Annotated in this window: 46 protein-coding genes (2 of these 46 cut by a window edge); 30 read left to right on the forward strand and 16 right to left on the reverse strand. The window is 72.6% G+C overall.

Annotated elements, in window-relative coordinates; translation table 11 throughout:
* Positions 1 to 162: the 3' end of a transglycosylase family protein gene (locus JK359_RS29670; protein ID WP_201842143.1), read on the forward strand. It extends 1,005 nt beyond the left edge of the window; only the last 162 of its 1,167 coding nucleotides appear in the window; its start codon lies off the left edge, out of view; its stop codon occupies positions 160 to 162.
* On the opposite strand, the gene JK359_RS29675 is transcribed toward JK359_RS29670, so the two are convergent.
* Complete coding sequence (locus JK359_RS29675) at positions 152 to 1,477, reverse strand: DMT family transporter (RefSeq protein WP_201842145.1); 1,326 nt, start codon at positions 1,475 to 1,477, stop codon at positions 152 to 154. The genes JK359_RS29670 and JK359_RS29675 overlap by 11 nt on opposite strands.
* A 228-nt stretch (positions 1,478 to 1,705) precedes the next feature.
* Here JK359_RS29675 and JK359_RS29680 point away from each other — a divergent pair, with 228 nt between their 5' ends.
* The 5 genes from JK359_RS29680 (at position 1,706) to JK359_RS29700 (ending at position 9,564) form a co-directional block, all read left to right on the forward strand.
* Complete coding sequence (locus JK359_RS29680; RefSeq protein ID WP_307788325.1) at positions 1,706 to 2,503, forward strand: (2Fe-2S)-binding protein; 798 nt, start codon at positions 1,706 to 1,708, stop codon at positions 2,501 to 2,503.
* A gap of 40 nt (positions 2,504 to 2,543) precedes the next feature.
* Positions 2,544 to 3,704, forward strand: coding sequence for a glycogen synthase (glgA, locus tag JK359_RS29685; protein ID WP_201842147.1), 1,161 nt, complete (start codon positions 2,544 to 2,546; stop codon positions 3,702 to 3,704).
* A 235-nt stretch (positions 3,705 to 3,939) separates the two neighbouring features.
* On the forward strand, positions 3,940 to 6,261 hold the full coding sequence (locus tag JK359_RS29690) for a GH92 family glycosyl hydrolase (protein WP_201842149.1): 2,322 nt from the start codon (positions 3,940 to 3,942) through the stop codon (positions 6,259 to 6,261).
* A gap of 148 nt (positions 6,262 to 6,409) precedes the next feature.
* Entirely contained in the window at positions 6,410 to 7,741 is a 1,332-nt protein-coding gene (locus JK359_RS29695; RefSeq protein WP_201842150.1) for a wax ester/triacylglycerol synthase family O-acyltransferase, read from the forward strand.
* 293 nt (positions 7,742 to 8,034) lie between these two features.
* Positions 8,035 to 9,564, forward strand: coding sequence for an SDR family NAD(P)-dependent oxidoreductase (locus JK359_RS29700; protein WP_201842152.1), 1,530 nt, complete (start codon positions 8,035 to 8,037; stop codon positions 9,562 to 9,564).
* 31 nt (positions 9,565 to 9,595) lie between these two features.
* Here the strand turns inward: JK359_RS29700 and JK359_RS29705 are convergent, their stop codons facing one another.
* Positions 9,596 to 9,991, reverse strand: a complete 396-nt coding sequence (locus JK359_RS29705; protein ID WP_201842154.1) for a hypothetical protein — start codon at positions 9,989 to 9,991, stop codon at positions 9,596 to 9,598.
* 489 nt (positions 9,992 to 10,480) lie between these two features.
* Here JK359_RS29705 and JK359_RS29710 point away from each other — a divergent pair, with 489 nt between their 5' ends.
* Complete coding sequence (locus JK359_RS29710; protein ID WP_201842156.1) at positions 10,481 to 10,654, forward strand: hypothetical protein; 174 nt, start codon at positions 10,481 to 10,483, stop codon at positions 10,652 to 10,654.
* Positions 10,655 to 10,765: 111 nt separating this feature from the next.
* Here the strand turns inward: JK359_RS29710 and JK359_RS29715 are convergent, their stop codons facing one another.
* From JK359_RS29715 to JK359_RS29725, 3 genes are all read right to left on the reverse strand, one after another.
* Positions 10,766 to 12,118 (reverse strand): amidase, encoded by a 1,353-nt coding sequence (locus tag JK359_RS29715; protein ID WP_201842158.1) that lies wholly within the window; start codon positions 12,116 to 12,118, stop codon positions 10,766 to 10,768.
* A gap of 153 nt (positions 12,119 to 12,271) precedes the next feature.
* On the reverse strand, positions 12,272 to 14,236 hold the full coding sequence (locus tag JK359_RS29720) for a DEDDh family exonuclease (RefSeq protein ID WP_201842160.1): 1,965 nt from the start codon (positions 14,234 to 14,236) through the stop codon (positions 12,272 to 12,274).
* A gap of 184 nt (positions 14,237 to 14,420) precedes the next feature.
* Complete coding sequence (locus tag JK359_RS29725; RefSeq protein ID WP_201842304.1) at positions 14,421 to 15,431, reverse strand: LacI family DNA-binding transcriptional regulator; 1,011 nt, start codon at positions 15,429 to 15,431, stop codon at positions 14,421 to 14,423.
* Between the two features lie 254 nt (positions 15,432 to 15,685).
* On the opposite strand from JK359_RS29725, the gene JK359_RS29730 reads away from it, so the two are divergent.
* The 7 genes from JK359_RS29730 to JK359_RS29760 all read left to right on the forward strand — a co-directional run bounded on the left by JK359_RS29730 (position 15,686) and on the right by JK359_RS29760 (position 26,024).
* Positions 15,686 to 16,972 carry an ABC transporter substrate-binding protein gene (locus JK359_RS29730; protein ID WP_201842162.1) on the forward strand — a complete coding sequence of 429 codons (1,287 nt, stop codon included), beginning with the start codon at positions 15,686 to 15,688 and terminating at the stop codon, positions 16,970 to 16,972.
* Between the two features lie 6 nt (positions 16,973 to 16,978).
* Positions 16,979 to 17,866: a carbohydrate ABC transporter permease gene (locus JK359_RS29735; RefSeq protein ID WP_201842164.1), complete on the forward strand. Its 888-nt coding sequence runs from the start codon at positions 16,979 to 16,981 to the stop codon at positions 17,864 to 17,866.
* Positions 17,863 to 18,768, forward strand: coding sequence for a carbohydrate ABC transporter permease (locus JK359_RS29740; RefSeq protein WP_201842166.1), 906 nt, complete (start codon positions 17,863 to 17,865; stop codon positions 18,766 to 18,768). Before JK359_RS29735 ends, JK359_RS29740 begins: the two co-directional genes overlap by 4 nt.
* Positions 18,769 to 18,798: 30 nt before the next feature.
* A complete protein-coding gene (locus tag JK359_RS29745; RefSeq protein ID WP_201842168.1) occupies positions 18,799 to 20,055 on the forward strand; it encodes a glycoside hydrolase 5 family protein in 1,257 nt (418 codons plus the stop codon).
* Complete coding sequence (locus JK359_RS29750) at positions 20,052 to 22,193, forward strand: endo-beta-N-acetylglucosaminidase (RefSeq protein WP_201842170.1); 2,142 nt, start codon at positions 20,052 to 20,054, stop codon at positions 22,191 to 22,193. The genes JK359_RS29745 and JK359_RS29750 overlap by 4 nt, the downstream gene beginning before the upstream one ends.
* 45 nt (positions 22,194 to 22,238) lie before the next feature.
* Positions 22,239 to 25,259 (forward strand): alpha-mannosidase, encoded by a 3,021-nt coding sequence (locus JK359_RS29755; RefSeq protein WP_201842171.1) that lies wholly within the window; start codon positions 22,239 to 22,241, stop codon positions 25,257 to 25,259.
* A 213-nt stretch (positions 25,260 to 25,472) separates the two neighbouring features.
* Positions 25,473 to 26,024, forward strand: coding sequence for a cupin domain-containing protein (locus tag JK359_RS29760; RefSeq protein ID WP_201842173.1), 552 nt, complete (start codon positions 25,473 to 25,475; stop codon positions 26,022 to 26,024).
* Positions 26,025 to 26,048: 24 nt separating this feature from the next.
* Here the strand turns inward: JK359_RS29760 and JK359_RS29765 are convergent, their stop codons facing one another.
* Positions 26,049 to 27,470, reverse strand: coding sequence for a lipase maturation factor family protein (locus tag JK359_RS29765; RefSeq protein ID WP_201842175.1), 1,422 nt, complete (start codon positions 27,468 to 27,470; stop codon positions 26,049 to 26,051).
* 226 nt (positions 27,471 to 27,696) lie between these two features.
* Here JK359_RS29765 and JK359_RS29770 point away from each other — a divergent pair, with 226 nt between their 5' ends.
* Together JK359_RS29770 and JK359_RS29775 are read left to right on the forward strand one after the other, a co-directional pair.
* Positions 27,697 to 29,781, forward strand: coding sequence for a SpoIIE family protein phosphatase (locus tag JK359_RS29770; RefSeq protein ID WP_201842177.1), 2,085 nt, complete (start codon positions 27,697 to 27,699; stop codon positions 29,779 to 29,781).
* Between the two features lie 55 nt (positions 29,782 to 29,836).
* Complete coding sequence (locus JK359_RS29775) at positions 29,837 to 30,700, forward strand: Fpg/Nei family DNA glycosylase (protein WP_201842179.1); 864 nt, start codon at positions 29,837 to 29,839, stop codon at positions 30,698 to 30,700.
* Positions 30,701 to 30,721: 21 nt separating this feature from the next.
* Here the strand turns inward: JK359_RS29775 and JK359_RS29780 are convergent, their stop codons facing one another.
* The 4 genes from JK359_RS29780 to JK359_RS29795 form a co-directional block, all read right to left on the reverse strand.
* Complete coding sequence (locus tag JK359_RS29780) at positions 30,722 to 31,300, reverse strand: hypothetical protein (RefSeq protein WP_201842181.1); 579 nt, start codon at positions 31,298 to 31,300, stop codon at positions 30,722 to 30,724.
* A gap of 78 nt (positions 31,301 to 31,378) precedes the next feature.
* The gene (locus tag JK359_RS29785; RefSeq protein WP_201842183.1) at positions 31,379 to 32,035 is read right to left on the reverse strand and encodes a zf-HC2 domain-containing protein; all 657 of its coding nucleotides are present in this window, start codon (positions 32,033 to 32,035) and stop codon (positions 31,379 to 31,381) included.
* Positions 32,036 to 32,198: 163 nt separating this feature from the next.
* Entirely contained in the window at positions 32,199 to 32,714 is a 516-nt protein-coding gene (locus JK359_RS29790; protein WP_201842185.1) for a hypothetical protein, read from the reverse strand.
* Positions 32,715 to 32,857: 143 nt separating this feature from the next.
* Positions 32,858 to 33,406, reverse strand: a complete 549-nt coding sequence (locus tag JK359_RS29795; RefSeq protein ID WP_201842187.1) for a sigma-70 family RNA polymerase sigma factor — start codon at positions 33,404 to 33,406, stop codon at positions 32,858 to 32,860.
* A gap of 215 nt (positions 33,407 to 33,621) precedes the next feature.
* Between JK359_RS29795 and JK359_RS29800 the strand changes: the two genes are divergently transcribed.
* Entirely contained in the window at positions 33,622 to 34,773 is a 1,152-nt protein-coding gene (locus JK359_RS29800; protein WP_201842189.1) for a CapA family protein, read from the forward strand.
* An 11-nt stretch (positions 34,774 to 34,784) separates the two neighbouring features.
* On the opposite strand, the gene JK359_RS29805 is transcribed toward JK359_RS29800, so the two are convergent.
* Positions 34,785 to 36,209, reverse strand: a complete 1,425-nt coding sequence (locus JK359_RS29805; protein WP_201842191.1) for an amino acid permease — start codon at positions 36,207 to 36,209, stop codon at positions 34,785 to 34,787.
* 234 nt (positions 36,210 to 36,443) lie between these two features.
* Here JK359_RS29805 and JK359_RS29810 point away from each other — a divergent pair, with 234 nt between their 5' ends.
* A complete protein-coding gene (locus tag JK359_RS29810) occupies positions 36,444 to 37,688 on the forward strand; it encodes an MFS transporter (protein ID WP_307788327.1) in 1,245 nt (414 codons plus the stop codon).
* Here JK359_RS29810 and JK359_RS29815 read toward each other — a convergent pair.
* A complete protein-coding gene (locus JK359_RS29815; protein WP_201842195.1) occupies positions 37,624 to 38,100 on the reverse strand; it encodes a universal stress protein in 477 nt (158 codons plus the stop codon). The two genes, JK359_RS29810 and JK359_RS29815, sit on opposite strands and share 65 nt — an antisense overlap.
* Before the next feature lie 90 nt (positions 38,101 to 38,190).
* Between JK359_RS29815 and lysX the strand changes: the two genes are divergently transcribed.
* Together lysX and JK359_RS29825 are read left to right on the forward strand one after the other, a co-directional pair.
* A complete protein-coding gene (gene lysX, locus JK359_RS29820) occupies positions 38,191 to 41,469 on the forward strand; it encodes a bifunctional lysylphosphatidylglycerol synthetase/lysine--tRNA ligase LysX (protein ID WP_201842197.1) in 3,279 nt (1,092 codons plus the stop codon).
* A 93-nt stretch (positions 41,470 to 41,562) separates the two neighbouring features.
* Positions 41,563 to 42,399, forward strand: coding sequence for a polysaccharide deacetylase family protein (locus JK359_RS29825; RefSeq protein WP_201842199.1), 837 nt, complete (start codon positions 41,563 to 41,565; stop codon positions 42,397 to 42,399).
* 54 nt (positions 42,400 to 42,453) lie between these two features.
* On the opposite strand, the gene JK359_RS29830 is transcribed toward JK359_RS29825, so the two are convergent.
* Complete coding sequence (locus tag JK359_RS29830; protein WP_201842306.1) at positions 42,454 to 43,125, reverse strand: class F sortase; 672 nt, start codon at positions 43,123 to 43,125, stop codon at positions 42,454 to 42,456.
* Between the two features lie 334 nt (positions 43,126 to 43,459).
* Between JK359_RS29830 and JK359_RS29835 the strand changes: the two genes are divergently transcribed.
* On the forward strand, positions 43,460 to 44,296 hold the full coding sequence (locus tag JK359_RS29835) for a hypothetical protein (protein WP_201842200.1): 837 nt from the start codon (positions 43,460 to 43,462) through the stop codon (positions 44,294 to 44,296).
* 162 nt (positions 44,297 to 44,458) lie between these two features.
* On the opposite strand, the gene JK359_RS29840 is transcribed toward JK359_RS29835, so the two are convergent.
* Together JK359_RS29840 and JK359_RS39960 are read right to left on the reverse strand one after the other, a co-directional pair.
* On the reverse strand, positions 44,459 to 45,223 hold the full coding sequence (locus tag JK359_RS29840; protein ID WP_201842202.1) for a bestrophin-like domain: 765 nt from the start codon (positions 45,221 to 45,223) through the stop codon (positions 44,459 to 44,461).
* A 33-nt stretch (positions 45,224 to 45,256) separates the two neighbouring features.
* A complete protein-coding gene (locus JK359_RS39960; RefSeq protein ID WP_269139051.1) occupies positions 45,257 to 45,385 on the reverse strand; it encodes a hypothetical protein in 129 nt (42 codons plus the stop codon).
* Between the two features lie 791 nt (positions 45,386 to 46,176).
* Here JK359_RS39960 and JK359_RS29845 point away from each other — a divergent pair.
* The 3 genes from JK359_RS29845 (at position 46,177) to JK359_RS29855 (ending at position 50,371) form a co-directional block, all read left to right on the forward strand.
* Positions 46,177 to 47,142 carry an SCO0930 family lipoprotein gene (locus JK359_RS29845; protein ID WP_201842308.1) on the forward strand — a complete coding sequence of 322 codons (966 nt, stop codon included), beginning with the start codon at positions 46,177 to 46,179 and terminating at the stop codon, positions 47,140 to 47,142.
* A 275-nt stretch (positions 47,143 to 47,417) separates the two neighbouring features.
* Complete coding sequence (locus JK359_RS29850) at positions 47,418 to 48,230, forward strand: SAM-dependent methyltransferase (protein ID WP_201842204.1); 813 nt, start codon at positions 47,418 to 47,420, stop codon at positions 48,228 to 48,230.
* Positions 48,227 to 50,371: a putative bifunctional diguanylate cyclase/phosphodiesterase gene (locus JK359_RS29855; protein WP_201842206.1), complete on the forward strand. Its 2,145-nt coding sequence runs from the start codon at positions 48,227 to 48,229 to the stop codon at positions 50,369 to 50,371. Before JK359_RS29850 ends, JK359_RS29855 begins: the two co-directional genes overlap by 4 nt.
* Before the next feature lie 99 nt (positions 50,372 to 50,470).
* On the opposite strand, the gene JK359_RS29860 is transcribed toward JK359_RS29855, so the two are convergent.
* The gene (locus tag JK359_RS29860; protein WP_201842208.1) at positions 50,471 to 51,355 is read right to left on the reverse strand and encodes a LysR family transcriptional regulator; all 885 of its coding nucleotides are present in this window, start codon (positions 51,353 to 51,355) and stop codon (positions 50,471 to 50,473) included.
* A 120-nt stretch (positions 51,356 to 51,475) separates the two neighbouring features.
* Here JK359_RS29860 and JK359_RS29865 point away from each other — a divergent pair, with 120 nt between their 5' ends.
* The 6 genes from JK359_RS29865 to JK359_RS29890 all read left to right on the forward strand — a co-directional run.
* A complete protein-coding gene (locus JK359_RS29865) occupies positions 51,476 to 52,147 on the forward strand; it encodes a succinate dehydrogenase (RefSeq protein WP_201842210.1) in 672 nt (223 codons plus the stop codon).
* A gap of 1 nt (position 52,148) precedes the next feature.
* A complete protein-coding gene (locus JK359_RS29870) occupies positions 52,149 to 54,098 on the forward strand; it encodes a fumarate reductase/succinate dehydrogenase flavoprotein subunit (protein ID WP_201842212.1) in 1,950 nt (649 codons plus the stop codon).
* Complete coding sequence (locus JK359_RS29875) at positions 54,095 to 54,844, forward strand: succinate dehydrogenase/fumarate reductase iron-sulfur subunit (RefSeq protein WP_201842214.1); 750 nt, start codon at positions 54,095 to 54,097, stop codon at positions 54,842 to 54,844. Before JK359_RS29870 ends, JK359_RS29875 begins: the two co-directional genes overlap by 4 nt.
* 149 nt (positions 54,845 to 54,993) lie before the next feature.
* Positions 54,994 to 56,022 (forward strand): hypothetical protein, encoded by a 1,029-nt coding sequence (locus JK359_RS29880; RefSeq protein ID WP_201842216.1) that lies wholly within the window; start codon positions 54,994 to 54,996, stop codon positions 56,020 to 56,022.
* A gap of 141 nt (positions 56,023 to 56,163) precedes the next feature.
* Positions 56,164 to 56,934, forward strand: coding sequence for a GNAT family N-acetyltransferase (locus JK359_RS29885; RefSeq protein WP_201842218.1), 771 nt, complete (start codon positions 56,164 to 56,166; stop codon positions 56,932 to 56,934).
* Positions 56,934 to 57,671: the 5' portion of a lysophospholipid acyltransferase family protein gene (locus JK359_RS29890; RefSeq protein WP_201842220.1), read on the forward strand. 201 nt of this gene lie beyond the right edge of the window; 738 of the gene's 939 nt are visible here — the first part of the coding sequence; it begins with the start codon at positions 56,934 to 56,936; the stop codon falls past the right edge of the window. Before JK359_RS29885 ends, JK359_RS29890 begins: the two co-directional genes overlap by 1 nt.

Genomic DNA, 57,671 nt, shown 5'->3' on the forward strand with positions numbered 1-57,671 from the left:
CGGATCGGCCAGCATGTCGGCGTCGGCCACCGGATCGGCCGCTCCGGCTCCACCGGGAACGTCACGGGCCCGCATCTGCACTTCGAGGTGCGGACGGGGCCCGGCTTCGGCTCGGACATCGACCCGCTCGCCTATCTGCGGGCCGGCGGCGTCAGGATCTGACGCCGGCGCGCTGCCGGTCCAGGACCGGCAGCGGCACGGCGACACCCACCGGCAGCGCGGTGGACGACGCGGGGAGCGCACCGCCGGCCGGCGGCTCGGTCCCGCCGGCCTGGCTCGCCACCAGCAGCCCGCGCAGGTCCGCACCGGCGGCGGTCTCGCCGAGCCCGGTCCGGACCGCCCCCGCGTCCACGTCCTCGCGGGGCCGCGGCAAGGGGAGGAAGACCGCCGCCACGTCCGGGGCGACCGCCGCTGCGGCGGACGCCGCCTGTCCCGCCGGCACTCCGGTCCGCACCCCCGTGCCCGACGGCACCACGACCCTGGCCGTCCCGACCGTCGCCGTCCCGACCGAAGGCGGTGCGACCGTCGCCGTCTTGTCCGCCGGTACCCCGGTCACGGTCCTCTCGCCCGCAGGCAGTGCGACCGCCGCGGTCCTGGCCGCGGGCGCCCCGGCCGCCGTCGCCGTCTCGTCCGCCGGTTCCCCGGTCGCCGGCACCATCCGTTCCGTCGTCAGCATGATCAGACCGCCCGCCGCCACCACCCCGCAGGCCAGGGCGAGCACGGAGCCCGTGGTGCCGTGACGGAACGTCTCACCGAACATGAGGATGCCGACCGTGGCGGCCAGCACCGGGTTGACCACGGTCAGGGTGGCCAGCGGCGCGGCGAGACCGGCGCCCCGGTAGGAGGCCTGGGACAGCAGGACGCCGGCGACCGAGAACAGCCCGATCACCACGAGCGAGGGCAGTCCGGCCAGTCCGACGCCCTGGGTCCAGTCGACGGCGACGGTCTTGGTGAACACCGACGACATGCCGAACGCTATGCCGGACGCGACGGCGAGCAGCGCACTGCGCACCGCCGGATGCCGGTGCGCGGCGAGGCCCGCGAACATCAGCGCCACCACCGCCCCGCCGGTGACCAGCGCGACGGCGACCCGCTGGGCCGGACCGAGGGACTGCGCGTCGGCGGAGCCGACCAGGGAGAGCAGACCGGCGAGGCCCACCGTGGACATCAGGGCACCGCGCCAGGCGGCCGCGCCGGACCTGCGCCCCACGAACAACGCCGCCATGGGCAGCGCGAAGACGATGGTCAGCGCGCCGAGCGGCTGGACGAGGCTCAGCGGGCCGAAGGCCAGCGCCACCACGTGCAGCACACCGCCCAGACCGTTGAGCGCCAGGGCGCCCCACCAGCCCGGGCGGCGCAGCGGCAGGTACGCGCTGTCGGAGGAGGACACGGCGACCTGCTCCTGCACGATCGCTCCGCCGGCGTACGCGAGGGCGGAGACGAACGACAGGAGCACGGACAACGCCAGGGCGCTCATCGCGGTCTCCTCTGCGTGCGGCGGGCCACCAGGGCCCGGCGCGGCGGACGATCGGCTTCCATGGCGAACACTCTGCCCGTCCGCGCTCTTCCCGTCGTCGTTCCTGAGCACGCAATGCGTCCTACTGCCGATGGAGTACACCGGCCGCGTGATCATCCCCTGGGCGGGCGACACTGGGGGGAGACCCGCGGCACCACCGCAGGAACGCGCCTGGTACGAGTACCTGTCGTGGATCCCGACCTCGATCTCGACGCCGACCTGGCCGCGCTCCGCCCGCTCGGCGGCTTCTTCCCCCTGCGCACCGGGCCGTTCCCACCGGAGCACCCGGGCGGCTCCGTCCCGCGGCGGCCGCCGACCCTCGCGGAGACCTACGAGGGTGCGACCGCGCAGACCCACGAGGGCGAGCCGCCGGACCTCGTCCGCAACGCGGTGCACCTGCGCGTCGCCACGGTCGCGGAACGGCTGGGGACCGCCGAGCCGCGGGTGGCCGCCTCCATCGCCCAGCAGGGGCTGGCCGCCCGGCTGTGGTCGGTGGCGCTGGGCTGCGCCGTCCTGTACGGGCGGACGCCCGACCTGCACCCGCGCCTGCTGCGCTGGGACCCCCTCGCCCCGGCCCCGGACGACCTGTGGCTCAGCGGACCACGCCCGCTGCCCGGCACCGCGGACGCCGTGGCCGGCACGGTGCTGCACGCCCACCTGGAGCCGCTGACGGCCGCACTGCGCGCCCGGTACGGCGTCGCGGCGGGCCTGTTGTGGGGCAACGCCGGCTCCGCGCTGGCCGCGACCGCCCGGGAGCTGAACCGCTGGGCCCGCGCCCAGGGCCGTACCGACGTCGCGGCGCGCGCCCGCACCCTCACCGGCGAACTCTTCACCCACCCGCTGCTGCGCGCCACCGGCGTCCGCGCCGGCACGGCCTTCCGCCGCCGCAGCTGCTGCCTGTACTACCGCGTCCCCGGTGGCGGCCTGTGCGGCGACTGCTGCTTCACCCGGCCGCCGTGCTCTTCCCCGCGCGCCCCGTCTGAGTGACCATGAGGGGAACCTGCCGCCGGAGCCAGGGGGTTGTCGGGTGCGTGTGGGACTGCTGACCCGGGAGTACCCCCCGGACGTGTACGGCGGCGCCGGGGTCCACGTGGAGTTCCTCGCCCGCGAGCTGACCTCCCTGGTGGACCTGGAGGTGCACTGCTGGGGGGAGGGCCGCGGCGTCGGTGTCGTGCGGCACCGTCCCTGGCCCGTCCTCGACGCCTCCGACGACGCCCTGCGCACCTTCTCCGTGGACCTGTCCATCGCCGCGGCCCTCGAGGGCCGCGAACTCGTCCACTCCCACACCTGGTACGCCAACCTCGCCGGCCACTTCGCCAAGCTGCTGCACGGTGTCCCGCACGTGGTGACCGCACACTCGCTGGAGCCGCTGCGGCCCCGGAAGAGCGGGCAACTCCAGGGCGGGCACGCCCTGTCGAGCTGGGCCGAGCGCACCGCGATCGAGGAGGCCGACGCGGTGATCGCCGTCTCCGGCGCCATGCGCGCGGACGTACTCGGCTGCTACCCGGCGCTGGACCCGGCCCGCGTCCACGTCGTGCACAACGGCATCGACACCCGGCTCTACCGGCCCGCCCGCGGCACCGACGCCCTCACCCGGCACGGCATCGACCCCACCCGCCCGTACGTCGCGTTCGTCGGCCGGATCACCCGGCAGAAGGGCGTGCCCCATCTGCTGCGCGCGGTACGGGACATCGATCCCGGCGCCCAGCTCGTGCTGTGCGCCGGCGCACCCGACACCCCTGAGTCCGACCGGGAGTTCCGTGAGCTGTTCGAGGAACTGCACCGGGAGCGGGCGGGCGTGTTCTGGATACCGCAGATGCTGCCGCGCCCGGAGGTCGTCCAGCTCCTCACGCACGCCGCCGTGTTCGTCTGCCCTTCGGTGCACGAGCCGCTCGGCGTCGTCAACCTCGAGGCGATGGCCTGCGGCACGCCGGTGGTGGCCTCCCGGGTGGGGGGCATCCCCGAGGTAGTCACGGACGGGCGCACCGGACTCCTGGTCGACGTGGACGACGACGACGGCGTCTTCGCGGCCCGCCTCGCCGCGGCCCTGGACACCGTCCTCGCCGACCCGGAGACGGCGCGGCGGATGGGCGAGGCCGGACGGGCGCGCGCGGTCGAGGAGTTCGGCTGGGACGCGGTGGCCCGCCGCACGGCCGGGCTGTACGAGCACGTCCTCGAGCAGGCTTAGACCGCCCGCCCGCGTCCGTCATCGGCGTCGGCTGCCCGGTCCGTGGCCAGGTCACCCGGTCGCTGCTGCCGCCGGGCGTCCGCGTCGACGGGGCGCGGTCGTGACCTGACGGAGGTGCCGTCAGCGGCCCTCCCGGCGCGACGCGTTCGACGCCGACGCCCCCGAATGCCCGGGTTCACACCGTTCGCCCTTCACGATGCAGGCAACGATGTCGAACCTCCGGAGGTCATCCGAGATGAGAGGGACCCGTGGCACACGGCTGTGCCTGGCCGGGATGATGGCAGCGTCCGCGCTGATCGCCACCCCCGCCGCACGGGCCGCCGAGCCGGCCGACGGCCACCTCACCGACCTGGTCAACCCGTTCATCGGGAGCCAGAACGAGGGCAACACCTTCCCCGGCGCGGCCGTGCCCTTCGGCATGGTGCAGCTGTCCCCGGACACCGGGCACAGCACCGGCTACGACTACACGCACAACCGTGTCCGTGGCTTCTCACTGGTCCACCTCTCGGGCGTCGGCTGCCGCATCGGCGGTGACCTGCCCGTCCTGCCCACCACCGGCGACGTCACACAGACGGACTACGCCCAGTACGCGGCCGCGTTCTCGCACGAGGACGAGGAGGCGAGCCCCGGCTACTACCGCGTCGGCCTCGCCTCCGGCATCCGCGCCGAACTCACCGCGACCGCCCGCACCGGCGTGCAGCGCTACACCTTCCCGGCCACCGACAAGGCCAACGTCCTGCTCAACGCGGCCCAGTCGCTGCACAAGGCCGTCGGCAGCACGGTGGAGATCCTCGACGACCGCACCGTCCGCACCGAGATCACCGGCCACGGCTTCTGCCGGGACACCGGCCCCTACACCGTCTACGCGATCACCCGCTTCAGCCGGCCCTTCACCGCCCACGGCACCTGGGACGGCCCGACCGTCACCCCCGGTGCCCGCAGCGGGCACGGCGGCGCCTACGTCCGCTTCGACACCACGAAGGACCGCACGGTCGAGGCCACCACCGCCCTGTCGTACGTGGACTCGCGCGGCGCCGCGGCCAACCTGCGCGCCGAGGGCGGCCGGTCCTTCGACTCCGTACGCCTGCGCGCCCGCGAGGAGTGGGAGCACCGGCTCGCCGGCGTCCGGGTGCAGGGGGGTACGCCCGCGCTCCGCCGGACCTTCTACTCCTCGCTGTACCGGTCGTACCTCGCCCCCAACATCGGCAGCGACGCCGACGGCCGGTACTTCGGCTGGGACCGGCGGGCCCACCGCGCCCGGGGCTTCACGTACTACCAGAACTGGTCGCTGTGGGACACCTACCGCACCCAGGCCCAACTGCTCGCCCTGCTGGCGCCGCGCGAGGCGCGGGACATGGCGCGGTCCGTGGTCGCGATCGACGAGGACGGCGGCTGGCTGCCCCGGTGGGGCTACGGCCCGGTCGAGACGAACATCATGACCGGCGACCCGGTCACCCCCTTCCTGACCACCGCCTACCAGATGGGCCTCCTGGCGGGCTTCGAGGAGCGGGCCTACCGGGCGCTGCGGAAGAACGCCGACGGGGTGCCGCCCGCCGCCCACCCGGGCATCGGCCGGGAGGCCAACGCCGAGTACGTGGCGCAGGGCTTCGCCCCGTACATCAAGGGCCGCCCGTACGCCAAGATGGGCGACACCGACTACCGCTTCGGCGCCTCCGTCACCCTGGAGTACGCCCTCGCCGACGCCATGCTCGCCCAGATGGCCCGCGGCCTCGGCCACGAGGAGGACGCCGCCCGGTACGCGGCGCGCTCGCGGAGCTACCGGAACGTCTTCGACCCGGCGACCGGCTTCTTCCGCGCCCGCGACACCGCCGGCGCCTTCACCGGCCCGGCCGACCCCGCCCGCAGTGTGGGCTTCCACGAGGGAACGGCCTGGCAGTACCAGTGGCTCGTGCCGCAGGACCTGCCCGGCATGATCGGCCTGATCGGCGGCACCCGGGCGGCCAACACCCGCCTGGACGCCTTCTTCGCCTACGACCGGCTGCTCGCCGACCCCGAGAGGACCGCCCGTGAGGTCTGGGTGCACGGCGACCCGTACGGGTACTACAACGCCGCCAGGTACAACCCGATGAACGAGCCCGACCTCATCGCGCCGTACACCTACCTCTCCACCGGCCAGCCCTGGAAGACCACGGACGTGGTGCACGCGGCGCTCACCCTGTTCACCGACGGGCCCACCGGCATGACCGGCAACGACGACCTCGGCACGATGTCCGCCTGGAACGTCCTGTCGTCCATCGGCCTCTTCCCGGTCCAGCCGGGCTACGACACGTGGGGCCTCACCACCCCCGTCTTCGACCGCGTGGACCTGACGCTGGACCGCGCCTACTGGCCCGCCGGGCGGCTCACGGTCACCGCGCCCGGCACCACGGCCACCGACCGCTACGTCCAGGCCGTGCGCGCGGACGGAACCCCACACGGCCGGACCTATCTGACGACCCGTGCGCTGCGCTCCCTGCGGTCCCTCGCGTTCACGGTCGGCCCGCGCCCGTCAGGGTGGGGTACGTCGCCCGAGGCGGCGCCGCCCGTCCTGAGGTGATCCCGGCCGACCTCTGGTCCCGCCCGCTCTCGCAGGGCGGGACTTAATCTGCCGTTAACTGAGCGTAGCCTGATCGCACTTGACCGTAATTGCTTGACGGGGATTGACTGCAGATGGTCCACCCGTCGTCGACGCGCGAGGCAAGCCCTTGACTTCCGACCTGCTCGCTCCTCTCGACCTGGCTTTCTGGAACATGGAGTCCGACCGGCATCCGATGCACCTCGGCGCGCTCGGCGTCTTCGCCGCGCACTCGCCCACCGCCGGGGCCCACGCCGCCGACCTGCTCGCCGCCCGCGCCGCCGCCGTACCCGGCCTGCGCCTGCGGATCCGCGACGTCTGGCAGCCACTCGCCTTCGGCGGCGCCCTGCGCGAGACCGCCCCGGACTTCGACCCGCTCGACCACGTACGGCTGCACGCCCCGACCGCGGACTTCCACGCCGAGGCGGGCCGGCTGATGGAGCGTCCGCTGGAGCGCGGCCGGCCGCCGTGGGAGGCGCACGTGCTGCCCGGCGAGGACGGCATGTCCTTCGCGGTGCTGTTCAAGTTCCACCACGCCCTCGCCGACGGACTGCGTGCCCTCAAGCTCGCCGCCGGCGTCCTCGACCCCGTGGACCTGCCGGAGCGCGCGCCCCGCGCCATCGAGCCGCCACGCGGCCTGCTGTCCGACGTGCGCAGGCTGCCGGCGCTGGTTCCCGGCCTGGTCAGGGGCGCGCTGTCCGACGTGGGCCGGGCCCTGGACATCGGCACCTCGCTCGCCCGGTCCACCCTCGGCATGCGCCCGGTCACCGCGCTGGCCTCCGCGCCCAGCGGCACCCGCCGCACCGCCGGGGTCGTCGTCGACATCGACGACGTCCACCTGGTGCGCAAGAGCGTCGGCGGCACCGTGAACGACGTCCTCATCGCCGTCGTCGCCGGTGCGCTGCGCCGCTGGCTGGACGAGCGCGGGGACGGCAGCGAGGGTGTCGCGCCCCGCGCCCTGGTCCCCGTCTCCCGGCGCCGCCCGCGCACCGCGCACCCGCAGGGCAACCGGCTCTCCGGGTACCTGATGAAGCTGCCCGTGGACGAGGCCGATCCGCTCGGACGGCTGGCCACCGTGCGCTCCGCCATGGTCCGCAACAAGGACGCCGGACCCGACCGGGGTGCCGGGGCGGTCGCCCTGCTCGCCGACCACGTGCCGGCGCTCGGCCACCGGCTCGGCGGGCCACTGGTCGGCCAGGCCGCCCGGCTGTGGTTCGACATCCTCGTCACCAGCGTGCCCCTGCCGGGCATCGGTCTCCGGCTCGGCGGCCACGAGCTGACCGAGGTGTATCCGCTGGCCCCGCTCGCGCCCGGGCAGGCGCTGGCGGTCGCGATCTCGACGTACCGCGGCCGCGTGCACTACGGGCTGGTCGCCGACGCGAAGGCCGTGCCGGACCTGGACGTGTTCGCGCGGGCCGTGTCGGACGAGGTACGGACGCTGCTCACGGTGTGCGGCCACTGAACCCGCCCTCCGGCCGGAGAGGGAGCCCCCCACCCGCACCACCCGTGCGGCTCACGTCCCCGGCTGCGGGTGGCCCCGGCAGGGCGATCGGCGTCGGTGGCCAGCTGGGGGTGTGGTCGTTGGTGCTGGTGGGGTAGGGGTGGCCGGTGGGGCCGGTGGTGGGGTGCCGGGGTTGCGTTCCGTGACCGGGGTGGACGGGTTTGGCCGTAGGCACGTGCGGTCCGTAAAATTCCGCGTTCGAAAGCGGGCGCGAGTCGGAGCGCTGCGCGGGTGATCAGGGAAGCGGCAGCGCGATGACGGTGACAGAGGACGGCTCTGCGTCCATGGAGGCCCCCACGGACGTCCCCACGGACGCCTCCGTGGACGAGATGGTCTACGGACCCGGCATCGACCCGGAGCGGCTGGCCGTGTGCCTGAGCGTGCTCGAGGAGCTGGACCGGATCGAGGTCGACCACCCCGACGCGATCACGGTACGCCGGGCCACCTCGCACATCTACCGCGTGGTCAAGCAGCGCCGCCGCCAGGAGCGCCGGGCCGCGAAGACCGCGCACGACCGCGCCGTCACCGAGGCCACCGCCACCGGCTCCGCCGAGCGCATCGACGACGAGACCGAGGGCATCCTGCCCTCCTCGAAGATCGAGGCCGGGCGGATCGCGGGCATACTCCAGCGCCCGCGTTCCTGCTACACCTGCAAGCAGCGCTACGTGGAAGTCGACTACTTCTACCACCAGCTCTGTCCCGACTGCGCCGGCGTGAACCGCACCAAGCGGGACGCCCGCGCCGACCTCACCGGCAAGCGCGCGCTGCTCACCGGCGGCCGGGCCAAGATCGGCATGTACATCGCACTCCGGCTGCTGCGGGACGGCGCGCACACGACGATCACCACCCGCTTCCCGAAGGACGCCATCCGCCGCTTCAAGGCCATGGACGACTCGGCGGACTGGATGCACCGCCTGGAGGTCGTCGGCATCGACCTGCGCGACCCCGCCCAGGCGGTCGCCCTCGCCGAGCAGGTGGCCGAGGCGGGGCCGCTGGACGTCCTCATCAACAACGCCACGCAGACCGTGCGCCGGCTGCCCTCCGCGTACGCCGCCCTGGTCGAGGGCGAGACGGCTCCGCTGCCCGCCGGGGAACTCCCCGCCCACCACGTCATCGGCGCCTTCAACTCCGGTGCGGTGGACGGCCTCGCCGCGCTGCCCGTCGGCACCAGCGGTCTCGACGCCCAGAAGGTCGCCGACCTCGCCCTGGTCGCGGGCAACGCCAGCGTCGCCCGGCACCTCGACGGCACCGCCATCGACGCGGGCGGCCTGCTCCCGGACGTCGTCGACACCAACACCTGGGTGCAGACCATCGAGCAGATCTCCCCGGTGGAACTCCTCGAGACCCAGCTGTGCAACTACACGGCCCCGTTCATCCTGATCAGCAAGCTCCGCCAGGCCATGGCCGAGGCCGCGCGGCAGGCGCGGAGCGGGCGCGCGTACGTCGTGAACGTCTCCGCCATGGAAGGCGTGTTCGACCGCGGCTACAAGGGCGCCGGACACCCGAACACCAACGCCGCCAAGGCCGCCATCAACATGGTGACGCGGACCAGCGCCGAGGAGATGTTCCGGACCGACGGCATCCTCATGACCTCCGTCGACACCGGCTGGATCACCGACGAGCGGCCCCACTTCGACAAGCTGCGCCTCGCCGAGGCCGGCTTCCACGCCCCCCTCGACCTGGTCGACGGTGCCGCCCGCGTCTACGACCCCGTCGTGCGCGGCGAGGCGGGCGAGGACCTGTACGGCGTCTTCCTGAAGGACTACGCGCCCGGCAGGTGGTGACGGAGCCCGCGTGACGCGCGCGGCCCGGCCGTCAGTCGACGGCGCCGAGCCGCGCGTGCCGGGCCGCCACCAGTTCCAGCACCGTGCGCCAGTCCTCCAGCACGCCGGCGTCGAAGCCCGCCGTCCGGCTCTCCTCGGCGGCCTGGCGCAGCCGCAGCACATCGTCGTCCGCGAGGCCCCCGTCCCCGCGTACCAGCCGGAAGACCCGCTCCCCGAGCAGGGGCCGCACCGCCTCCGCAGTGCTCCGGGCCCGCGCCGCCTCGTCGCCCGGGCAGAGCACCGGCCCGATGCCGTGCACCAGGCCCGCCACCTGGAGTTCCTTGTCGGCGGGGCGACCGCGGCGCAGCAGCGCCGCGGTCCGCAGCGCATGCTGGTGCCGGCCGGCGTACAGCAGATCCATCAGCTCCTCGACGCTGCGCAGCTCCATGCGTCAGTCCTTCCGCGAGACAGCCGTTGCCGCGCCAGCAGATCATGGCGAGCTTGCGACCGGGCCAACGGCACCTGAATTGCGCCGGGTCCGGGCGGCGGACGGGGGCCGACTCGCAGAGGCGTTCGCGCACGTAGGCCGAGTGGGTGAATCGTCGGGTCGCGCGAGTGATGCGGTTCATCGCAAAGAGCCCCATATTGGGGGGTATTGAGGGGGTGGGGGAAGCGTATTGGTTACACCATGTTTGCACTCCCTATCGAGCGGACGCCCGCTCATTTGGTTAACCTTGGGCGGACGGACAGCAGTACGGGGTCCACCCACACCCACCGTCCGTCCTGGGGCTAGCCGGTTCACAACGGCCTGCTCTGCCATGAAGTGCCGGCGCCACCGCGTCCGAACTGGCCTGACCCAGACCCGAGCGGGCGTCGAGCGCCGGAGCGCAGACTGTCCGGTACGCCCCGAGGGTGACCGACACATAAGGAGTGCGCGGTGACACCGGAGAAGACGAATCGCGAGCAACGCCCCAAGGAACGCGCGGAGCGCGGAGGCCGCCGGCCCGGCCAACTCGGCAGTCTCGAAGTGTGGGCCCGGTCCGCCCCGATCCGCCTCGCAGGATACGAGGACGACCTCGCCGAGCCCCACATCCTGCCGAGCGTGGACTGACCCCCGGGCCGGACCGCCGCGATCGCCGTGCGCATGGGCGTGGCAGGCTCACGCCCATGCCGATCAGGGACCCCGACAGCACGGCTCCGGCCGCGGCCCGCCCGCCGCTCGCTACGGCAGGTCCGCCACCGGTGCCGTCCGCCGCCACGGGAGCAGCCCTTCCAGTTCCTCCGCCAGGTCCAGCAGGACCGCCTCCGTGCCCGGGCGGCCCACGAGCTGCACCGCGCAGGGCGCACCCGAGGGCAGGGTGCCCGACGGGACGGACATCGCGGGCCAGCCGGTCAGGTTCCACGGTGGCGTGAACGGTGAATAGGCCGTGTTCGCAAGGATGTTGCGCAGCCATCCGCGCTCGTGCCACGGGCCGGCCTGCGGAGAGCGGCGGGCCAGCGCCGGGGTGAGCAGGACGTCGTGTTCCGTGAAGAAGGGCGTCAGCCGGTCGCGCAGCCGCTCGCGGCTGTCACCGGTGCGCACCGCGCGGACGAACCGCCGCCCCACGGTCGCGTGCACCCGGGTCCGCCGGGCGAGCCGCGCCCGGTCCAGACCTTCGGCGTCCACCGCCGCACCCGCTGTCCAGTGCCGCAGCGCGGTCACGCTCAGGGAGAGGGGGTACGGCGGCTCGGCGCGCCGCACCCGGTGTCCGGCCCGCGCGAGCACGCCGGCCGCCTGCCGGACCGCGGTCGTGTACGGCCGGCTCACGCTCACCCCGGCGAGCGGGCTGCGCAGCGCGACGGCGATCTTCCGGGGGGTCCGCTCCTCCTGCCGTGCGAACTCCGTGTCCGCCAGCACCGCCAGCATCAGCCGCAGATCCTCGACGGTGGTGGCCAGGGGACCGTTCTCCGACATGCCGAACCAGTCGCCGTTGCCGATCCCCGCCGGTACCACCCCGTACCCCGGCTTCAGCGTGACCAGCCCGCAGTTGGCGGCCGGGATGCGCAGCGAGCCCATTCCGTCGTTGCCGAGGGCCAGCGGCACCAGGCCCGCGGCCACCGCTGCCGCGCTGCCGCCCGAGGAGCCGCCCGCCGTGCGGGTGCGGTCCCACGGATTGCGGGCGATGCCGTACGGGCCCTCCGTGGTGCCGAAGATGCACAGCTCGGGCACGTTCGTCAGACCGACGGCCACCGCGCCCGCCGCCCGCAGCCGGGCCACCGTGACATGGTCCTCGGCGGCCGGGGTGTCCGCGGTGGCGGCCGAGCCGCTGCGGTACGACTCGCCGCGCACCGCCAGATTGTCCTTGACCGCCAACGGCACGCCCGCGAGCGGGAGTCCGGACAGGTCGGTACGGGCGGCCAGCTCGTCGGCCTCGGCGAGCGCCGCCTCCGCCCGGACCTTCCGGAACGCCCCGATCCGGCCGTCGAGCCGCTCGATCCTCGCCAGGTGCTCGGCCACCACCTCCCGCGGCGTGACCCGCTTCTCGCGGACGGCGGCGGCGATCTCGGCGGCACTCCGGCCGGCCCAGCTGCTCACGGGCGCTCCTCGCTACTCGTCGGTACGAACGACAGGTACCGAGAACTCTGCCCGCTCGGGCGACCGCACGTCGAGAGGGCGGGAGCGCCCCCGCGGGGCCGGTCCCGGGACCGGGCACCCCGGCGGTGCGAGGCCGGCGCGGTGCCCGGGCGGTCACTCCGCGACGTCGACACCGTAGCCGCGGGCCAGCGCGCCGAGCCCATGGTCGTACCCCTGCCCGACGGCGCGCAGGCGCCACAGGGGCCCGCGACGGTAGACCTCGGCGAGGATCATCGTGCGCTCCGTGGTCGCCGCATCCAGGGTGGCCTGTACCAGGGGCGCCGAACTGGTGCCCGGTCCGGCGCTGATCTGGACCGCGCCCACCTCCCCGAACGTGACGTCACCGTCGATCGCCGCCGCGACGACGACCTTGCGTGCCGAGGGCGCGAGCGTGGCGAGGTCCACGCTGATCGTCTGCTCCGTCGGGCCGTCGCTCAGGAGCCGCACCGTGCCGGCGGGGTTCTCCGGGGCACCGTAGAAGACGAAGTCCTCGTCGAAGGAGACCTGGTCGTCCTCGTCGAGGACGAAGGCGACCACGTCGATCTCGCACGTCGACTGCTGCGCCCAGCTCGCGGTCACGGTCCACCTTCCCCCGGTCGACTGTCCGGGTGAGCAGGGCAGATCGAGCACACCGCCACGGGGCACCACCAGCGCGCCGCCGTTGCGAGCCGGGCGCGGCAACGGGGTGACGACGGGGGCGTCGAGCCAGTCGGCCGGGTGCGTGGGCAGGCACAGGGAGCTGATCCGCGCCATCCGGCGGTCCCGCTCGCCCCCGTCGAGCAGGACGACGTCCGTGACGCTCGCGGACAGGTTGACGGCCGCCGCCCCGCCGAGTTCGACGACGCGGACCCGGCCGGCCACCGCTTCCGGATGCGTACCGCCGAGCACGAGCACGCGCCGCCCGGCCAGGAGCCCACGCGGGCTCGCGGGGCGCCCGGCCGGCCCCGGTCCGTCCGCGCGCTCGGCGGGGGCGGGCGTGGGAGACGGCGAGGGCGAGGGCGTCGGCGTGGGAGCCGGCGTGCGGGGTGCCGGTACGGCCGGCAGCGCGGGAGCGGCTGCGGCCCGGGGTCCGGCCGCCGCGGGTGCGGGTTCCGCGGCGACGGGTGCGGCCGCCCGTTCCGTGGCGGTGGGCGTGCTCGCGGCGGGCCCGGCCGTCTCGTGCTGCGTGCCGGGGCGTACGTCGCCGAGCAGACGCAGGAACGTGTCCTCGTCCAGGACCGGCACGCCCTCGGCCCGTGCCCGGCGCGCCTTGGCGGACGCGGACGACGTGTCGTTGGTGACCAGCGCGCTGGTGTGCCGGCTCACGGACGTCATCATGTTCAGTCCGGCGGCGACGGCCCGCCCGGTCAGCTCGGCACGCGAGGTGCGCGTCTCACCGGTGACGGCGATCTTCATGCCCTGGACCAGGGGAGCGCCCGGCATGAGCCGCCCCGGGTTGCGGAAGGCGCACGGGGTCTTCGGCGGCTGCGGCGCGAACTGCGGATCCTGCCGGGGAGGACAGGGCACCAGCGGCAACGGCACATCGAGCCGCGCCGCCTCCCGCAGCGAGGCACGCAGCACGCCCGCCAGTACCCGGGTGTCGTCCAGTGCGTCGTGCGCCTTGAGCTGCCGTACGCCGTAGTGCGCGGCGAGCGTGCCGAGCTTGAGGTCCTCGGTGGGCGGATCGACGCGCCGGTTCAGCGCCAGGGTGCACAGCCGCCGGGCGACGGGCAGCCAGGTCCCCGCACGCGCGAACTCGTGCGCGAGGAAGTCGTAGTCGAACTGGGCGTTGTGGGCGACCAGCACCCGGTCCCGGAGCATGTCGCCGATGCGCTCCGCCACCTGATCGAACGTCGGTGCCCCGCGCAGCCGCTCGGCCGTCAGCCCGTGCACGTGCACCGGTCCCGGATCGCAGCCCGGGTCCAGCAGGGTCGAGAATTCACCGGTCTGTTCACCGTCCGGCCCGAGCGTCACCACGGCGACGGAGAGCACCCGGTCGCGGCGCGGCACCAGACCGGAGGTCTCCACGTCCACCAACGCCCAGTCCAGGGCGTAGTCGTTCAGGCGGGACGGGGCGACGGCTGAAGGCGCGAGAGGCATGGGGGAAGGATGGTGTGTTCTTCACGCTTCCTTCAACCTGGATGCGTATTTCTCCCGATGCATCACCTTTTGCCGACGGAAGAGCGGCAGGGAAGGCGTCAACCGGCAGGGCGCGTCAACCGGCAGGGGGACGTCGACCGGCAGGGGGACGTCGACCGGCAGGGGGACGTCGACCGGCAGGGCGTCAACCGGACCGTGCGGCGGCGGTGCTGTCGCGCTCGATCAGCCGGGGGACCGGCACCCGCACCGTCCGGGCGGGACCGCCGTCGAGCAGGGCCAGCAGTTCCCGGGCCGCCGTGCGGCCGAACTCGGCGCTGTCCCGGGACAGGGCGGACAGCTGTGGTGTGACCAGGCGGCACAGCGCCGAGTCCTCCCACGACACCACCGAGACGTCCTGCGGGACCCGGAGGCCCAGCTCGGCCGCGGCGGCCACACCGGCCACGGTCATCACGTCGTTGTCGTAGACGAGAGCCGTCGGCGGATGCGCGCCGCCGAGCACGCGGCGGGTCACCGCGGCGCCCTCCGCGTCGGAGTAGTCCGTGGTCACCGAGCGGACCTCGGTCAGGCCGCGCCCCTCCGCCTCGGCGCGCAGCGTGGCGATCCTGCGCCGGGTGTGCGCCAGGTCGGGCGGTCCGGCGATGTGGACGATCCGGCGGTGGCCGAGGGCCACCAGCTCGTCCACGACCGAGGCCATCGCGCCCGCGTCGTCCGCCCACACGGTGGAGGGCCCGGGATGCCGCTCGTCCGGTGCGCCGCCGATCACCACGGCGGGCAGGCCGAGTTCGTCCAGCAGGCCGGGGCGCGGGTCCTCGGCGCGCGGGTCGGCGACGAGGACGCCGTCCACCCGGTGCTCCGCCCACCAGCGCCGGTACACCCCGCACTCGTCGCCCACGTCCTCGGCCATCTGGAACAGCAGGCCCAGGTGCCGTTCGGCCAGCACCTCCTGGATGCCGGAGACGAGCTGCAGGAAGAACGAGTCCACGCCCAGGGTGTGGGCGGGGCGGGCGAGGACGAAGCCGACCGTCGCCACGCCCTCGCCGGACAGGGCCCGGGCGGCCGTGCTGGGACGCCAGCCGAGCTGTTCGGCGACCCTGCGGACCCGGGCGCGGGTGGCCTCGGAGACACCGGGGCGGCCGTTGAGCGCGAAGGAGACGGCGCTCTCGGAGACTCCGGCCCGCCGGGCGATGTCCTTCATCGTGGGCCGGCGCGCGGGGGACCGTTTGGTCGACACGTTGCTCCCCCTTCGGGAGGATGCTTGCTAATGCGCTTGAGTGTCAAGACCCTAAAGCGCATTAGCAATTGACCGCAAGCTCTCGGCCAAACACCGCTGACCTGCACTGATGAAGGCTGGATTTCTTTAGCTCGGACGAATGCATTGACTTTCTCCGAACGGCGGGGGCAAGGTCTCTGGCGCCACCGACAGTCCGACCCAGCAAGGGAGCCGTGTCCGTGCCCAAGTCCCGCAGAACCCTCGCCGCCGCTGCCGTCGCCCTCATCCTCCCGCTGAGCGCCTGCGGTTCGGGTGATGACGACGGCGGCACGCAGGACGCCTCCGGAAAGGTCGAGGGCGACATCACCTTCCAGACCTGGAATCTGCGCGCCAATTTCAAGCCGTACTTCGAGGACCTGATCGCCGGCTTCGAGCACAAGTACCCCGGCGCGCACGTGAAGTGGGTCGACCAGCCCGCCGAGGGCTACCCCGACAAGCTCAGCGCCGACGCCGCCGGCGGCACCCTTCCCGATGTCGTCAACGTCTCCCCGGACCTCGTCGCCCCGCTCGCCAGGGCCGGCCTCGCCCTCGACCTCGACAAGGCCGCGGCATCCTTCAAGTCCGCATATCTGCCCGGCGCCTGGGCCAGCCATCAGATACCGGGAACCAGTGGCACGTACGCCTTCCCCTGGTACCTGAACACCGGCCCGCTCTTCTACAACAAGGCCCTGTTCCAGAAGGCCGGACTCGACCCCGACCAGCCGCCGAAGACGTACGACGACCTCTTCGCCGACGCCCTGCAGATGGCGAGGAAGAGCGACGGCAAGGTCGCCACCCTCGCCAACGTGCCCACCATCGAGGACTTCGGCCGCTACGGCGTCCCGCTCATGAACAAGGAGGGCACCGGGTTCGCCTTCAACGATGCCAAGGGTGTCGAACTCCTCACCGAGTACAAGCGGTTGTACGACGCCAAGGCCCTCGATCCGCAGGCGCTGACCGCCACCCCGGAGTCCTCCGGCAAGAAGTTCCTCACCGGAGCGGTCGCCATGAACCCCGGCAGCGCCCTGGACCTAGGCAACTTCAAGAAGAACGCGCCCGGCCTGTACAAGAACATCGGCATCACCGACCAGATCACCAGCACCGGGCACGCCAACATGTACGTGATGGGTGTGATGGTCAACTCCCGCACCGAGCACACTCCCGCTGCCGTCGCCTTCGCGCACTTCGTCACCGACGCGCAGCACCAGATGTCCTTCGCCAGGAAGGTCGCCATCTTCCCCAGCACCGCCGGATCCCTCGACGACCCCTACTTCACCGAGGAGGACGGCACCGACGAGACCCGGGTGCGGATCGCCGCCGCCAAGTCGCTGAAGAACGCCGTCAACTACACACCCGTGCTGTTCAGCGACCAGATGAAGACCGCGCTGCGCAACGAGGTCGCCAAGGCGCTCCAGGGCAAGGAGAGCCCGAAGGAAGCCCTCGACAACGCTGTCGAGACCGCCGACCGGCTGCTCCGGCAGGGCTGACCCCCCATGGCCACGCCCCTTCGCATCAAACGCCAACGCCTCTTCAGCCCCTGGCTGTTCGCCGCCCCCGGCCTGCTGGTCACCGGCACCTTCGTGCTCTACCCCTTCGTCTCGACCCTGGTGAACTCCCTCACCGACCGCCGTACCCTGCTGCCCGGACACTTCGTGGGCCTCGCCAACTTCCGCGAGCTGCTCCACGACGACATGTTCTGGACCGGCCTGCGCAACAGTTCCCTGTACGTACTGGGAGTCGTACCGGCGCTGGTCGTGCTGCCGCTGCTGCTCGCTCTGCTGGTGCAGAAGAACATCCCCGGCATCACCTTCTTCCGGTCCGCCTTCTACACCCCGGTCGTCGCCTCGATCGTGGTCGTGGGACTGATCTGGGTGTGGCTGCTGGACGAACGCGGTCTGGTGAACTCGCTGCTGGAGACCGTGGGGATCGGCCGGGTCGGGTTCCTCAGCGACCAGTGGCTGCTCCTGCTCAGCGCGATGGCGGTCACCGTGTGGAAGGGCCTCGGCTACTACATGATCATCTACCTGGCCGCGCTCGCGAACGTGCCGCGCGAGCTGCACGAGGCCGCCGCCGTGGACGGCGCCGGACCGGTACGCCGCTTCCTCTCCGTCACCGTGCCCGCCGTACGGTCCACCATGGTGCTGGTCGCCGCGCTCTCCTCGGTCGCCGCGTTCAAGGTGTTCTCCGAGGTGTACCTGATGGCCGGCCCGAGCGGCGGCCCGGCCGGCGAGGACACCACCCTCGTCATGCTCGTCCAGCGCACCGGCACCGGCCTCACCGGCCGGGTCGGCTACGCCTCGGCCCTCTCCGTCGTCGTGTTCGCCGTCACCGTCGTCCTGATGCTGCTCGTGCTGCGCGCCGACCGCAGGGAGGAGACGTGAGCGTCCTGGAGAAGGTACGGCCCGAACGGCCGGCCACCGTGCCCCGCGAGCCCCGCGTCACCGACGGGCACGGCCGCCGCATCCGCACCGGCGAGCTGGCCCTGCGCTACCTGCTGCTCCTCGCCGTGCTCGCCCTGACCGTCGGCCCGTTCCTCTGGCAGCTGTCCACGTCCCTGAAGGGCCACACCGAGGACATCTACAGCTCACCGCCGTCCTTCCTGCCCGGCCACCCCACCCTGCACAACTACGCGCGCGTCGCCGACACCGTCCCGGTCTGGGACTACGCCCTGAACTCCCTGAAGGTCGCCACCGCCAACGTCGTGACCAACTGCGTCGGCTCGGCCCTCGCCGGATACGCCCTGGCCCGGCTGCGCTACCGCGGCCGGCGCGTCACCACGCTCGTCTTCGTGCTGGCCATGCTCGTGCCCGTCGAGGGCATCGTCATCGCCCAGTTCACCACCATGCGCGAACTAGGCCTGAACAACTCGCTCGTCGGGGTCGTCCTGCCCGGCGCGATCGGCGCGATGAACGTGCTGCTGATGCGCAACGCCTTCCGCAACCTGCCCTACGAGATCGAGGAGGCCGCCTACGTCGACGGCGCCGACGTCTGGCAGCGGTTCCTGCGCATCGCCCTGCCGTCGGTGAAGGGCACCCTCGCCGTCGTCGCGATCTTCGCCTTCATGGGCGCCTGGGACGACTTCCTGTGGCCGCTGATCGTGCTCAGCGACCCCTCCAAGTTCACCCTGACCATCGGACTCAACTACCTGCACGGCACCTTCGCGGGCGACGAACGACTCGTCGCCGCCGGCACCGTGATCGCCGTGGCACCGCTCATCGCCCTCTTCGCCTGCCTGCAGCGGTACTTCTTCCGCGGGGTCGGCGAGGGCGCCGTCAAGGGCTGACCCGCGCCAACCGCCTCCGCAAGGACACCCATGCCTCCTGCCGTGCGCTTCGGCGTCAACTACACCCCGAGCGAAGGGTGGTTCCACCACTGGCTCGACTTCGACCTCGACTCCGTGCGCGCCGACCTCGACGCGATCGCCGCGCTCGGCCTCGACCACATCCGCGTCTTCCCGCTGTGGCCCTACTTCCAGCCCAACCGCACCCTGATCCGCCCGCGCGCCGTCGAGCAGCTCGTGGCCCTCGCCGACGCAGCCGCAGAACGCGGCCTCGACGTCAACGTGGACGGTCTGCAAGGGCACTTGAGCAGCTTCGACTACCTGCCCGCCTGGACCCGCACCTGGCACCGCCGCAACCTCTTCACCGACCCGGACGTGACCGCCGGACAGGCCGCCTACCTGCGCACCCTCGCCGCCGCCCTCGCCGACCGGCCGAACTTCCTCGGCATGACCGTCGGCAACGAGGTCAACCAGTTCGCGGCCGCCCCCCACCCGGACCCCGACCGCGTCACGGCCGAGGAGGCCGAACGCTGGCTCATCCGGATGCTCGCCGCCTGCGCCGAGGGCGCCCCGGGCCGGCCGCACCTGCACGCCTCCTACGACGCCGCCTGGTACCAGGACGACCAGCCCTTCACCCCCGGCCACTCCGCCCGGCTCGGCGACGTCACCGCCGTGCACTCCTGGGTGTTCAACGGCACCGCCCAGCGCCACGGCCGCACCTCCGTACCCACCGAACACCACGCCGCCTACCTGGTCGAACTGAGCAAGGCCTGGGCGGACGACCCGCACCGGCCCGTGTGGCTCCAGGAGGTCGGCGCCCCCGCGCCGCTGGTCCCGGCCGGGCACGCCGCCGCCTTCGCCGAGGCGACGATCACCAGCGTCCTGGACTGCCCCGACCTGTGGGGCATCACCTGGTGGTGCTCCTACGACGTGGCGCGCACCCTCACCGACTTCCCCGAACTCGAGTACTCGCTAGGTCTGCTGACCGGGGAACGACGACCGAAGGACATCGCGCGCACCCTCGCCGACGCGGCCCGCCGTACCCGCCGTACCCCGCCGGTGCGCGGCACGGCCCTCGTCGTCCCCGCCGAACCCGCCCGCCGCTCCCGTTGCGCACCCGGCGGCGAGGTCTTCGACGCCTTCTTCCGGCTCGTCGCCGACGGCGCCCGCCCCACCACCGTGCTCGACACCCGCGCCGACGACAAGGAACACCTCGCCGCGCGCGGCATCACCGACGTCGTCACTCCCGACCAGGTACTTCCCACCCCCCAAGGAGGCGCCCGCTCGTGAACCCCACCAGACGCACCGTCCTGATCGCCGCCACCGCGGCCGCCCTCGCCCCGTCGCTTCCCGCGGCGGCGGCCCCGCGAACCGCCGCCGCGACCCCGCCGTACGCCTCGTACTGGTACCCGGACTCGTTCCCCTCCGGCAGCCCCGGCCCCGGCATCACCTGGCGCAGCCTGAAGGCCTGGCGCGCGGACGACGACCCCGACCTCGCCTTCAACGCCGCCGCCGTGCCGCTCGCCGCCCGCTTCACCCCGACCCCCGCCAACACCACCGCCCGCGGCGGCCAGGCCCGCGTCCAGGCACTGGTCTCCTTCGGCCCCACCTCCCTCAACCCCTCCCAGGGCTCCGCCACCGCCGACTACTACGCCCTGACCCACTGGGCGTACCTGGACGAGCTGGTCTTCTGGGGCGGCTCGGCCGGCGAGGGCCTCGTCCTCGCACCCAACGCGCCGGTCGTGGACGCGGCCCACCGGCACGGCGTCCCCGTCCTCGGCACCGTCTTCCTGCCACCGGTGGCCTACGGCGGGCAGCTCCAGTGGACCCGCGACCTGGTGCAGAAGGACGCCTCCGGGCACTACCCGCTCGCCGCCCAGCTCGTCGCCGTCGCCGCCGCGTACGGCTTCGACGGCTGGTTCCTGAACGCCGAGACGAACGGCGGCAACAGCGCGCTCGGCACGGCCGTGCTCGGCTTCCTCAAGGAGCTGAAGGCGCTCGCGGCGGCCCGGGGACAGCGGGTGACCTGGTACGACGCGCTGACCGTGAACGGCACGGTCAGCTGGCAGGGCGCCTTGAACAGCCAGAACCAGGCGTTCTTCGGGACCGCCGACGACATGTTCGTCGACTTCCGCTGGACCGCGGCCACGCTCGCCTCGTCCGGCACCAGGGCGCAGCGGCTCGGGCGCAGCCGGTACGAGCTGTGGGCCGGCGTCGACGTCGAGTCGAACGGCTCCGGCACGAACGTGAACTGGGACGCGATCATGCCGTCCGGGAAGCCGCACGTCACGTCGCTCGGCCTCTACCGGCCCGAGTGGACCCGCAACCACCTCCCCGCCGGCCGGCGCACCCCCGGGGACTTCCACGCGGCCGACGACCGGTTCTGGACCGGACGGTCACCGGACCCGTCGCGGCCCGACGCGAGCGACCCGTGGCGGGCACCGGCGGTGTCGGTGGCGGACCGCTCGACGGTGACCTCGGTGCCGTTCGCGAGCGCGTTCAACACGGGGCACGGGCTGCGGTGGTACGAGGAGGGGGCCGTCGCCTCGGACGTACCCTGGAACCACCTCGGGCTGCAGGACCGGCTGCCGTCGCGGCGGTGGGTCGTGCGGACGGCGGGGGAGCGGCCTGCGGTCGCCTTCGACTTCGCCGACGCGTGGCGGGGCGGGAGCAGTGTGCTGGTGACGGGCGGCCTGGAGCAGCCGGCGGTGCTGGACCTGTACGCGACCCGGCTGCCGATCGGTGCGGGCACGGTTGTCGAGCTGACGTATCGGACCGACGCTGGGGGTGTGAACGTCGAGCTGGCGGTGGCGACGGCGGAACCGGGCACGCCCGGGGCGACACCGCCGTACACGTATCTGGCTGTGAACTCGGTCAACACCGGCGCCGGCTCCGGCTCTGGCGGCGGTGGGGGTGTGGGGGAGGTGAACTCGGTGCGCGCGGGCGCCGCTGTGAACGCCGGCAACACGGCTGCCGGCGTGAACTCCGCACATCCCGGCACCCGTGTGAAGTCGATCAACGGCTGGCAGACCGTGACCCTCCCGCTCACCGGCCTCTCCGGTACGGTCCGCGCCCTCGGTGTCCGGCTCACCGCCACCGAAGGCCCGGTGCGCTGGCGGCTGGGCGGCATCGCCGTCCGGAACGCGATCACCACACCGGCCGCCCCCTCCGCCGCCCGCGTCACCGCGGCGAACGGCGGCGACCTCCGCCTCGCCTGGAACGCCGCCCCCGGTACCGTCCGCCACCACACCCTGCACCGTCTGCTCCCCGACGGCACCCGGCGCTTCCTCGGCGCCACCTGCCAGCGGGCGTACTTCCTCACCGGCCTCCGGCCCGAGCAGGGCGAACAGGCGGCACGGTTCGAAGTGCGTGCGGTAGGGGAGCTGTACACCTCGTCGGCCCCCGCGGCCGTCACGCACCCCTGGTAACGATCCGCGCAGTCCCGATTCCGACGCAGCAACGGAGCACCCCGCATGCATGACGACCGCACTCTGGTGGAAGCCCGCCTCAGGCGCGTCCTCGACGAGCGCATCCGCCCTGCCGTGTACCCCGAGTCCGTGCCGCTGGAGGTAGCGGTGTGGCACGCGCCCGGCGAGCCCGTGCCGGTCGCGGAAGGGCTCGCCGCCGAGCCCCAGCCGATCGCGGTCGGCGCCCGGTGGGGTGCTCCCTGGGGCACCAGCTGGTTCCGGGTGACCGGTACCGTCCCCGGGTCATGGGCCGGGAAGACCGTCGAGGCGCTGCTCGACCTCGGCTTCGACGAGAACATGCCCGGCTTCCAGTGCGAGGGCCTGGTCTACCGGCCCGACGGCACCCCGGTGAAGGGCCTCAACCCGCGCAACCAGTGGGTACGCATCGGCGCGCCCGTCGCGGGCGGCGAAGAAGTGCGCCTGCACATCGAGGCCGCCTCCAACCCGGTCATCCTCGACTACCACCCCTTCCGCCCCACCTGGCTCGGCGACAAGGACACCGCCGGGCGGGAACCGCAGTACACGCTCACCCGCATGGACCTCGCGGTCCTCGACGAGACCGTGTGGCAGCTGGTGCTGGACCTGGAGGTGCTCGGCGAGCTGATGGCCGAGCTTCCGGCGGACTCGGCACGCCGCCACGACATCCTGCGCGCCGTCGAACGCGCCCTGGACGCCGTCGATCTCCAGGACGTGGGCGGTACGGCCGGCCGGGCGCGGGCCCGGCTGACCGAGGTGCTCGCAGCACCGGCCGTGCCGTCCGCGCACCGGATCAGCGCCGTCGGGCACGCGCACATCGACTCGGCATGGCTGTGGCCGCTGCGCGAGACCGTCCGCAAGGTCGCCCGTACGGCGTCCAACATGACCGCGCTCGTCGAGGACGAGCCGGAGTTCGTGTTCGCCATGTCCCAGGCGCAGCAGTGGGCCTGGGTCAAGGAGCACCGGCCCGAGGTGTGGGCGCGGGTGAAGAAGGCCGTGGCGGACGGGCGGTTCGTGCCGGCCGGCGGGATGTGGGTGGAGTCGGACACCAACATGCCCGGCTCGGAGGCGATGGCCCGCCAGTTCGTGCACGGAAAACGGTTCTTCCTCGACGAGTTCGGCATCGAGAACGAGGAGGCCTGGCTGCCCGACACCTTCGGCTTCGCCGCGGGCCTGCCGCAGATCATCAGGGCGGCCGGCTCCAAGTGGCTGCTGACGCAGAAGATCTCGTGGTCGCAGACCAACAAGTTCCCCCACCACACCTTCCACTGGGAAGGCATCGACGGCACCCGGATCTTCACGCACTTCCCGCCCGTGGACACCTACAACTGCTCCATGAGGGGCAGCGAACTCGCCCACGCGGCCCGCAACTTCAAGGACAAGGGCCACGCCCGGCACTCCCTCGCGCCCACCGGCTGGGGTGACGGGGGCGGCGGCACCACCCGCGAGATGGTCGCCAGGGCGGCCCGGCTGCGCGACCTCGAAGGCTCCGCCACCGTGGTCTGGGAGACGCCCCGCGCGTTCTTCGAGAAGGCCGAGGCCGAGTATCCCGAACCGCCCGTCTGGGTCGGCGAGCTGTACCTCGAACTGCACCGCGCCACCCTCACCAGCCAGGCGAGGACCAAGCAGGGCAACCGGCGCAGCGAACACCTGCTGCGCGAGGCCGAGCTGTGGGCGGCCACCGCGGCCGTGCGCACCGGATTCCCGTACCCGTACGAGGAGCTGGACCGCATCTGGAAGACGGTCCTGCTGCACCAGTTCCACGACATCCTGCCCGGCTCGTCCATCGCCTGGGTGCACCGCGAGGCCCGGGCGACGTACGACCGGCTGGCCGCCGAACTGACCGCGGTCGTCGAGGGCGCCCAGCGTGCGCTGGCCGGCGAGGGCCCCACGCCCCTGCTCTTCAACGCGGCCCCGCACGCCCGCCACGGCGTCCCGGCCGGCGGCGCCGCCACCCCGGCCGGGGCCGGCGGCACCACGGTCGAGGGCCGCGAGGGCGGCGGGTTCACGATGGACAACGGCCTGCTGCGGATCACCGTCGACTCCCGTGGCCTGGTCGTCTCGGCCTACGACCCCGCCGCCGACCGCGAGACCGTCGCCCCCGGCGCGGCCGCGAACCTGCTCCAGCTCCACCCAGACTTCCCGAACATGTGGGACGCCTGGGACGTCGACTCCTTCTACCGCAACACCGTCACTGATCTCACCGATGCCGAGTCGGTCACGGCCGGCGAGGACGGCACGTCGGTGCGGATCGTCCGGGCCTTCGGCTCGTCGCGCGTCACCCAGGTGCTGTCACTGCCGCCGGGGGAGCGGCGGCTGGACATCGACACCGAGGTCGACTGGCACGAGACGGAGAAGTTCCTGAAGCTCGCCTTCCCGCTCGACCTGCACGCCGAACGGTACGCGTCCGAGACCCAGTTCGGGCACGCCTTCCGTCCCACCCACACCAACACCTCCTGGGAGGCGGCCAAGTTCGAGGCCTGCAACCACCGCTTCGTCCAACTGGAGGAACCGGGCTGGGGCGTGGCGGTCGTCAACGACTCGACGTACGGCCACGACGTGACCCGCAGGGTGCGAGGGGACGGTGACCGCGGCACGACGACGACGGTCCGGGTGTCGCTGTTGCGTGCCCCGCGCTTCCCCGACCCGGAGACCGACCAGGGCGTCCACCGCTTCCGGCACGCCCTGGTCCCCGGTGCCTCCGTGGCCGACGCGGTCCGCGAGGGCTGGCGGATCAACCTGCCGGAACGGCGGACGACCGGTGCCCGGGCGGTGGCCCCGCTGGTCACGGTGGACGACGACGCGGTCGTGATCACGGCCGTGAAGCTCGCCGACGACGGCAGTGGGGACGTGGTCGTCCGCTTCCACGAGGCCCACGGCGGCCGGGCCCGGGCGACCCTGACGGCCGGCTTCGCATTCGCCGACGTCACGGTGACGGACCTGCTGGAACGGCCGGCCGCCGGCGCCGAGCCGCCGGAGCGCGAGGACGACCGGATCACCGTGCGTCTGCGGCCGTTCGAACTGAGGACGCTGCGGCTGCGCAGGCACTGACCGCGGGGCGGCGGGGCGGCGGCGAGCGGCAGGACGGCCGGGAGGCGGTGGACAGCAGCGGGCCGGGGGGACGGCTGGCGGGTGGCGGGACGGCTGCCGGGCGGGGCCGCGGCGCCGGCCGGGAGGCCGCCGGCCGCCGAGCCGGGCCCGCGGCCATTCCTCGAAGGCGCCGCCACCGCCGTCCACGCTCTGGGAAGCGGACACAATGACGGCATGACCGATCATCAGAACACCGCTGCCGGACGACCGTTGCTGCGCCGGGCCCAGGACGGCGAACTCATCGACGTGGCCGGTGTCGGGCACTTCTTCCGGCTCACCGGCGAGCACACGGGCGGGCGCTTCGCCTTCGAGGAGTTCACCCTCGCGCCCGGCGTCGTCGGTGCCCGCCCACATGTGCACGACGCTCACGACGAGTACTTCTACGTCCTGGAGGGCGAGTTGACGCTGCACGACGGAGACGGCGAGGTGACGGCCGGCCCCGGAGACCTGCTCGCCGCCACCCGGGGCACCCCGCACGGCTACCGCAACGCGGGCCCGGTCCCGGCACGCGCACTGTGCCTCTACACCCCGGCCGGCTACGAGAACTACTTCCGCGAGGTGCACGCCGCCGTCGGCGCCGGGGCCGAGGTGACCGACGAGCTGCTGGCCGAGTTCCGCAGCGGCCACCGGACCCGGTCGCACCCGGTGAAGACTGGCGGTGACGGTGCCCTGAAGACCACGGTCACGGCCGCGGACCAGCCCCAGCCCCAGCCCCAGCACCCGTAGCCCGCAGCCGCGCACCGGCGCCGCTCACGGCCTCTGCACCGCCCCCGCCAGCCGCGTGGGCGGCAGGTACTCCCGGACGTACGTCCGCTCCCAGCACGCCCCCGTCTCCCGCCACTCCCGCCAGCTCGTGTACCGGTACCGGAACAGCCGCGCCCGTACATAACGCGGCGGGGTGTCCGGCGGGAACGGGGAGCGGCGGAGCAGCTTCAGTGTGTCGCGGTCGTTCTCCAGGAGGCGTTCCACCAGCCCGCCGAACCACTCCCCGGCGTAGGCGGGCGACAGCGCCGCGAACCACATCAGCCAGTCCAGGCGCAGGTGGTACGGGGCGAACTGGCGCGGCCAGTGCCGGGGATCGCCGGGCTTGCCCTTGAACGCGTACTCGCGCCAGTCGGAGTCCTCGCGCGCGGTGTCGTCCAGTGTGCCCTCGACCACCACCTCGTAGCGGACACGGCTGACGCTGCCGAACGCACCGTAGGTGTTGACCAGGTGCAGCGGGTCGAAGGAGCGGTTCATGACCTGGCGGCGGGAGATCATGTTCACCACCGGGCGGTGGCTCAGGAAGAGCAGCAGTGCGGCCACCGCGAGGACCACGACCTCGTACCACAGCGGCGCCGCCGGCCCGGACGGGGCCGACGCGGGCAGCCGCAGCGCGGGCAGGGCCAGCACGATGGTGATCCAGTTCAGCCACGAGAAGTTGCCGGAGAGCACCAGCCACAGCTGGGTGACGATCATCAGGGCGGCGGCGGCCGAGGCGACCGGCTGCGGGGTGAACAGCAGGACCGGTACGACCAGCTGGGTGACGTGGTTGGCGGCGACCTCGACCCGGTGCAGCGGCTTCGGCAGGTGGTGGAAGAACCAGCTCAGCGGGCCCGGCATCGGCTGGGTCTCGTGGTGGTAGTACAGACAGGTCAGCTTGCGCCAGCAGGCGTCGCCCCGCAGCTTGATCAGTCCGGCACCGAACTCGACCCGGAACAGGATCCAGCGCACCAGGAACAGTACGACGACCGGCGGCGCGACCTCGTCGTTGCCGAGGAACGCCGCCAGGAACCCCGTCTCCAGCAGCAGTGACTCCCAGCCGAAGGCGTACCACGTCTGGCCCACGTTGACGATCGACAGGTACAGCGCCCACGGCACCAGCCACAGCAGGATTCCCGCCCACAGCGGCAGTGCCGAGTCCGCCCCGGCGAGCAGGGCCGCCGAAACCGCGCAGCCGGCCCATGCGCAGGCCGCGAAGAAGCGGTCCGAGTAGTGCAGCTGGAACAGGCTCGGGGCCCGCCCGAACCGCACCCGGGCCGTGAAGCGCGGGATCGGGAGCATGCCGCGCTCGCCCAGCAGGGCCCGGAACTGCAGGGCCGCCGTCAGGAACGCGACCAGGTACACGGCGGCCAGGGCCCGCTGGAACACCAGCCGGCTCAGCCAGTAGTCGGGTGCGGTGAACCACTCCACGGCTGTGCGCGCCCTCCTGTGCGGCTCTGTGCTCGCCGCTCTCGTCACGACGGTTCCCGAGTTGCCAGCCGGAGGTGCTGCCATGCCCACCCCGGGCTTTCATCACCCACAGTGAGGCAATGTGGCGGGGACGGACACCCGGTGTGATCTCCCTGCGGTGGCCTCGCCAGGCACGATGCTCGCCGATGAGGTCGAATAATCGGGCGAATGCTGGCAAGGTGGGCCCATGGCCGATCGGGGAGCTAGCTCCCTGTCACTCCCGGAGGACTGGCCCGCCCACCCGGACCCGATCCTCGCGCTCAACCGCATGGGCAGCTTCGACTGGGATCTGGACGCCGGTCTCTTCCACATGGACGCCCGGGCCTTCGAGGTGTTCGACATCCGTCCCGAGGAGTACGACGGCCGTCCCGAGTCCCTGGCCGTAAGGGTGCCGCCTCCCGAGGCGGCCCGGGTCGACGCGGTGGTCGCCCGCGCGATCAAGGACGGCAGCGAGAACTACGGCACCTACTTCCGCATCCGCTGCCGCGACGGAACCCCGCGCTGGACCCACACCCAGGGCTACATCCGGCGCGACGAGTCGGGACGGCCGCGCAGGGTCGTCGGCATCGTCCGTGACGCCACGGAGGAACTCGCCGACAGCGCATCCCGCCGCCTCCGGGCCGCCCAGGACGAGGCCTTCCGCCAGCAGACCGGCGTCGTCCAGGTCATCGCGGCCGCCCTCGCCCACGCCCGCAGCACCCAGGACGTCATCGACGTCCTCAAGGACACCCACGGCGTCCGCCACCTCGGCGCGGCCAGCCTGGTGATGGGACTGGTCGAGGCGGGCCGGATCCGGCTGATCGCCGAGGGCCCCGCCGACAGCTTCGTCCCCGGGACCAGGGTCACCCGGATCGACGAGCCGTACCCGATGAGCGAGGTCGTCCGCACCCTCAGTCCCCGGTTCATCGAGTCCCCGGAGGAGTTCGCCGACAGCTACCCGGTCCTCTGGCCCCGTCTCTCGGATCTGCACGTCACCTCGGCCGCCTACCTGCCCCTGATCGCCCAGGCCCGCCCGATCGGCGCGATGGGCCTCCTCTACGCGGACCGGCGCGGCTTCTCGGCCGAGGAGCGAGCCGTCCTGGTCGCGCTCGGCAGCACCATCGCGCAGAGCCTGCAGCGGGCCATGCTCTACGAGCAGGAGAAGGACCTCGCCCAGGGCCTCCAGCAGGCCATGCTGCCGCGCACCATCCCCAGCGTCCGCGGCGCCGACATCGCCGTCCGCTACCGCTCGGCCGCCCTGGGCCGGGACATCGGCGGCGACTGGTACGACCTGATCCCGCTGCCCGGGGGCACACCCTCCCGGGGAGGCCGGGTCGGCGCGGTCATCGGTGACGTACAGGGGCACGACACACACGCCGCCGCCGTCATGGGGCAGCTGCGGATCGTGCTGCGCGCCTACGCCGCCGAGGGCCACACCCCGGCCACCGTCATGGCCCGTGCCTCCGTCTTCCTGCACGAACTGGACACCGACCGGTTCGCCACCTGCCTGTACGCCGAGGCCGACCTGTCCACCGGAGTCGTCCAGGTGGTCCGCGCCGGGCACATCGACCCGCTGGTCCGCAACGGCGACGGCAGCTGCCGCCGGGTGCCCGTCGAGGGCGGTCTGCCACTCGGCCTGTCCGCCGAGTTCGGGCGGCTGGAGTACCCCGTCTCCACCCTCGAACTCGATCCCGGGCACACCCTCCTGCTGTGCACCGACGGACTCGTCGAGCAGCCCGGCGCCGACCTCGACGACGGCATGCGCAGCCTCGCGGCCCTGATCTGCGGCGGCCCCGAGGAGGTGCGCGACCTCGCCGACCGGCTGATCCAGGCGGCGGAGGAGCAGGGCGGTGAGGACGACGTGGCCCTGCTCCTGCTGCGCCGCCGCGTCCCGGAGGCCGCGCGGCCCGGCGGCCGGCTCCAGCAGCACGTGGCGCCCGGCGACCCGGAGGCCCTCACCCAGGCCCGGCACATGATCCGTGCCGCCGTCCGCTCCTGGGGCGCCCGGGACCGCGCCGACGAGATCGAACTGGTCGCCGACGAGCTGACCACCAACGCCCTGATGCACACCGAGGGCTCCGCGATCGTGACCCTGCGGGCCCTGCACGGCCACGACCGCAGACTGCGCATCGAGGTCGAGGACTCCTCCAGCGCCCTGCCGCGCCGCCGTGAGGCGGGGGAGGACGGCGTCTCCGGACGCGGCCTGCTGCTCGTGGAACGGCTCGCCGACAACTGGGGCGTGGAGGCACGGGGCGGCGGCAAGGCGGTGTGGTGCGAGTTCCGGGTGCCGTAGGGCCGGCCCGTGCGGAACGCGGGGCGTTGCCGGTGCCGGGTGGCACTCTGTACGTATGCCGGAACTGCCCGAGGTAGAAGCGCTGACGGACTTCCTCACCGCACACCTGGCCGGCCTCCGGGTGGCGCGGGTGCTGCCGGTCGCCGTCAGCGTCCTGAAGACGTACGACCCACCGGTCACCGCCGTCGAGGGCGGCGAGGTCACGGCCGTGCGCCGGCACGGCAAGTTCCTGGACATCGAGCTGGACCTCGGACTGCACCTGGTGATCCACCTGGCGCGCGCGGGCTGGCTGCAGTGGAAGGACCGGCTGCCGGACGGCCCGCCGAAGCCCGGCAAGGGCCCGCTCGCGCTGCGCGTCGCGACGGAGACCGGCGAGGGCTTCGACCTCACCGAGGCCGGCACCCAGAAACGCCTCGCCGTGTACGTCGTGCGGGATCCGCAGGAGGTCCCCGGCATCGCCCGCCTCGGCCCGGACCCGCTCGCCGCCGACTTCGACGAGGCCCGCTTCGCCGCCCTGCTGAAGGACGAAAGACGCCAGATCAAGGGCGCGCTGCGGGACCAGTCGCTGATCGCGGGTGTCGGCAACGCCTACAGCGACGAGATCCTGCACGCGGCGAGGATGTCCCCGTTCAAGCTCGCCGCGTCCCTGAGCGCCGAGGAGACCCACCGCCTGTACGAGGCCCTGCGCGGCACGCTCGCCGAGGCGGTCGAGCGTTCCCGGGGCGTGGCCGCCGGACGGCTGAAGTCGGAGAAGAAGAGCGGTCTGCGCGTGCACGGCCGCACCGGCGAACTCTGCCCGGTGTGCGGCGACACCGTCCGCGAGGTCTCCTTCAGCGATTCCTCGCTCCAGTACTGCCCGACCTGCCAGACGGGCGGCAAACCCCTGGCCGACCGCCGCCTGTCCCGGCTGCTGAAGTGAGACCGGCCCGGGCGCCGCGGATCAGCCCTGGCTGTTGCGGAACCCGATGACCACCGCGCCCCACCAGCACACCTGGGACACGAGCGCGGTACCCGCACCCCACAGGAGCAGGCGCGGCGGGACGGTGCCGTCACGCCGGGCCCGCATGCGCCGGGTGAGCAGCCCGGCCTGCAGGCCGTTGAGGGTGAGCGCGAGCACCAGCGCGAGCTTGGTCCGGGTGAGGGCGGAGCCGAGGTCGGGCTGGAGCAGGGCGCCGCTGGCCACGAGTCCGGCGAGCCCGGCCCAGATCGGCACGTGCAGCCGGCTGGTGCCGGCCATGGCGTCCGTCAGTGTGCACCGGCCGGTCAGCCAGAGCAGGGCGTGGTAGTCGGCGGACAGGACGGCCCCGAAGCCCAGCACCAGTGAGGCGAGGTGGACGAAGAGCGCCGCGGTGTGCAGGGTGTCGTCCACGTGCAGGTGCAGGGATATCCAGGCGCAGGCCGTGAGGCCCAGGCAGACGCCCAGTGCCGCAGCCGCCACCGTCCACCAGGTGTCGTACAGGCCCAGCCGCGACACGGGGGCCGTCGGGGCGGACAGGGATGGCTCGGGACGTGCGGACACGGACTGCTCCTAGGGACTCACCAAGAAAACCTAGGCAAGGCTTACCTAATGTGAATCTTGGGTCAAGTCACGGTGCGGTTACCGTGCCTCTACCGTGACCAGCCGTTTCCCGTCCTCGGTGCGGACCTCGTACCGGTCGATCTGGTCGGAGTGCATCGCGGCGGCACCCATCGCGGTGGTGGACCGGGCACCGTCGCCGGAGTTGGTCCAGCCCGCGACGACCTGTTCCGTCCCGTCCCGGCCGACCGCGACCAGCCGGCAGCTGTGCGCCCCGGAGCCGTCCTTGATCTCCAGGCGCAGATCGCTGCCCCAGTCCTCGTCCGCCGAGGTGACCCGCGCCCACACCCCGGTGTCCGGATCGGTCGCCGCGGCGACGTGCGAGGACGACGACTGGGCGGGGCCGCCGAGAGCCACGACGGCCGGGCCGGCCACGGCCAGCACCACCGAGGCGGCCAGGCCGTACAGCAGCCGGCGGCGCCGCGCCCGGTGCCGCCGGGCAAGCTCGCCGAGCAGCCGGTCCAGCAGCCGGGGGCCGGGCTGCGCCATGGGGTGCACAAAGCGCGGCGTGGCCCGCCGGTACAGCATCAACTGCCGTGTCGCGGGCCCGAATTCGGTCACCTGTGCCGCGCACTGAGGGCACTCCATGAGGTGGTCCTCGAAGCGGAAGGCCTCCGCCTCGTCCAGCACGCCGAGCGCGTACGCGCCGACGTCGCGATGCCTTTCCAGGGACCTCATGCCGAATCCTCGTGCCGAAGGGTGGGGGAAGGGTTACTCCTTGCTCCCATCCGTACGCAGCCGACGGCCGAATCACTCAAGCCACACGCAGAATCACGGTCAGGAGATTCGGAGCGGCCCGGCCCGCGGATTGGTGTGAATTCCAGAAGGTTCAGAAGAAGGCTCAGAAGAGGTGGATCGCGAGATGCCCGAGGGGCAGCCCGAGCCGCCACGCCGGGGTCCACACCTTCGGCCCGTCGTCCTCGCCGAACACCGCGCCGCCGCCCGGCACCGCGTCCAGGTCGGGCGCGAGCAGCTCGGTCTCCTCCAGCCAGCGCCAGGCGTCCGCCGCCAGCGCCAGGTCGGGGGAGGGGACCCCCGAGGCGGCAGCGCGCGCGGTCAGCTCGGTCATGCGTTCGCGTACCCAGTCCTGCCACGGCTGGTCGTAGGCGGTCAGCGACAGCCAGTTCTCCAGCTGGGAGATCACCCGGATCCCGGAGAGTTCCCCGTCGGTGTCGGACAGGAAGACGGTCAGCGCCAGCGCGTCCCGCCCGGCCCGGAACTCGAAGGACGTCGGTGGCATCAGATCGCCGGTGCGCAGCAGCTCGTCGGCGATGTACTCGGCGTACAACCAGGCCATGGGGACGGCCAGTTCACCGCCGCCGGTGCCGTCGGTGCTCTCGTGACCTCTGTGCAGCATCCCTTCCTGCCCTTCCTCCGGTGCGTGCGCGTCGCCCGAGCCCCCGGGCCCCGCCCCCGCCCGGAACGCGGATGAGGACAGCCCATTGCCCGAACGGGGGCCACAGCAAGGCGCTTTACCGAGGTTTGACCAGGCTCCCGGTTTCACCGCAGGTCGGCTGCGTAACCCGGAAGGACCCGGCGCAGGGCGCGCAGTGCGTAGTACGCGCGGGATTTCACGGTACCCGGTGGAATCCCGAGGGTCTGCGCCGCTTCCGTCACACTGGCCCCGAGGAAATACACGAGTACCAACACGTCACGGTGCTCCGGCGTGAGTGTCTTCACAGCTTCCCGTACGTCGAGCACCGCGGCGGCCCGCTCGGCGTGGTCCGCGCAGACCCGCGCGTTCTCGGGCACCCCGTCGCCGACCTCGGGCGGCCGGGCCCGGCGGGCCCGCCGGGCGTCGATCGCGAGCCGCCGGGCCACGGTGAGCAGCCAGGGCCGCACGGAGTCGAAGCCGTCCGCGTGCAGCGCCTCCGGATGCTGCCAGGCGCGCACCAGGGTCTCCTGGACGAGGTCCTCGGCGCGCTGCCGGTCCCCGTCGCAGAGCCTGAGCAGCAGGGCGAGGAGGAATCCGCCGTGTTCGCGCTGGAGCGCGGCCAGCTCGTGCCCCGCGGTCGTCGTCCCGTGGATGAGTGTGGTTCCGGCCGTCATGGCCGTATGGCAGCGCAGGGGGCGGCGGGCGGACAGGGGGCGGGCCCGGCTGTGCGGCGGACGGTCGATCGGGTCGGCGAACGGTCGGACGAGCGGTAGGCCGTGGCACCGGACGGGCTAATGACGGCGCCCGGTCTGTTTATCCGGCTCATCAGATTCATACCCATATGCCCGTCACGGTTTGTCGGTAGATACGACAATTCTGGGGTGAGTTGATGATCGGACGCAGACAACAGGTGGCGCTGGCCCTGACCGCCGTCCTCACGGCCGCGGCCGCCTGCCAGAACCACAGCCGGCAGGAGGCCGCCCCGCAGGGACAGCCGGCGCCCACCGCGGCCCGCGGCTTCACCCTGGTGGCTTCCGGGGACGTCCTGCCGCACACCTCGGTCATCGAGCGGGCCGGGTTCGACGCGGGCGGCAACGGCTACGACTTCCGTCCCATGCTCGCCGGCGTCCAACCGGTCGTCTCCCAGGCCGATCTGGCGCTGTGTCACATGGAGACCGTCTACGGCGCCGACGGCGAATACACCGGATACCCCCTCTTCAAGTCCCCGCCGGAGATCGCCCGGGGTCTCGCCGCCACCGGCTACGACGGCTGCTCCACCGCCTCCAACCACGCCCTGGACGACGGCGCCGCCGGCATCCGGCGCACCCTGGACGCCATGGACCAGGCCGGCCTCCGGCACGCGGGCACCGCCCGCGACGAGGCCGAGGCCCGCTCGGTCACGCTCCACCGCGCGGGCTCCGCCAAGGTCGCCCACCTCTCGTACACGTTCGGCACCAACAACATCGCGCTGCCGCCCGGACAGCCCTGGGCGGTCAACCTGATCGACGTGGACCGGATGACCGCCGACGCCCGCGCCGCCCGGCAGGCCGGCGCCGACGTGGTCGTGGTCTCCGTGCACTGGGGCACCGAATGGCAGGACGCACCCGACCGGCTCCAGCTCACCCTCGCCCAGCGGCTCACCGCCTCGGCCACCGACGGGCACCCGGACATCGACCTGATCCTCGGCACCCACGCCCACGTCCCGCAGGCGTACGAGAAGGTCAACGGCACCTGGGTCGTCTACGGCATGGGCGACCAGATCGCCGGCGAGATGTACAACGGCGAGGGCGCCCAGGACCCCCGCGGGAACCAGTCCACCCTCGGCCGCTTCACCTTCGCCCCGCCGGTCCGGCCGGGCGAGGGCTGGCGGGTCACCAAGGCCGAGTTCATCCCCCAGCTGTACGACCTCGACGCCGGCCGGGTCCTCAACCTGAACCGGGCCATCGCCCAGGGCGCCGAACTGGAAGGGATCCGCGACCGCATCAGGGACGTGGTGCTCAGCCGGGGTGCCGCCGCGGACGGGCTGGCCATGGGTGAGTGATCGCCCGCCGCTCAGGCGACGGGCGGCCGTCCGGCCAGCGCGGAGCGCCGGTACGAGTAGCCGAAGTAGACCGCACAGCCGATCGCGAACCACACGGCGAACCGCACCCAGGTCTGCCACTGCAGGAACGTGATCAGCCAGACCGAGAAGACGACACCGAGCGCCGGCACGAACGGCATCCACGGGGTGCGGAAGGTGCGCGGCAGCTCGGGCTGCCGGTAGCGCAGCACGATCACCGCCACGCACACCACCACGAACGCCAGCAGGATGCCGATGTTGGTCAGCTCGGCCGCCTCACCGATCGGGAGGAAACCGGCGATGAGGGCCGAGGCCGCGCCGACGATCCAGGTCACCCGGGTCGGCACGTGCCGTGTCGGGTGCGTCTTGGCGAACCAGATGGGCAGCAGTCCGTCACGGGACATCGAGAACCAGACCCGGGTCACGCCCAGCATGAAGGTGAACATGACGGTCAGGATGCCGATGATCGCGCCCACCGCGATCACGTCCGCCAGCCCGCTCAGGCCCACCGACTTGAACGCCGTGGAGAAGCCGCTCTCCGGGTCGATGTCCTTGTAGTTTTGCATGCCCGTCAGCACCAGGCAGGCCGCCACGTACAGCACCATCGAGATCGCCAGTGAGTAGATGATCGCCTTCGGCATGTGCCGCTGCGCGTCCTTCGACTCCTCGGCCGCGGTCGACATCGCGTCATAGCCGAACACCGCGAAGAACACGGTCGCCGCGCCGGTGAACGCCCCGCTGACACCGAACGGGAAGAACGGGTGGTAGTTCGCCGAGTCGATGTGGAACACACCCACACCGATCACCAGCAGCACCACCAGCACCTTCAGCGCCACCACGAACGTCTCGAACCGGGCCGCGCTGCGGATGCCCAGGTTCAGCAGCCAGGCGATCAGCAGGCACAGCACCGCCGCGAACAGGTCGATCCGGTGCCCGCCGCCGGTGCCGGGTGCGCCCAGCATCCAGGCCGGCAGGTCGGCGCCCATCTCCTGCACCAGGAAGCTGAAGTAGCCGGAGATGCCGATGGCCACGACGGCCACGATCGCCGTGTACTCCAGCAGCAGGTCCCAGCCGATGAACCAGCCCGCGAACTCACCGAGCACCGCGTAGCCGTACGTGTACGCCGATCCCGCCTTCGGGATCAGCCCCGCGAACTCCGCGTACGACAGGGCCGCGCAGGCACTCGCGACACCGGCGATCAGGAACGACACCAGCACCGCGGGCCCGGCCGTCCCGTGGGCCACGGCGCCGGCCAGCGTGAAGATCCCCGCACCGATGATGCCGCCCACGCCGATGGCCGTGAGCTGCCACAGCCCCAGCGACCTGTCCAGCTGGGGTCCCTCGCCGACCTCCGTCTCCTCGATGTGCTCGATGGGTTTGCGGCGGAGAATCCCCTCACCCATACGGAGCTTGGCCATACGCCTCACCTCTTCACCGACGGCAAACGGCTGACGGCGGATCATGATGGCCCAGCGGGACCCCCCGGGGAAGACGCCACGCACAGCCCGCGCCGGTGACCATGCCCAAGCCGCGGCCCGCGCAGGGGCGAACCGCGGCCCCGGTACAACCGATGGTTGTGCCCCCCGCCGCACCGGTTGTTTGATCCGGCCCGGACCGCCGGATTGGATGTCCCGGTCGACGGGAGGACGCGCGTGAAGCTGGGGCGGGAGTTCGGCCGGCTGTGGGCCGCCTACGGCGTCAGCGCCTTCGGTACCTGGCTCGCCTTCGACGCCTTCCAGCTGATCGCCGTCCTCGTCCTGCACGCCGGCTCCGCCGAGGTGGCCCTGCTCTCCTCCGCCTCGGTGGCCGTGGGCGCGCTGGCCGCCGTACCGCTGGGACCCTGGACGGAGTTCCGGCGCAAACGGCCCGTGATGATCACGGCCGACCTCGTGCGCTGTGCCGCGCTGCTGACCCTGCCCGCCGCCCACGCCCTCGGCGTACTCGGCTTCGGGCAGCTACTGGCCGTCGCCGTGCTCGTCGCGACGGCCGACATCACCTACACCGCCGCCTTCGGGGCCCACCTCAAGGCGCTCGTGCCGTCCTCCGGACTGCTCACCGCCACCAGCCGCCTCGAATCCACGACCTGGACCGCCACCGTGCTGGGACCGCCCCTCGGCGGCGCCGTGGTCGGCCTGTGCGGCCCGGTCACGACGGTGGCCGTCGACGCCCTCACCTATCTGCTGTCCGCCCTGGGCATCCGGGCGCTGGGCCCCCACGAACCCCGCCCCGAGCGCACCACGGCACCCCGCGCCGGAGACCTCCTCGAGGGCTGGCGGCACATCCTCACCAGCCCGGCCCTGCGCCCGCTGTTCCTCAACCACGTCCTGGTCAACGGCCTGATCATGGCCACCTCACCGCTGCTCGCGGTCCTCATGCTCGGCCCGCTCGGCTTCGCACCCTGGCAGTACGGCCTCGCCTTCGCCGTACCCTGCCTGGGCGGCCTGCTCGGCTCCCGGCTGGCCCGGCCGCTGGCCGCGCGCCACGGCAGGCACCGCGTGCTGCGCACGGCCGGCGTGCTGCGCGCCTGCTGGCCGGCCGGCCTGGCCTTCGTCGGCCCCGGCGGGCCCGGACTGCTGGTCGTGATGGTGGCCGAACTGGGCCTGATCACCTGCGCGAGCGTGTTCACGCCGGTCTTCGCCGCCGAACGCCTCGACCGGACCCCGGCCGACCGGGTGACCCGTACCCTCGCCGCCTGGAGCGTCACCGGCAAGGCCACCACCGCCGCGCTCACCGCGCTGTGGGGCCTGCTGGGCACCCTCGTCGGCCCGCGCACCGCCATCGCCGCAGCCGGCGTCCTGCTCCTCGCGACCCCGCTGACGCTGCCGCGCCGCCCTACGGCACGACCGTCACCGGCCAGCGTCCCGCCTTCACCAGCCGGACCGCCACCGAGCCGATGATCCGGTGCCCGGCCTGCTCCGAGGCACCCACCACGACCGCGTCCGCCTTCAGCTCGTCGGCCGCCTTCACCAGCCCGTTGTAGGGGTCGCCACGGAAGGTGTGGAACTCCCAGCGCACCTCGAATATCCCCTTGACCCGCTCCGCGGCCTCCCGGATCTGTGCGATCAGATCCTCGGCGATCTCCTCGGTCGTCTCCGCCACCGGCGCCCCGAGCGCCGCCCCGGCCGCCAGTACCGGCTGGACGTACACGACGGCCAGCAGCGCGTGCTGGCGCCGGGCCAGTCCGCCCGCGTACGCCGCGGCACGCAGCGAGGAGTCGGAGCCGTCCACACCGACCAGAATGACCTTCGGCCCGTCCGTGCCCCGCTCGAACCGGTGCGGGTGCGCGTCCTGCTCGTGCTGTTCCGTCACACCTGCGAGGCTATCGGAACGACCGGTTCCCGTAGCGTCCCGGGGCCGCCCGACGGGCGAGCGGGGCCACGCCTTCCTACAGTCGGAACCATGACCGCCACCGCGGGGGCCGCCGCACGGAGGGACGCCACGGCGCCGGTACGCCGGCCCGGCACCGGGCGCCTCGGCCGGGTCCCCGAGGCCTTCGCGGCCCTCTTCGCCGCGCTCGGCCTGCTGTGCGCCCTGCTCGCCTTCGTCCCCCCGCTGCGCAACCCGCTCCGCCCGGTCGCCCGCGCCCTCGACCTGCTCCTCGTCCCCGTCAGCGCCAACCTCGCCTACGCCGTCTTCCTGTTCCTGCTGGCCGCAGCCACCGCCGCCCGCAAGAAGGTCGCCTGGTGGCTCGTGGTCGTCTACCTGGGACTGCTCGTCCTCACCGACGCGCTCGGCGTGGCCCTCGGCCTGTACACCGAGTCACTGCCGTCCCTGGTGCTGTGCGCCCTGCTGCTGCTCCTGCTCGTGGTGGCCCGCCGGGAGTTCTACGCCGCCTCCCGCCGCGGCGCCGTCTGGCGGGCGCTCGCCGTGCTGCTGACCGGGCTGGCCCTGGCCATCCTGCTCGGCTGGGGCCTGCTGCTGCTCTTCCCGGGCACCCTGCCGGCCGGCCAGTACCTGGCCTGGGCCGCCGACCGGGTGTGCGGCGGGCTCGTCTCCAACAGCTCCTTCGACGGCCGCCCGCCGCGCCAGGTCACCTTCGTGCTCGGCCTGCTCGGCGCCCTCGCCCTGCTCAACGCCGCCGCCACGCTGTTCCGTTCCCAGCGTCTGGAAGCCGCCCTGCACGGCGACGAGGAGGCCCGCGTCCGCGCCCTGCTCGCGGCCTACGGCGAACGGGACTCCCTCGGCTACTTCGCCACCCGCCGGGACAAGGCCGTCGTCTTCTCGCCCAGCGGCAAGGCCGCCGTCACCTACCGCGTCGAGGCCGGCGTCTGCCTGGCCAGCGGTGACCCCGTCGGCGACCCGGAGGCCTGGCCGCACGCCATCGACGCCTGGCTCGGCACCGCCCGCCGGCACGCCTGGGCACCCGCCGTCATGGGCGCCTCCGAGGACGGCGCCCGCGCCTACGCCCGCGCCGGACTCGGCGCCCTCCAGCTCGGCGACGAGGCGATCGTGCAGGTGGCCTCCTTCGACCTGAACGGCCGCGAGATGCGCGTCACCCGGCAGGCCGTGCACCGGGTCCGGCGCACCGGCGCCGTCTGCCGCATCCGCCGCCACGCCATGCTCACCGAACGGGAGATGGAGGAAGTCGTCGTCAAGGCCGACACCTGGCGCGACACCGAGACCGAACGCGGCTTCTCCATGGCCCTCGACCGGCTCGGCGACCCTGCCGACGGCGACTGCCTGCTCGTGGAGGCCCTCGGCGACGACGGACGGCTCCTCGCGCTGCTCTCCTTCGTGCCCTGGGGCCGCGACGGCGTCTCCCTGGACCTGATGCGCCGTGACCGGGCAGCCCCCAACGGGGTGATGGAGTTCATGGTGGCCGAACTGTGCGCCCTCGCCCCGAAGCTCGGCATCCGCCGCATCTCCCTGAACTTCGCCGTCTTCCGCTCGGTCTTCGAGGAGGGCGCCCGGATCGGTGCCGGACCGGTCCTGCGGCTCTGGCGCCGCCTGCTGCTGTTCTTCTCCCGCTGGTGGCAGCTGGAGGCCCTGTACCGGTCCAACGCCAAGTACCACCCCGAGTGGTACCCGCGCTTCATCTGCTACGGCGACACCGGCTCCCTCGCCCGCATCGGCCTCGCCTCCGGCATCGCAGAAGGCTTCGTCTCCGTACCTTCTCTGCGCAAACTCTGGGGAAAGGGGCACCCGAAGGCCGGACAGCGGCCCGCCGGGACGGCGGGCCCGCCGTCCCCGGCGGCGCTCGGCCTCGTAGGAGGGGACCAGGCCGGGCCCGTAGCCCCGGACGCGGGCCTGCCCGACCAGGTCCGCGTCCGGCACCGCAAGCTGGACCGGCTCCGAGCCACCGGCACCGACCCCTACCCGGTGGGCACCGGCGCACCCACTCACGCCCTGGCCGACGTGCCCCCCGGTGCGGACGTCACCGTGGCCGGACGGCTCATGCTGGTCCGTGACTTCGGCGGCATCGTCTTCGCCGTGCTGCGCGACTGGTCCGGCGACCACCAGATCGCCCTCACCCGCGACGGCTCCGGCCCCCGACTCGCCCGGTTCACCGCCGACACCGACATCGGCGACCACATCACCGCCACCGGCACCGCACGCCTGAGCGACCGGGGCGAGCCCACCGTCTTCGTCAGGTCCTGGCGGCTCACCGGCAAGTGCCTGCACCCGCTGCCCGACAAACGCCGCGGCCTCACCGACTCCGAGGCCAGGGTCCGCCGCCGCCACCTGGACCTGATCACCAGCCCCGACGCCCGGTCCGTCCTGCGCACCCGCTCCGCCGCGGTACAGGCCCTGCGCCAGGGCCTGCTGGACCGTGGCTACCTGGAGGTCGAGACCCCGGTGCTCCAGCAGATCCACGGCGGCGCCAACGCCCGCCCCTTCACCACCCACATCAACGCCTACGACCTCGACCTGTACCTGCGCATCGCTCCCGAGCTGTACCTGAAGCGGCTGTGCGTCGGCGGCCTGGAGAAGGTCTTCGAACTGGGCCGCACCTTCCGCAACGAGGGCGTCTCCCACAAGCACAACCCCGAGTTCACCATGCTGGAGGCCTACCAGGCACACGCCGACTACGACGTCATGCTCGACCTCACCCGCGAGCTGATCCAGGGCGCCGCGACCGCCGCCTTCGGCTCCCCGGTGGCCCGCAAGGACGGCGTGGAGTACGACATCTCCGGCACCTGGCCGGTCAAGACCGTGCACGGGGCGCTCTCCGAGGTGCTCGGCGAGGAGATCGGCCCCGGCACCGAACTGCTGCGGCTGCACCGGCTCTGCGACCGCGCCGGGGTGCCCTACACCGCCGACGACGGGCCGGGTGACGTCGTCCTGGAGATGTACGAACGGCTGGTCGAACACCGGACCGGACGGCCGACCTTCTACAAGGACTTCCCGACCGGCGTCTCCCCGCTGACCCGGCAGCACCGCACCGACCCGCGACTGGCCGAACGCTGGGACCTCGTCGCCTTCGGCACCGAACTGGGCACCGCCTACTCGGAACTGACCGATCCCGTCGAGCAGCGCCGCCGGCTCACCGAACAGTCACTGCTGGCCGCCGGCGGCGACCCGGAGGCCATGGAACTGGACGAGGACTTCCTCCAGGCCCTCGAGTACGCGATGCCCCCGACCGGCGGCCTCGGCATCGGTGTCGACCGGCTCGTCATGTTCCTCACCGGCCTGACGATCCGCGAGACGCTCCCCTTCCCGCTCGTGCGCCGCCGCTGACTCCGGCGTCCGCTGCGGCCGTCCGGGTGTATTCCCGCCGCCACACCGGTGTCGTTGTGGTGCGCCGGAGCCCGTCCGGGCGACTGATGGGTCATGCAGAATGATCAGTTCTTCACGCGCCGCCGGATGCTCCTCGCCGGCGGCGCCGCCCTCGGTGCCGCGGCCACCGCCGGAGCCGTCCTGGCGAGCAGCGCCGAGGACGCCGTCCGGACCACCGCGGCGCCGGCCGCCGGAGCGCAGGCCCGCCCCGCACTCGGCCCGTCCGCCTTCCGGCTCCAGCCGCTCACCGGAGACGGCCCGCCGCGCGCCGCGCCCCGCAAGCTCCAGGTGCGCGAGGAACCCATCCTGCAGATCTCCGGACGTGGCCGGCGCATGGTGCTGACCTTCGACGACGGCCCCCACCCCGACTACACCCCGCACATCCTGGACACCCTCGCCAAGTACGACGTCCGGGCGATGTTCTTCGTGTGCGGCGAGTGCGTCGTCGCGAACAAGGAGCTGCTGGCCCGGATGGCCGACGCCGGTCACGTCGTCGGCAACCACACCTGGACGCACCCGCAGCTGACCATGCTGAGACGCAGCGAGATCCGCGCCGAGATGGAGAGCACCAGCGACATCATCGAGGACGCCTACGGCGAACGCCCCCAGTGGTTCCGCGCCCCCTACGGCGCCTGGAACCGCGCCGCCTTCCAGCTGGGCGCCGAGATGGGCATGGAGCCGCTGGCCTGGACCGTCGACACCACCGACTGGGAGGAGCCCGGCACGAGAACCATCGTCGACCGGGTGGAGAACGGCGCCGCCCCCGGCGTCGTGGTGCTCTCCCACGACGCCGGGGGCGACCGTTCGCAGACCGTGCGCGCCATCCGTGAGTGGCTGCCCTACCTGATCGACTCCGGTTACCACCTCACCGTGCCGCGCCGGCGCGTGTGACGGTTCACGGCCGCCGGGGAGGCCTCCGCCTTCCGCCCGCCGGGCCGCGGCGGTTCAGGTGACCGCGGCCAGGCGGGCGAAGACGACGACGTTCCCGTCGTAGCCGTTCTGTTTCGAGAAACCGCCTCCGCAGGTGATGACGCGGAGTTCCGCCGCGCCCTTGGAGCCGTACACGCGGTCGCCCGGGAAATTGCTCTTCTCGAAGACCTCGACCCCGTAGATCTCGAACACCGCGGTTCGTCCGTCGTGGCGCAGGACTTCGATCTGGTTTCCCTTCTTCAGCGCTCCGAGGCCGTAGAACACGGCGGGCCCCTGTTTGTTGTCGACATGGCCGACGATGACCGCGGTGCCCTTCTCCCCGGGGGACACCGCGCCGGTGAACCAGCCGGCCAGGCCGGGGTTCTCCGGCGGCGGCGCGGCGACCCAGCCGTCCGCGTCCAGTCCGACCTGTACGACGGGGGCGTCCACCTGGATCGCGGGGATCCGGACCCGGTTGACGGGGGAGAACGGCAGCGCGACGGGCGCGGGCGCGAAGGTGCCCAGGGTGGCGCGGGTGTCCGGCGCCGCCGCCGAAGCGGGCTGCGGCGGGCCGACGTCGAACTCACCCGAACCGTTCCGGATGAGCGCCAGGCCGGTCAGCAGAACAAGCGCTATCACGCCCCACGGGGCGCGCCTCCTGCGCCGTTCCTCCTCCTCGGCAAGCTCGGACAGCATGGACGCAGACATGAGCCTTCCCCTCTCGACACAGCCGTCGCCGCGTCTGTCGCGCATGGGAAAACGCTAAATCCCGCGCGCGCGAGGGGCGAGGAGGGAAATGGCGAACGGGTGGCCCGCCGGGCGCCCGGTGCGCCATCCGAGTTGCCATTCCCAGATATTTTCTGACGGCCCGTGACCTGCGCCAATATCCGATTGTGTGCTTTTCCTTCGGCGTGTCGGATCACCAGGACGGACCATTCTCGACATGCGGGCGTGTTCCGCGCGCCCGAGGGTCTTCCCGGGAGGTGTTTTCTCGCCGAACCACCCGGGGACGGGACCCGGGGTGCCTCCCGCGGAGGATCACATGCGCAATCAACATGCCCTGGCGGCGGCGTGCACCGCGCTCGCCGTGCTCGGGCTCGCCGCCCCCGTGGCCGTCGCGGACGGCATGGGCAACGGGGGCGGGCCGAGCAGCACCGACACCACGGTCATCGTCCCCGGTACCGGCAACGTCGGCACCTTCAACGGGACCGGCGTCCTTCCCGGCAACGGGGTCTTTCCCGGGAACGGCAATTTCAACGGGAACGGCAATTTCAACGGGAACGGTCGTTTCAACGGGAACGGCAACTTCAACGGGAACGGCAACTTCAACGGGAACGGCCGTGGGGGCGACGGCTTCGGGAACGGCCGTGGTGGCGACGGCCGTGGGGGCAACGGCTTCGGCAACGGCCGTGGCGGAGAGGGCGGCCGAGGGGACGACTTCGGCAACGGCCGTGGCGGAGAGGGCGGCCGGGGGGACGACTTCGGTCACGGCCGCGACATCTTCGTCACCCCCGACGTCCTCCCGGCCGGCGGCCGCCTCACGGTCATCGTGAACGGCTGCCGCAGCGGCACGGCGAGTTCCGACGCCTTCGGCACCATCGAACTGGAGCCGTTCCGCGACGACACCGCGCGCGGTGTCGCCACCGTCGACCGTGACGCCCGCCGTGGCCGCTACGACGTCACCGTCCGCTGCGACGGCCGCACCCAGACCCGCCGGGACGCCTTCACCGTGCTCGGCGGTGTCGCCGGCGGCCTCGGCGGCAGCAGGACCGGCGGTGCGACGCCCACCGACATGGTCATCGGCGGTGGTCTGGTGGGTGCGGCGGTGATCGGCGGTGGTGCCTTCTGGCTGCGTCGCCGGCACGAGAAGCGCGTCTGAGCCGCCGGCACACCGAGGCCACCCGGCCGGGCCCCGGGAACCGAGCACGGCGCACACCGGGCCTTCGCCCCGATCCCTCGCGGGAACGGGGGCGAAGGCCCGGCGTGGTGCGTGCGGTGCCGCCGGCGCCCGGACCGGCGCCCGGAGCGTTCCGGCCGGGAGCTAGCCGCTGACGTTCGGGAAGAGGCTCAGGAACGGCTCCGCCGTCACCGCGATGCCCCGGCCGTAGGGGGCGTCGAAGTCCCAGATGAGGAACAGCATGAAGGCGATGGTCGCGGAGAACAGCCCGGCCAGGATCAGCTCGCGCCGGGTGCGCCGGATCTGCAGGGCGAACACCATGGCGATGGTGATCAGCCCGCCGCTGATCAGCCCCCACCAGACGACCGGCGGCATGGTGGCCCCGGTCGAGTCGGCACGCGCGTTGCGCGCCTGGTCGGCGGCGGCGAACTGGTCCAGCAGCGGCTGGTAGGCCTGCGCCTCGAAGTCGTTCTTCGGCTGGTAGTCGGTGACGTCCTCCCGGACGGTCTGCAGCAGTTCGGTGCCGCGGTCCGTGACCTGCTCGTCGTGCGCCATCTTCGTCCACTCGGTGTGCACGACGTAGCTCACGTAGGCGTCCACGTCACCGCGGATGCGGTCACGGACCTCCGGCGGGTAGACCCGGACCCGCTCGGAGATCTCGTGCAGCGCCTGGGCCTCCGACTGCACGTGGTCCTCGGCGGAGTTGCGGGCCTCCCACACGCCCGCGATGGCCAGACCCAGGACGATGGCGTAGATGACGCCGATCCACATCGTCATGTACTCGATGACGTCCGGGGTCTCGCTGGGGTCCTCGTCCTCGGCGGCCGTCCGGTGCCGCACGAGCGTGATGACGACCACCACGGCACAGGCCCCCAGCATCGCGAGGACGAGAACAAGCCAATCCGACAAGTGGTGCCTCCAGGAAAGAGCGGGGCCGGCGCGTCAGCGCGGGCGCAGCGCCGCGACGGCGACGATCGCGGGGACGGTGATGAGCAGGACGTAGGTGACGGGCGAGGTGTGGCCGCGCGTGGTGTGGCTGACGGCGTGGGGGTGGTACGCCGGGTAGCTCACCGGGGTCACCGAGGCCCGCGGGGCCGGTCTGGGCGCGGGTTTCGGCCTGGCCGCCGGGGGCGGGGTGGGCGCGGGCGTCACCCGGGGCGGCGGGGGCGGCGGGGGCGCCGGAGCGGGCCGGGTGGGCGGCTTCGGCGTGGGTGTGGGGGTGGGTGTCGGCTTCGGCTTCGGTCTCGGCTTCGGCGTCGGACGCGGTGCGGGCGTCGGCTCGGGCGGTGGCGGCTTGGGCGGCGGGGGCTTCGGCGGCGGAGTGGGGGTCGGCGTCGGCGTCGGGGTGGGCGGACACGGCGGCGGTGTCGGCTTCGGACAGGGCGACGGGGGATCGGGCCAGTGGTGGCCGCCGGCCCAGGCCACCGCCACCGTGCCGTCCGGGCCCGTCGAGGCGTACGCACAGGCGTCGGCCGACGCGCTCCCGACCGGACAGCCCACCAGGGTCCAGGTCAGCGTCAGCAGGGCCAACACCCTTGCGGTGGGCGCGCATCGGGTCACTTCGGGTCCATGCACGACGAAGATCATGAGGCGTGGAACGCCGCTGTACGCCGGAGTACGCCGAGATTGCTCCGAAAGAGGGAGTTCGTATGATCAGTTGTTTGACGAGCGGAAGAGCCGTAATCAGCCCGGTACGCCCCTGCCTGCCCGCTTCTCCGGCCCGGATACGGGTGACCGTCTCACAGGTTCCCGAAAGAAATTCCCGGCGCCGTTGAACGCTGCGCCCCCCGCGCCGCGTACCCATGACCGTGCGGCGGCGCGGCAAGGCGCTGCGATATCAGGGCGATAATGGGGAGTTGACGATGAATACCTCCTGGCGGACCGCCTCACTGGTGGCTTCAGCCGCTTCGGTGCTGGTGCTGACGACGGCGTGTGGTCAGGACAACGCCACCACCCCCGCGTCGGCGGCCCAGAACGTGGGGGCCACGGCCGCGGCCGGCGACTACGGCAACCCGGGTGCGGGAGCCACGACCGGCGCGGGCAACGGCTACGGTGCCGACGGAAGCAAGACCTCCAGCTCCCCGTCCCCGGCCGCCCCCGCGGGCAAGCTGACCGTGGCCGCCAACCCCGACCTGGGCAATGTGCTGACCGACGGTTCGGGCCTCACCCTGTACCGCTTCGACAAGGACACCGCCAACCCGCCCAAGTCGAACTGCGACGGCGACTGCGCCACCACCTGGCCGCCGGTGCCCGCCGACGACGCCACCGCCGGTGCCGGTATCGACAAGGCCCTGCTGGGCGAGGTCACCCGCGCCGACGGATCCAAGCAGCTCACGGTGGGCGGCTGGCCCGCCTACCGCTACGCCAAGGACGTCAACGCGGGTGACGTCAACGGTCAGGGCGTGGGCGGCAAGTGGTTCGCGCTGGCGCCCAGCGGCAAGAAGGCCAAGCTGTCCGATCTGCCCGGCCTGTCGGTCCGCAAGGACCCCAAGCTCGGCGAGGTCGTCGTGGACCGCAACGGCATGACGGTCTACCGGTTCCTCAAGGACGAGGCCTGGCCGAAGCCGGTCTCGAACTGCACCGGAGCCTGCCTCGAGAAGTGGCCGGCCGTGGGCCCGGTCAACACCGACGACACCGAGGGCGTGAAGAAGAAGGGCCTGATGTCCTTCTCCCGTCCCGACGGGGTCAAGCAGATGACGGTCAACTGCTGGCCGATCTACACCTTCTCCGGGGACAAGGCCCCCGGCGACACCAACGGTCAGGGCGTGGGCGGCACGTGGTACGCCGTCTCGCCCGACGGCAAGCCGGTCGGCGCGCCGGGCAACTAGATCACCTCCCCAGGGTCGATCACCCCGCCCCGGCCCTGGCGCGCGACCGCAGATCCGCCCCCTCCGCACCGCACGGAGGGGGCGGATCGTCGTGCTGCGTGGGAGCGGGGGATGCCGTGGGGGTGTCACACAGTGGGGTCATCCGGGCACTTTCCGCAGGCAGTGACCGGGAACGGATGGTCAATTTCCGGTTCGGGTCGCTCCGTTGGCGGGCGATCAGTAGCCTCAGCTCGAACACCGGATCGCCTACACCTGTCCACGCCTTGGAGAGATACATGGAGCGTCCCGCCTGGGCCCCACGGAGCATCGACATCTCGGTGCCGAGCGTCTCGCGGATCTACGACTACTACCTGGGCGGTTCGCACAACTTCGAGGTCGACCGGCAAGCGGCCCGCAAGGCGATGGAGTTCATGCCGGGCCTGCCCAAGATCATGCAGGCCAACCGGGCGTTCATGCGCCGTGCCGTGCGGTTCGCGGCCGGTGAGGGCATCACCCAGTTCCTGGACATCGGCTCCGGCATCCCGACGTTCGGGAGCGTGCACGAGGTGGCCCAGGCGGTCGTACCGGGCGCCCGGGTCGTCTACGTCGACCACGACCCGGTGGCCGTCGCCCACAGCCAGGCGGTGCTGACGGGGAACGAGCACGCGGATGTGATCGCCGCGGACCTGTGCAAGCCGCAGGAGATCCTCGCGAGCCCCCTACTGGAGGGGCTGATCGACCTGAATCGGCCAGTGGCCCTCCTCCTCGTTGCCATACTGCATTTCGTGGAAGACGCGGACGACCCCTACGGTGCGGTGGCCGAGCTGAGCAAGGCGCTCGCACCCGGCAGCATGCTGATCCTCACCCATGCCTCGTACGAGGGAATCCCGCTGCCCGCCGAGCGGGCCGAGGGCGCGGTGGACGTATACAAGGACATTCGCAACCCACTGATCATGCGCTCGCGCGAGGCGATCGCGCGGTTCTTCGAGGGGTACGACATGGTGGAACCCGGACTGGTGCAGATGCCGCACTGGCGCCCGGATTCGGCTCCGGAGGACGAGGATCCGTATGCGTTCTCCGGATTCGCCGGCGTGGGACGTACGGCGTGAGCGCGGAGCCGGACGGGCCGGAGGACAGACTGCGCCGGTTGACGGCGATCTGGAGCCGGGCCGTCTTCCCGGTGACCTCGACGTCACTGACCCGCACCGAGTTCGAAGATCAACTCCTGCCGCTCACCCGCCGGTTGAGCGATCTGCTGCGGACGCGTGGCTTCGACTCCGACGCCGCCAAGGCCGTCGGTGCCGCCTTGGTCGGGGCGCACTGCACCGACCCCGAGGCGCTCACCCGGACCCTGGACTGCATCGACGCCTATCTCGTCCTGTACTGCGGCGAGGACGGCTCGCAGGACGAACTGCGCATGCGCTCCTCGCGGTTGCAGCACGCGATGGCCGCCGGCTACGCCCAGGCGCTGCGCGAACGCACCCTCGCCGAGCAAGAGGCTATCGCGCAGGCCGCGTTGCAGGCCCAGGGCGTGGTCGCGCAGGCGCTGCACGCCAGCGAGGCCCGCTTCCGCGCGGTGTTCGAGGGCGCCGCGATAGGTGTCGGCATCGCCGACCTCGACGGCAACGTCCTCCAGGTCAACGGGGCGCTGCTGCGCATGTTCGGGCTCTCCGAGAGCGCCGTACGAGGCCGCCGGGTCCAGGACTGGGTGCATCCCGAGGACGCCCCGCAGACCTGGCGGCTCTACGACGAACTCGTGCGCGGCGACCGCGAGCACTACCACGTGGAGAAGGCGTTCAACCGCCCCGACGGCACGGTCCTGTGGACCAACCTCACCGTCTCCCTGCTGCGCGACGCCGACGGCACCCCGCAGTACCAGCTCGCGCTCATGGAGGACACCACCGAACGCCGGCTGCTCAACCTCCGGCTGCGGTACGAGGCCACGCACGACGCCCTCACCGGCCTGCCCAACCGCACCCTGTTCTTCGAACGGCTCGAGAAGGCCCTCAACGCGGGCGAGGGCCAGCGCTTCGGCCTGTGCTACCTCGACCTGGACGGCTTCAAGACGATCAACGACAGCCTCGGGCACGCGGCCGGCGACCGGCTGCTGGTGGAGGTCGCCGACCGGCTCCAGTCCTGCGCCACCGCCCCCGGCGAGATGGTCGCCCGGCTCGGCGGCGACGAGTTCGTGGCCCTGACCACCGGACCCGGCACCGCGCGCAAGGTCGACGAACTCGCCGAGCGCATCATGAGCGCGCTCGTGACCCCCATCAGCATCGACGGACGTGACCTCCTGGTCCGCGGCAGCCTCGGCATCGTCGAGGGCCCGGCGGGCGAACGCACAGCCGCCGAGGTGCTCCGCAGCGCGGACATCACCATGTACCGGGCCAAGTCCGCGGGCGGCAACCGCTCCGAGCTGGCCGACCCCGAGGCCGACGCCCGCACCATCACCCGCCACGGCCTCACCACGGCCCTGCCGACCGCCCTGGAGCGCGGCGAGTTCTTCATCGAGTACCAGCCCCTGGTCCACCTCGGCGACGGCAGCGTGCGCGGCGCCGAGGCCCTGGTGCGCTGGCTGCACCCGCAGCACGGCGTCCTCGGCCCCGACCGGTTCATCCCGCTCGCCGAGCACACCGGACTGATCGTCCCGCTGGGCCGCTGGGTCCTGCAGGAGTCCATCCGCCAGGCCCGGGCCTGGCGTGAGTGCCACGGCGAGGAGACGGCCGCCGGCCCGCTGCGCATCAACGTGAACCTCTCGCCCTGCCAGCTCAGCCACCCCGGCCTGGTCCAGGACACGGTCGAGATCCTCGAACGCGCGGGCGTCACCCCGGACGCCCTGTGCCTGGAGGTCACCGAGTCCGCGCTCATCGGTGCCGACGACGACCTGCTCAAACCCTTGCGGCGACTGGCGGAGATGGGCGTCGACATCGCTCTGGACGACTTCGGTACCGGTTACTCCAACCTCGCCAACCTGCGTCGTCTGCCCGTGAGCATCCTCAAACTCGACCGCTCCTTCACCCAGGGCATGCAGCAGTTCCCCGCCGACCCCGTCGACCTGAAGATCGTGGAGGGCATCGTCTCCCTGGCCCACAGCCTCGACCTCGCGGTCACCGTGGAGGGCGTGGAGACGGGCGCACAGGCCGAACAGCTCCGGATACTGGGCTGCGACACGGCCCAGGGCTGGTACTACGCCAGGCCCGGCCCGCCCGAGCGGCTGCACGAACTGGTGCTGGTGGACGCGACCGGCTGAACGACGGCGACCGCGCCCGTCACCGCCCCGCCGTCCGCTGTACCTGCCGCGACGGCGGGCCCGGGCCGGCCCTGTCCGGCCGTGCCGAGCCGTGCCGCCTCACCGTTCGAGGAGCATCCGCTGCAACTCCCTCGCGGCCCGGGGCGGAGCCACGTCGCTGCGGTGGGCCAGGGCGATGGTCCGGTGCAGTCCCGGCCGGGCCAGCGGGGTGACCCGGAGCCCCCGCCCCGCCCGCGCGGCCACCATCCTCGGCACCACGGCGACCCCCAGACCGGCCCGCGCGAAGCCCAGCACCGCGTCCATCTCGCCGCCCTCCACGGCGAACTCCGGCTCGAACCCGGCGGAGCGGCAGGCGGCCACGGTCAGCTCCCGCAGATCGTAGCCGTGCCGGAACATCACCAGCCGTTCCCCCTCCAGGTCGGCGATCCCGACGCTCCGCCCGCCCCGGCCCGGAACCGGTGCCTCCGGTGAGGACACCACCACCAGGTCCTCGCGCAGCAGCTCCACGGTCGTCAGTGCGGGCGCCGGGGTAGGCAGCGGCAGCACGATCAGCGCCAGGTCGAGCGCGCCCCGGGCCAGCTCCCGCACCAGATCGTGCGAGCCGCCCTCCTCGATCATCAGGCGGATCCCCGGATACCGGTCGTGGAACGCCCGCAGCACGTCCGGCAGCAGTCCCGTGCACAGACTCGGCGTGGCCCCCAGCCGTACCCGTCCACGCCGCAGCTGCACCAGTTCCTGCACCTCGTACCGGGCGGTGTCCGCGTCCGCCAGGATGCGCCGGGCCAGCGGCAGCAGCGCCTCGCCCGCGTCGGTCAGGGTGATGTTGCCCCGGGCGCGCAGGAAGAGATCCGCGCCCAGCTCCCGCTCCAGCGCCTTGATCTGCTGGGACAGCGACGGCTGGGCGACGTGGACCTGCTCGGCCGCCCGGGTGAAGTGCCGGGTCTCGGCGACGGCCACGAAGTACTGGAGCTGCTGGAACTGCATACAGCCAAGATAGGGCCTGTCTATGGAATCAAGCCGGACCATGTCTTGGACCGATCGGCGTGCCCGGCCCTAGCGTGCTGTTCCATGGCTCTGGCAACGCGGACGGACCGACGGCCGTCCATGGCACGCACCGTGTGGGACAGCACCGTCGGCAAGAAGGCGGTCATGGCCGTCAGCGGCGTGATCATGCTGATGTACCTGGTCGTCCACGTGATCGGCAACCTGAAGATCTTCTTCGGCGCCGGCGAGTTCAACCACTACGCGCACTGGCTGCGCACGGTCGGCGAACCCTTCATGCACTACGAGTGGACCCTCTGGCTCGTCCGCATCGTCCTCGTCGTCGCCGTGGCCGCCCACGCCACGTCCGCCTACCAGCTCAGCCGCCGCGACATCAAGGCGCGGCCCGACAAGTACGTGCACAGGAAACCGAGGGCGAGCTACGCCACCCGCACCATGCGCTGGGGCGGCGTCATCCTCGGCCTCTTCATCGTCTGGCACATCCTGGACCTGACCACCGGCACCGTGCACTCCGGCGGCTTCCAGGAGGGCCACCCGTACCAGAACGTCGTGGACACCTTCTCCACCTGGTACGGGAACGTCGTCTACATCGTCGCGATGCTCGCGCTCGGCCTGCACGTCCGGCACGGCTTCTGGAGCGCGGCCCAGACCCTCGGCGTCGGCAGCCGCACCCGCGACCGCGCCCTGAAGACCGTCGCAGACGTCCTCGCGCTGCTGCTCACGGCCGGCTTCGTCGCCGTGCCCGTGGGCGTCATGACCGGAGTGGTGAGCTGACATGACCGACTACGTGAACTACACGACCGGCGAACCGGCCGTCGACGGCAAGGCCCCCGCCGGCCCGGTCCACGAGCGCTGGGACAAGCGCCGCTTCGAGGCCAAGCTGGTCAACCCCGCCAACCGCCGCAAGCACACCGTCATCGTCGTCGGCACCGGCCTCGCCGGCGGTTCCGCGGGCGCCACCCTCGCCGAACAGGGCTACCACGTCGTCCAGTTCTGCTACCAGGACTCCCCGCGCCGGGCCCACTCCATCGCCGCGCAGGGCGGTATCAACGCGGCGAAGAACTACCGCAACGACGGCGACTCCGTCCACCGCCTCTTCTACGACACCGTCAAGGGCGGCGACTTCCGCGCCCGCGAGTCCAACGTGCACCGCCTCGCCCAGATCTCCGTCGAGATCATCGACCAGTGCGTGGCCCAGGGCGTGCCGTTCGCCCGCGAGTACGGCGGCCTGCTCGACACCCGCTCCTTCGGCGGCGTCCAGGTCTCCCGCACCTTCTACGCCCGCGGTCAGACGGGCCAGCAACTGCTGCTCGGCGCCTACCAGGCCCTCAGCAGGCAGATCGCCGCGGGCAACGTGGAGATGCACCCGCGTACCGAGATGCTCGACCTGATCGTCGTCGACGGGCGGGCCCGCGGGATCGTCGCCCGGGACCTGATCACCGGCAGGATCGACACGTACTTCGCGGACGCCGTCGTCCTCGCCTCCGGCGGCTACGGCAACGTCTTCTACCTGTCCACCAACGCCATGAACTCCAACGCGACCGCCGTCTGGCGGGCGCACCGGCGCGGCGCCCACTTCGCCAACCCCTGCTTCACGCAGATCCACCCCACGTGCATCCCGCGCACCGGCGACCACCAGTCCAAGCTGACGCTGATGAGCGAGTCGCTGCGCAACGACGGCCGGATCTGGGTGCCCAAGGCCCAGGGCGACACCCGCCCGCCGAACCAGATCCCCGAGGACGAGCGCGACTACTACCTGGAGCGCATCTACCCCTCCTTCGGCAACCTCGTCCCGCGTGACATCGCCTCCCGCGCCGCGAAGAACGTCTGCGACGAGGGCAGGGGAGTGGGCCCCGGCGGACAGGGCGTCTACCTGGACTTCGCCGACGCGATCCGGCGCATGGGCCGCAAGGCCGTCGAGGCCAGGTACGGCAACCTCTTCGACATGTACCAGCGGATCACCGACGAGGATCCGTACGAGGTGCCGATGCGGATCTACCCGGCCGTGCACTACACGATGGGCGGCCTGTGGGTCGACTACGACCTGCAGACCACGGTCCCCGGCCTGTTCGCGATCGGAGAGGCCAACTTCTCCGACCACGGCGCCAACCGGCTCGGCGCCTCGGCGCTGATGCAGGGCCTCGCCGACGGCTACTTCGTGCTGCCGGCCACCATCAACGACTACCTGGCCCGCAACCCGCACCAGAGTCCGGTCACCGCCGAACACCCCGCGGTCCAGGAGGCGCTGGCCGAGACGGAGGACCGGCTCCACCTGCTGCTGGCCGTGGACGGAGACCGCACCCCGGACTCCTTCCACCGCGAACTCGGCGAACTCATGTGGGAGTTCTGCGGCATGTCCCGCACCGACTCCGGGCTCCGCAAGGCCCTGGAACGTATCCCGCAGATCCGCGAGGAGTTCTGGCGCCGGATCAAGGTGCCCGGCACCGGCGAGGAGTTCAACCAGTCGCTGGAGAAGGCCAACCGCATCGTCGACTACCTGGAACTCGCCGAGCTGATGTGCCTCGACGCACTGCACCGCGCCGAATCCTGCGGCGGCCACTTCCGCGAGGAGTCCCAGACCCCGGACGGCGAGGCGGCCCGCAAGGACGACGAGTTCGCCTACGCGGCGGCCTGGGAGTTCACCGGCACCGGCAAGGCACCCGTCCTGCACAAGGAAGACCTGGTCTTCGAGTACGTCCACCCCACCCAGCGGAGCTACGCATGAAGCTCACCCTGCGCGTCTGGCGCCAGAAGAACGCAGACGCCGAAGGAGCGATGTCCACCTACGAGGTGGACGCCATCTCGCCCGACATGTCCTTCCTGGAGATGCTGGACGTCCTCAACGAACAGCTCATACTCGCCGGCGAGGAGCCGGTCGCCTTCGACCACGACTGCCGCGAGGGCATCTGCGGCGCGTGCTCGCTCGTCATCAACGGTGACGCGCACGGGCCGGAGCGCACCACCACCTGCCAGCTGCACATGCGGTCCTTCCGGGACGGCGACACGATCGACATCGAGCCGTGGCGGGCCTCGGCCTTCCCGGTGATCAAGGACCTGGTCGTGGACCGGTCGGCGTTCGACCGGATCATCCAGGCCGGCGGCTACATCACCGCGCCGACCGGGTCCGCGCCCGAGGCGCACGCCACGGCGGTGCCCAAGGCCGACGCCGACCTCGCGTTCGAGCACGCCGAGTGCATCGGCTGCGGGGCGTGCGTGGCCGCCTGTCCGAACGGCGCGGCGATGCTCTTCACCTCCGCCAAGGTCAACCACCTGAACGTGCTGCCCCAGGGTGCTCCCGAGCGGGAGACGCGGGTGCTGGACATGGTGGCGCAGATGGACGCGGAGGGGTTCGGCGGGTGCACGCTCACCGGTGAGTGCGCCACCGCTTGCCCGAAGGGGATCCCCCTGGTGTCGATCACCGGCATGAACAAGGAGTGGCTGAGGGCCACCCGCAAGGCGGGCAAGCGGTAGCGCCCCCGGGGGCTGGAGCGCGGTCCCCCACGCGCGCCTTCGGCGGGGCGCCGCACAGGACGTTCGTCCATGAAGGGGCGGGCGGGCGGGGCCGGGAGCGGTGCTCACCCGGCCCCGTCTGGTTTCACCGCCCCCTGTAGGCTCCGGCCATGATCTTCGGGAACAAGCGGAAGGAGCAGCGGTTCCTCGACGCCGTCGTCGCCTTCGAGGCCGCTGTGCGCAGCCAGGACGGCGAGCGGGCGCAGCGGGCGCAGCGGCAGCTGTACCGGCACTTCCAGGACGCGGCGGAGCACGAGCTGACGCAGGCCGGCCCGCGGCTGGCCGCGCTGCTGCCGCAGGTCCCGCCCGGTCCGGACGGTGCCGTCGCGGTGGCGGTCGGTGCCTGCACGGAGCGCGGGGCCGACCCGGCCGCCTGCGCCCCCCATGTGCTCGACGGGCTCGCCCGGACCCTCGCCGCGGCCGAGCGGTTCTGCGAACGCTGGGCGGCGACCGGCGGCGGCGAGTTCCCGGACCCGGAGCAGCAGCCTGACGCGGCCCTGTTCGACCGCGTCGGCCGGGAGACGGCCGTGGCCTGGCTCACCCTGCACCAGTGGGAGATGGCGTCCGTCGCCATGCTCAACCACGCCGCCGTCCGCACCTCCCTCGACGCCGGCACGCGCACCGCCCTGTTCCAGGCGCTGCGCTCGGTGGAGGAGGCCTCCGGGCACGACTTCAAATGCCTCGCGTACGCCCTGCTCGTCCTCGACGACGAACCGCTGGTCGTCCTGCACCGGCCCACCGGCACCGGCTACGCCCTGCGCATGAGCGGTGTCGGCGACACCTTCCAGCTGCACACCCTGCTCGCCGACGTCCTCATAGGCGGCGGCCACGTCCCCGGCCGCGCCCCGTCCGCCGAGGAGGCGGCCGTCTGCCGCGACCAGCCCGGCCAGGTGCACACCACCGGCGCCTTCAACCTGGTCACCCCGGCCGGCGACTGGGTGTGGAACGAGGGCACCCCCTCGGACATCCCCGTCGTGGACGGCGTACGGCTGCTCGTCCTGGACCCGCCGCCGTACGAGCGCAGCTGGCCCGCCGGCCGGTTCTTCCCGCACATGACCGGCGACCTCGTCCTGGAGCGCGTACTCGCACCCGAGGAGGCCCGGCGGCTGCTCGCCGGGTGCGTGATCAAGGACGCCTGACCCCGCCGTTCAACATCCCCACATCCACTCTCCTGGCAGAGGTCACGCGCGCGCCAACCGGCATCGGAAGAACTGGAGCGGCGGGCCGTACGCACCGGGCCCGCCGCTGTCGCCGAACCGGCCCGTGACCAGGAGAGAGCCATGACCGGCGTTTCCACCCTCGATCGTCCCCCACAGCCAGCGGTACCCACCCGCTACCGCGTCACCCTCGCCCGCGACGAGGCCGACGTGCGTGCCGCCCAGCGGCTGCGCCACGACGTCTTCGCCGGCGAGATGGGTGCCCTGCTGGCCACCACGGAGCCGGGACACGACGTCGACGCCTTCGACGCCTACTGCGACCACCTGCTCGTGCACGACACGGAGACCGGGCAGGTCGTCGGCACCTACCGGCTGCTGCCGCCGGAGCGGGCCGCGATCGCCGGACGGCTCTACTCCGAAGGCGAGTTCGACCTGGGCCGGCTCGACGCGATCCGGCCCGGGCTGGTGGAGGTCGGCCGTTCCTGCGTCCACCCCGACCACCGCGACGGCGCCGTGATCGGCCTGATCTGGGCCGGCATAGCGCGGTACATGACCGACCGGGGCCACGAGTGGCTGGCGGGCTGCTGCTCCGTGCCGCTCGCCGACGGCGGCGCCCTCGCCACCGGCACCTGGGAGCGGGTGCGGGCCAAGCACCTGGCCCCCGAGGAGTTCCGGGTCCGGCCGCTGCTGCCGTGGGTCCCGAACGCCCAGGCCCCGGCCGACCGCACCGAACTCCCCGCCCTGCTGCGCGGCTACCTCCGCCTGGGCGCCTGGGTGTGCGGCGAGCCCGCGCACGACCCGGACTTCGGGGTCGCCGACCTGTACGTGCTGCTGTCGATGCGCCGGGTCAACCAGCGCTATCTGCGGCACTTCCTCTCCCTCGTGCCGGCCTGATGAGCGTCTGGCTGCCCAGCGCGCCCTGCAGCCCGGGCGCCTGTGTGGAGCCGGCCAGGACCGCCGTGGCCGTACCGCGGGCCGTCCTGCGGCTCGCCACGGTCGTGGTCCTGATGCTGGCCGGAATCGCGCTGTCCCCGCTCGGCGGGAGGATCCCCGCCGAGTGGGTCCGGCGGTGGTGCCTGGCGATCGTGCGGGCCATGGGCGTCCGGGTCCGGATCACCGGGGCCGTCGCGCCGTCCGGCGGGCTGCTGCTGGTCGCCAACCACGTCTCGTGGCTGGACATCCCGCTGCTCGCCGCCGTGCGCCCCGCCCGGATGCTCGCCAAGACCGAGATCCGGCAGTGGCCGGTGGCGGGCCCGCTCGCCGCGCGCGGCGGGGCCCTGTTCATCGAACGGGACCGGCTGCGCGCCCTGCCGGAGACCGTCGCACGGATCGCCGGCGCCCTGCGCGAGGGCGCGGCCGTGTCCGCCTTCCCGGAGGGCAGCACCTGGTGCGGGCGGGCCCACGGCCGCTTCCACCGTGCCGTCTTCCAGGCCGCGCTCGACGCGGGCGTCCCCGTCCAGCCGGTCGCACTGCGCTACCGGCAGCAGGACGGCGTCACCGGCACCGCGGCGGCCTTCGTCGGCGAGGACACCCTGCTCGCCTCGCTGTGGCGGGTGGCCCGGGCCCGGGGCCTGGTCGCCGAGGTGGAGGTACGGCCGGTGATCGCGCCGGGCGCCCACGCCGACCGCCGG

The organism is Streptomyces actinomycinicus (assembly GCF_016741775.1).
GTDB classification, from domain to species: Bacteria; Actinomycetota; Actinomycetes; order Streptomycetales; family Streptomycetaceae; genus Streptomyces; species Streptomyces actinomycinicus.

Excerpts from the sequence above, each read along its gene's own strand:
- JK359_RS29675 (WP_201842145.1), bottom strand. The coding sequence starts at position 1,477 with ATGAGCGCCCTGGCGTTGTCCGTGCTCCTGTCGTTCGTCTCCGCCCTC.
- JK359_RS29690 (WP_201842149.1), top strand. The coding sequence starts at position 3,940 with ATGAGAGGGACCCGTGGCACACGGCTGTGCCTGGCCGGGATGATGGCA.
- JK359_RS29700 (WP_201842152.1), top strand. The coding sequence starts at position 8,035 with ATGACGGTGACAGAGGACGGCTCTGCGTCCATGGAGGCCCCCACGGAC.
- JK359_RS29705 (WP_201842154.1), bottom strand. The coding sequence starts at position 9,991 with ATGGAGCTGCGCAGCGTCGAGGAGCTGATGGATCTGCTGTACGCCGGC.
- JK359_RS29720 (WP_201842160.1), bottom strand. The coding sequence starts at position 14,236 with ATGCCTCTCGCGCCTTCAGCCGTCGCCCCGTCCCGCCTGAACGACTAC.
- JK359_RS29725 (WP_201842304.1), bottom strand. The coding sequence starts at position 15,431 with ATGAAGGACATCGCCCGGCGGGCCGGAGTCTCCGAGAGCGCCGTCTCC.
- JK359_RS29735 (WP_201842164.1), top strand. The coding sequence starts at position 16,979 with ATGGCCACGCCCCTTCGCATCAAACGCCAACGCCTCTTCAGCCCCTGG.
- JK359_RS29745 (WP_201842168.1), top strand. The coding sequence starts at position 18,799 with ATGCCTCCTGCCGTGCGCTTCGGCGTCAACTACACCCCGAGCGAAGGG.
- JK359_RS29755 (WP_201842171.1), top strand. The coding sequence starts at position 22,239 with ATGCATGACGACCGCACTCTGGTGGAAGCCCGCCTCAGGCGCGTCCTC.
- JK359_RS29760 (WP_201842173.1), top strand. The coding sequence starts at position 25,473 with ATGACCGATCATCAGAACACCGCTGCCGGACGACCGTTGCTGCGCCGG.
- JK359_RS29770 (WP_201842177.1), top strand. The coding sequence starts at position 27,697 with ATGGCCGATCGGGGAGCTAGCTCCCTGTCACTCCCGGAGGACTGGCCC.
- JK359_RS29775 (WP_201842179.1), top strand. The coding sequence starts at position 29,837 with ATGCCGGAACTGCCCGAGGTAGAAGCGCTGACGGACTTCCTCACCGCA.
- JK359_RS29785 (WP_201842183.1), bottom strand. The coding sequence starts at position 32,035 with ATGAGGTCCCTGGAAAGGCATCGCGACGTCGGCGCGTACGCGCTCGGC.
- JK359_RS29790 (WP_201842185.1), bottom strand. The coding sequence starts at position 32,714 with ATGCTGCACAGAGGTCACGAGAGCACCGACGGCACCGGCGGCGGTGAA.
- JK359_RS29795 (WP_201842187.1), bottom strand. The coding sequence starts at position 33,406 with ATGACGGCCGGAACCACACTCATCCACGGGACGACGACCGCGGGGCAC.
- JK359_RS29800 (WP_201842189.1), top strand. The coding sequence starts at position 33,622 with ATGATCGGACGCAGACAACAGGTGGCGCTGGCCCTGACCGCCGTCCTC.
- JK359_RS29805 (WP_201842191.1), bottom strand. The coding sequence starts at position 36,209 with ATGGCCAAGCTCCGTATGGGTGAGGGGATTCTCCGCCGCAAACCCATC.
- lysX (WP_201842197.1), top strand. The coding sequence starts at position 38,191 with ATGACCGCCACCGCGGGGGCCGCCGCACGGAGGGACGCCACGGCGCCG.
- JK359_RS29825 (WP_201842199.1), top strand. The coding sequence starts at position 41,563 with ATGCAGAATGATCAGTTCTTCACGCGCCGCCGGATGCTCCTCGCCGGC.
- JK359_RS29830 (WP_201842306.1), bottom strand. The coding sequence starts at position 43,125 with ATGTCTGCGTCCATGCTGTCCGAGCTTGCCGAGGAGGAGGAACGGCGC.
- JK359_RS29835 (WP_201842200.1), top strand. The coding sequence starts at position 43,460 with ATGCGCAATCAACATGCCCTGGCGGCGGCGTGCACCGCGCTCGCCGTG.
- JK359_RS29845 (WP_201842308.1), top strand. The coding sequence starts at position 46,177 with ATGAATACCTCCTGGCGGACCGCCTCACTGGTGGCTTCAGCCGCTTCG.
- JK359_RS29850 (WP_201842204.1), top strand. The coding sequence starts at position 47,418 with ATGGAGCGTCCCGCCTGGGCCCCACGGAGCATCGACATCTCGGTGCCG.
- JK359_RS29860 (WP_201842208.1), bottom strand. The coding sequence starts at position 51,355 with ATGCAGTTCCAGCAGCTCCAGTACTTCGTGGCCGTCGCCGAGACCCGG.
- JK359_RS29865 (WP_201842210.1), top strand. The coding sequence starts at position 51,476 with ATGGCACGCACCGTGTGGGACAGCACCGTCGGCAAGAAGGCGGTCATG.
- JK359_RS29870 (WP_201842212.1), top strand. The coding sequence starts at position 52,149 with ATGACCGACTACGTGAACTACACGACCGGCGAACCGGCCGTCGACGGC.
- JK359_RS29875 (WP_201842214.1), top strand. The coding sequence starts at position 54,095 with ATGAAGCTCACCCTGCGCGTCTGGCGCCAGAAGAACGCAGACGCCGAA.
- JK359_RS29880 (WP_201842216.1), top strand. The coding sequence starts at position 54,994 with ATGATCTTCGGGAACAAGCGGAAGGAGCAGCGGTTCCTCGACGCCGTC.
- JK359_RS29885 (WP_201842218.1), top strand. The coding sequence starts at position 56,164 with ATGACCGGCGTTTCCACCCTCGATCGTCCCCCACAGCCAGCGGTACCC.